Origin of the sequence: Embleya sp. NPDC020630 (assembly GCF_044334985.1) — a bacterium.
Lineage (GTDB): Bacteria > Actinomycetota > Actinomycetes > Streptomycetales > Streptomycetaceae > Embleya.
Window position 1 is genome coordinate 55,468 of record NZ_JBIRUB010000007.1, and the last position, 54,614, is coordinate 110,081.

The 54,614-nt window shown below is 73.1% G+C and carries 56 protein-coding genes and 2 pseudogenes (2 of these 58 only partly in view); 31 read left to right on the forward strand and 27 right to left on the reverse strand.

From position 1 onward, the window contains the following. From ACH4XV_RS24100 to ACH4XV_RS24110, 3 genes are all read right to left on the reverse strand, one after another. A protein-coding gene (locus tag ACH4XV_RS24100; RefSeq protein WP_395793057.1) for a DinB family protein crosses the window boundary here: on the reverse strand, positions 1-114 show its 5' end (the start). Its footprint begins 396 nt before the window's first position; the window shows 114 of its 510 coding nt (coding positions 1-114); its start codon is at positions 112-114; its stop codon lies off the left edge, out of view. A 162-nt stretch (positions 115-276) separates the two neighbouring features. Further along, positions 277-1,167 (reverse strand): TIGR03620 family F420-dependent LLM class oxidoreductase, encoded by an 891-nt coding sequence (locus tag ACH4XV_RS24105; RefSeq protein WP_395793059.1) that lies wholly within the window; start codon positions 1,165-1,167, stop codon positions 277-279. A 133-nt stretch (positions 1,168-1,300) separates the two neighbouring features. Beyond that, positions 1,301-2,320 carry a GlxA family transcriptional regulator gene (locus ACH4XV_RS24110; protein WP_395793061.1) on the reverse strand — a complete coding sequence of 340 codons (1,020 nt, stop codon included), beginning with the start codon at positions 2,318-2,320 and terminating at the stop codon, positions 1,301-1,303. Positions 2,321-2,478: 158 nt separating this feature from the next. Between ACH4XV_RS24110 and ACH4XV_RS24115 the strand changes: the two genes are divergently transcribed. Together ACH4XV_RS24115 and ACH4XV_RS24120 are read left to right on the forward strand one after the other, a co-directional pair. Next, positions 2,479-3,336 carry a S1 family peptidase gene (locus ACH4XV_RS24115; RefSeq protein WP_395793063.1) on the forward strand — a complete coding sequence of 286 codons (858 nt, stop codon included), beginning with the start codon at positions 2,479-2,481 and terminating at the stop codon, positions 3,334-3,336. A 133-nt stretch (positions 3,337-3,469) separates the two neighbouring features. After that, complete coding sequence (locus ACH4XV_RS24120) at positions 3,470-4,450, forward strand: GlxA family transcriptional regulator (protein WP_395793065.1); 981 nt, start codon at positions 3,470-3,472, stop codon at positions 4,448-4,450. A gap of 24 nt (positions 4,451-4,474) precedes the next feature. Here the strand turns inward: ACH4XV_RS24120 and ACH4XV_RS24125 are convergent, their stop codons facing one another. Next, the gene (locus ACH4XV_RS24125; RefSeq protein ID WP_395793753.1) at positions 4,475-6,172 is read right to left on the reverse strand and encodes a bifunctional 3'-5' exonuclease/DNA polymerase; all 1,698 of its coding nucleotides are present in this window, start codon (positions 6,170-6,172) and stop codon (positions 4,475-4,477) included. Between the two features lie 195 nt (positions 6,173-6,367). After that, complete coding sequence (locus tag ACH4XV_RS24130; protein ID WP_395793067.1) at positions 6,368-7,339, reverse strand: helix-turn-helix transcriptional regulator; 972 nt, start codon at positions 7,337-7,339, stop codon at positions 6,368-6,370. Between the two features lie 133 nt (positions 7,340-7,472). On the opposite strand from ACH4XV_RS24130, the gene ACH4XV_RS24135 reads away from it, so the two are divergent. Together ACH4XV_RS24135 and ACH4XV_RS24140 are read left to right on the forward strand one after the other, a co-directional pair. After that, entirely contained in the window at positions 7,473-7,868 is a 396-nt protein-coding gene (locus ACH4XV_RS24135; protein ID WP_395793069.1) for a RidA family protein, read from the forward strand. Between the two features lie 139 nt (positions 7,869-8,007). Next, positions 8,008-8,310: a hypothetical protein gene (locus ACH4XV_RS24140; protein WP_395793071.1), complete on the forward strand. Its 303-nt coding sequence runs from the start codon at positions 8,008-8,010 to the stop codon at positions 8,308-8,310. A gap of 64 nt (positions 8,311-8,374) precedes the next feature. Here ACH4XV_RS24140 and ACH4XV_RS24145 read toward each other — a convergent pair. From ACH4XV_RS24145 to ACH4XV_RS24155, 3 genes and pseudogenes are all read right to left on the reverse strand, one after another. Then, a pseudogene (locus ACH4XV_RS24145) lies at positions 8,375-9,477 on the reverse strand (serine hydrolase domain-containing protein). A gap of 161 nt (positions 9,478-9,638) precedes the next feature. Continuing rightward, on the reverse strand, positions 9,639-10,358 hold the full coding sequence (locus ACH4XV_RS24150) for a sigma-70 family RNA polymerase sigma factor (protein ID WP_395793755.1): 720 nt from the start codon (positions 10,356-10,358) through the stop codon (positions 9,639-9,641). A 505-nt stretch (positions 10,359-10,863) separates the two neighbouring features. Continuing rightward, a complete protein-coding gene (locus tag ACH4XV_RS24155) occupies positions 10,864-11,691 on the reverse strand; it encodes a hypothetical protein (protein WP_395793073.1) in 828 nt (275 codons plus the stop codon). 211 nt (positions 11,692-11,902) lie between these two features. On the opposite strand from ACH4XV_RS24155, the gene ACH4XV_RS24160 reads away from it, so the two are divergent. The 6 genes from ACH4XV_RS24160 to ACH4XV_RS24185 all read left to right on the forward strand — a co-directional run bounded on the left by ACH4XV_RS24160 (position 11,903) and on the right by ACH4XV_RS24185 (position 18,854). After that, positions 11,903-12,295 (forward strand): hypothetical protein, encoded by a 393-nt coding sequence (locus ACH4XV_RS24160; RefSeq protein WP_395793075.1) that lies wholly within the window; start codon positions 11,903-11,905, stop codon positions 12,293-12,295. Continuing rightward, positions 12,292-14,574 (forward strand): heavy metal translocating P-type ATPase, encoded by a 2,283-nt coding sequence (locus tag ACH4XV_RS24165; protein WP_395793077.1) that lies wholly within the window; start codon positions 12,292-12,294, stop codon positions 14,572-14,574. Before ACH4XV_RS24160 ends, ACH4XV_RS24165 begins: the two co-directional genes overlap by 4 nt. Beyond that, complete coding sequence (locus tag ACH4XV_RS24170; protein WP_395793079.1) at positions 14,571-15,116, forward strand: copper chaperone PCu(A)C; 546 nt, start codon at positions 14,571-14,573, stop codon at positions 15,114-15,116. Before ACH4XV_RS24165 ends, ACH4XV_RS24170 begins: the two co-directional genes overlap by 4 nt. Before the next feature lie 51 nt (positions 15,117-15,167). Continuing rightward, on the forward strand, positions 15,168-15,623 hold the full coding sequence (locus ACH4XV_RS24175; protein ID WP_395793081.1) for a DUF4440 domain-containing protein: 456 nt from the start codon (positions 15,168-15,170) through the stop codon (positions 15,621-15,623). 78 nt (positions 15,624-15,701) lie between these two features. Next, entirely contained in the window at positions 15,702-17,873 is a 2,172-nt protein-coding gene (locus tag ACH4XV_RS24180) for a UvrD-helicase domain-containing protein (protein ID WP_395793083.1), read from the forward strand. Between the two features lie 111 nt (positions 17,874-17,984). Continuing rightward, positions 17,985-18,854 carry a pentapeptide repeat-containing protein gene (locus ACH4XV_RS24185; protein WP_395793085.1) on the forward strand — a complete coding sequence of 290 codons (870 nt, stop codon included), beginning with the start codon at positions 17,985-17,987 and terminating at the stop codon, positions 18,852-18,854. 25 nt (positions 18,855-18,879) lie between these two features. On the opposite strand, the gene ACH4XV_RS24190 is transcribed toward ACH4XV_RS24185, so the two are convergent. Both ACH4XV_RS24190 and ACH4XV_RS24195 read right to left on the reverse strand, forming a co-directional pair. Then, positions 18,880-19,671 carry a hypothetical protein gene (locus ACH4XV_RS24190; RefSeq protein WP_395793087.1) on the reverse strand — a complete coding sequence of 264 codons (792 nt, stop codon included), beginning with the start codon at positions 19,669-19,671 and terminating at the stop codon, positions 18,880-18,882. A gap of 289 nt (positions 19,672-19,960) precedes the next feature. After that, the gene (locus ACH4XV_RS24195; protein ID WP_395793089.1) at positions 19,961-21,451 is read right to left on the reverse strand and encodes a PLP-dependent aminotransferase family protein; all 1,491 of its coding nucleotides are present in this window, start codon (positions 21,449-21,451) and stop codon (positions 19,961-19,963) included. Between the two features lie 103 nt (positions 21,452-21,554). On the opposite strand from ACH4XV_RS24195, the gene ACH4XV_RS24200 reads away from it, so the two are divergent. The 3 genes from ACH4XV_RS24200 (at position 21,555) to ACH4XV_RS24210 (ending at position 23,903) form a co-directional block, all read left to right on the forward strand. Further along, positions 21,555-22,307 (forward strand): metallophosphoesterase, encoded by a 753-nt coding sequence (locus tag ACH4XV_RS24200; protein ID WP_395793091.1) that lies wholly within the window; start codon positions 21,555-21,557, stop codon positions 22,305-22,307. A 50-nt stretch (positions 22,308-22,357) separates the two neighbouring features. Next, a complete protein-coding gene (locus ACH4XV_RS24205) occupies positions 22,358-23,185 on the forward strand; it encodes a PP2C family protein-serine/threonine phosphatase (protein WP_395793093.1) in 828 nt (275 codons plus the stop codon). A 97-nt stretch (positions 23,186-23,282) separates the two neighbouring features. After that, the gene (locus ACH4XV_RS24210) at positions 23,283-23,903 is read left to right on the forward strand and encodes a cyclodeaminase/cyclohydrolase family protein (protein ID WP_395793095.1); all 621 of its coding nucleotides are present in this window, start codon (positions 23,283-23,285) and stop codon (positions 23,901-23,903) included. Between the two features lie 45 nt (positions 23,904-23,948). On the opposite strand, the gene ACH4XV_RS24215 is transcribed toward ACH4XV_RS24210, so the two are convergent. Further along, positions 23,949-24,323 (reverse strand): hypothetical protein, encoded by a 375-nt coding sequence (locus ACH4XV_RS24215; protein WP_395793097.1) that lies wholly within the window; start codon positions 24,321-24,323, stop codon positions 23,949-23,951. Positions 24,324-24,508: 185 nt separating this feature from the next. Here ACH4XV_RS24215 and ACH4XV_RS24220 point away from each other — a divergent pair, with 185 nt between their 5' ends. The 4 genes from ACH4XV_RS24220 to ACH4XV_RS24235 all read left to right on the forward strand — a co-directional run bounded on the left by ACH4XV_RS24220 (position 24,509) and on the right by ACH4XV_RS24235 (position 26,450). After that, the gene (locus ACH4XV_RS24220) at positions 24,509-24,769 is read left to right on the forward strand and encodes a DUF3099 domain-containing protein (protein WP_395793099.1); all 261 of its coding nucleotides are present in this window, start codon (positions 24,509-24,511) and stop codon (positions 24,767-24,769) included. 127 nt (positions 24,770-24,896) lie between these two features. Further along, positions 24,897-25,184 carry a hypothetical protein gene (locus ACH4XV_RS24225; protein WP_395793101.1) on the forward strand — a complete coding sequence of 96 codons (288 nt, stop codon included), beginning with the start codon at positions 24,897-24,899 and terminating at the stop codon, positions 25,182-25,184. A gap of 113 nt (positions 25,185-25,297) precedes the next feature. Continuing rightward, entirely contained in the window at positions 25,298-26,167 is an 870-nt protein-coding gene (locus ACH4XV_RS24230) for an NAD(P)H-binding protein (protein WP_395793103.1), read from the forward strand. Between the two features lie 85 nt (positions 26,168-26,252). Then, complete coding sequence (locus tag ACH4XV_RS24235; RefSeq protein WP_395793105.1) at positions 26,253-26,450, forward strand: hypothetical protein; 198 nt, start codon at positions 26,253-26,255, stop codon at positions 26,448-26,450. Between the two features lie 81 nt (positions 26,451-26,531). Here the strand turns inward: ACH4XV_RS24235 and ACH4XV_RS24240 are convergent, their stop codons facing one another. Further along, the gene (locus ACH4XV_RS24240; protein WP_395793107.1) at positions 26,532-26,723 is read right to left on the reverse strand and encodes a hypothetical protein; all 192 of its coding nucleotides are present in this window, start codon (positions 26,721-26,723) and stop codon (positions 26,532-26,534) included. 129 nt (positions 26,724-26,852) lie between these two features. On the opposite strand from ACH4XV_RS24240, the gene ACH4XV_RS24245 reads away from it, so the two are divergent. After that, positions 26,853-27,713, forward strand: a complete 861-nt coding sequence (locus tag ACH4XV_RS24245) for a hypothetical protein (protein ID WP_395793109.1) — start codon at positions 26,853-26,855, stop codon at positions 27,711-27,713. A gap of 31 nt (positions 27,714-27,744) precedes the next feature. Here the strand turns inward: ACH4XV_RS24245 and ACH4XV_RS24250 are convergent, their stop codons facing one another. The 3 genes from ACH4XV_RS24250 to ACH4XV_RS24260 all read right to left on the reverse strand — a co-directional run bounded on the left by ACH4XV_RS24250 (position 27,745) and on the right by ACH4XV_RS24260 (position 31,668). Then, positions 27,745-29,538 carry a SpoIIE family protein phosphatase gene (locus ACH4XV_RS24250; RefSeq protein WP_395793111.1) on the reverse strand — a complete coding sequence of 598 codons (1,794 nt, stop codon included), beginning with the start codon at positions 29,536-29,538 and terminating at the stop codon, positions 27,745-27,747. Positions 29,539-29,651: 113 nt separating this feature from the next. Further along, positions 29,652-31,034: a pyridoxal phosphate-dependent decarboxylase family protein gene (locus ACH4XV_RS24255; RefSeq protein ID WP_395793113.1), complete on the reverse strand. Its 1,383-nt coding sequence runs from the start codon at positions 31,032-31,034 to the stop codon at positions 29,652-29,654. Between the two features lie 166 nt (positions 31,035-31,200). Then, a complete protein-coding gene (locus tag ACH4XV_RS24260) occupies positions 31,201-31,668 on the reverse strand; it encodes an Lrp/AsnC family transcriptional regulator (RefSeq protein ID WP_395793115.1) in 468 nt (155 codons plus the stop codon). 331 nt (positions 31,669-31,999) lie between these two features. Here ACH4XV_RS24260 and ACH4XV_RS24265 point away from each other — a divergent pair, with 331 nt between their 5' ends. Next, the gene (locus tag ACH4XV_RS24265) at positions 32,000-32,602 is read left to right on the forward strand and encodes a hypothetical protein (protein ID WP_395793117.1); all 603 of its coding nucleotides are present in this window, start codon (positions 32,000-32,002) and stop codon (positions 32,600-32,602) included. Positions 32,603-32,789: 187 nt separating this feature from the next. Here ACH4XV_RS24265 and ACH4XV_RS24270 read toward each other — a convergent pair whose 3' ends face one another. Both ACH4XV_RS24270 and ACH4XV_RS24275 read right to left on the reverse strand, forming a co-directional pair. Further along, positions 32,790-33,704 carry a hypothetical protein gene (locus ACH4XV_RS24270; protein ID WP_395793119.1) on the reverse strand — a complete coding sequence of 305 codons (915 nt, stop codon included), beginning with the start codon at positions 33,702-33,704 and terminating at the stop codon, positions 32,790-32,792. An 82-nt stretch (positions 33,705-33,786) separates the two neighbouring features. After that, on the reverse strand, positions 33,787-35,253 hold the full coding sequence (locus ACH4XV_RS24275; RefSeq protein ID WP_395793121.1) for a cytochrome P450: 1,467 nt from the start codon (positions 35,251-35,253) through the stop codon (positions 33,787-33,789). 243 nt (positions 35,254-35,496) lie between these two features. Between ACH4XV_RS24275 and ACH4XV_RS24280 the strand changes: the two genes are divergently transcribed. Further along, positions 35,497-36,849 carry a cytochrome P450 gene (locus ACH4XV_RS24280; RefSeq protein WP_395793123.1) on the forward strand — a complete coding sequence of 451 codons (1,353 nt, stop codon included), beginning with the start codon at positions 35,497-35,499 and terminating at the stop codon, positions 36,847-36,849. A gap of 137 nt (positions 36,850-36,986) precedes the next feature. On the opposite strand, the gene ACH4XV_RS24285 is transcribed toward ACH4XV_RS24280, so the two are convergent. Next, a complete protein-coding gene (locus tag ACH4XV_RS24285) occupies positions 36,987-37,703 on the reverse strand; it encodes an NAD(P)-dependent oxidoreductase (RefSeq protein ID WP_395793125.1) in 717 nt (238 codons plus the stop codon). 102 nt (positions 37,704-37,805) lie between these two features. On the opposite strand from ACH4XV_RS24285, the gene ACH4XV_RS24290 reads away from it, so the two are divergent. After that, positions 37,806-38,507 carry a TetR/AcrR family transcriptional regulator gene (locus tag ACH4XV_RS24290; protein WP_395793127.1) on the forward strand — a complete coding sequence of 234 codons (702 nt, stop codon included), beginning with the start codon at positions 37,806-37,808 and terminating at the stop codon, positions 38,505-38,507. Here ACH4XV_RS24290 and ACH4XV_RS24295 read toward each other — a convergent pair. After that, the gene (locus ACH4XV_RS24295; protein ID WP_395793129.1) at positions 38,460-39,065 is read right to left on the reverse strand and encodes a TetR/AcrR family transcriptional regulator; all 606 of its coding nucleotides are present in this window, start codon (positions 39,063-39,065) and stop codon (positions 38,460-38,462) included. The two genes, ACH4XV_RS24290 and ACH4XV_RS24295, sit on opposite strands and share 48 nt — an antisense overlap. 101 nt (positions 39,066-39,166) lie before the next feature. On the opposite strand from ACH4XV_RS24295, the gene ACH4XV_RS24300 reads away from it, so the two are divergent. After that, positions 39,167-40,678, forward strand: a complete 1,512-nt coding sequence (locus ACH4XV_RS24300) for an MDR family MFS transporter (protein WP_395793131.1) — start codon at positions 39,167-39,169, stop codon at positions 40,676-40,678. Positions 40,679-41,034: 356 nt separating this feature from the next. On the opposite strand, the gene ACH4XV_RS24305 is transcribed toward ACH4XV_RS24300, so the two are convergent. After that, the gene (locus ACH4XV_RS24305; RefSeq protein WP_395793133.1) at positions 41,035-41,679 is read right to left on the reverse strand and encodes a class I SAM-dependent methyltransferase; all 645 of its coding nucleotides are present in this window, start codon (positions 41,677-41,679) and stop codon (positions 41,035-41,037) included. A 156-nt stretch (positions 41,680-41,835) separates the two neighbouring features. Between ACH4XV_RS24305 and ACH4XV_RS24310 the strand changes: the two genes are divergently transcribed. The 3 genes from ACH4XV_RS24310 (at position 41,836) to ACH4XV_RS24320 (ending at position 44,987) form a co-directional block, all read left to right on the forward strand. Next, positions 41,836-42,723 (forward strand): phosphotransferase family protein, encoded by an 888-nt coding sequence (locus tag ACH4XV_RS24310; protein WP_395793135.1) that lies wholly within the window; start codon positions 41,836-41,838, stop codon positions 42,721-42,723. Positions 42,724-43,072: 349 nt separating this feature from the next. Further along, complete coding sequence (locus tag ACH4XV_RS24315; RefSeq protein ID WP_395793137.1) at positions 43,073-44,095, forward strand: polyprenyl synthetase family protein; 1,023 nt, start codon at positions 43,073-43,075, stop codon at positions 44,093-44,095. A 205-nt stretch (positions 44,096-44,300) separates the two neighbouring features. Continuing rightward, positions 44,301-44,987, forward strand: coding sequence for a LuxR C-terminal-related transcriptional regulator (locus tag ACH4XV_RS24320; protein ID WP_395793139.1), 687 nt, complete (start codon positions 44,301-44,303; stop codon positions 44,985-44,987). Positions 44,988-45,051: 64 nt separating this feature from the next. Here the strand turns inward: ACH4XV_RS24320 and ACH4XV_RS24325 are convergent, their stop codons facing one another. Beyond that, the gene (locus ACH4XV_RS24325) at positions 45,052-45,564 is read right to left on the reverse strand and encodes a methylglyoxal synthase (protein ID WP_395793141.1); all 513 of its coding nucleotides are present in this window, start codon (positions 45,562-45,564) and stop codon (positions 45,052-45,054) included. Between the two features lie 441 nt (positions 45,565-46,005). On the opposite strand from ACH4XV_RS24325, the pseudogene ACH4XV_RS24330 reads away from it, so the two are divergent. Beyond that, positions 46,006-46,467, forward strand: a pseudogene (locus ACH4XV_RS24330) (hypothetical protein); the annotation flags it as partial. Here the strand turns inward: ACH4XV_RS24330 and ACH4XV_RS24335 are convergent. After that, positions 46,431-46,838 carry a hypothetical protein gene (locus ACH4XV_RS24335; protein ID WP_395793143.1) on the reverse strand — a complete coding sequence of 136 codons (408 nt, stop codon included), beginning with the start codon at positions 46,836-46,838 and terminating at the stop codon, positions 46,431-46,433. The pseudogene ACH4XV_RS24330 and the gene ACH4XV_RS24335 sit on opposite strands and share 37 nt — an antisense overlap. Positions 46,839-47,023: 185 nt before the next feature. On the opposite strand from ACH4XV_RS24335, the gene ACH4XV_RS24340 reads away from it, so the two are divergent. Beyond that, complete coding sequence (locus ACH4XV_RS24340; RefSeq protein ID WP_395793145.1) at positions 47,024-47,374, forward strand: hypothetical protein; 351 nt, start codon at positions 47,024-47,026, stop codon at positions 47,372-47,374. A 29-nt stretch (positions 47,375-47,403) separates the two neighbouring features. Here the strand turns inward: ACH4XV_RS24340 and ACH4XV_RS24345 are convergent, their stop codons facing one another. Continuing rightward, positions 47,404-48,753: an MFS transporter gene (locus tag ACH4XV_RS24345; RefSeq protein ID WP_395793147.1), complete on the reverse strand. Its 1,350-nt coding sequence runs from the start codon at positions 48,751-48,753 to the stop codon at positions 47,404-47,406. A gap of 98 nt (positions 48,754-48,851) precedes the next feature. Here ACH4XV_RS24345 and ACH4XV_RS24350 point away from each other — a divergent pair, with 98 nt between their 5' ends. Beyond that, positions 48,852-49,829 (forward strand): DUF5937 family protein, encoded by a 978-nt coding sequence (locus tag ACH4XV_RS24350; RefSeq protein ID WP_395793149.1) that lies wholly within the window; start codon positions 48,852-48,854, stop codon positions 49,827-49,829. Positions 49,830-49,904: 75 nt separating this feature from the next. Here the strand turns inward: ACH4XV_RS24350 and ACH4XV_RS24355 are convergent, their stop codons facing one another. Beyond that, positions 49,905-50,711, reverse strand: coding sequence for an SDR family oxidoreductase (locus ACH4XV_RS24355; RefSeq protein WP_395793757.1), 807 nt, complete (start codon positions 50,709-50,711; stop codon positions 49,905-49,907). Between the two features lie 157 nt (positions 50,712-50,868). Here ACH4XV_RS24355 and ACH4XV_RS24360 point away from each other — a divergent pair, with 157 nt between their 5' ends. Continuing rightward, the gene (locus ACH4XV_RS24360) at positions 50,869-51,663 is read left to right on the forward strand and encodes a hypothetical protein (protein WP_395793151.1); all 795 of its coding nucleotides are present in this window, start codon (positions 50,869-50,871) and stop codon (positions 51,661-51,663) included. 86 nt (positions 51,664-51,749) lie between these two features. Here the strand turns inward: ACH4XV_RS24360 and ACH4XV_RS24365 are convergent, their stop codons facing one another. Then, positions 51,750-52,352: a TetR/AcrR family transcriptional regulator gene (locus ACH4XV_RS24365; RefSeq protein ID WP_395793152.1), complete on the reverse strand. Its 603-nt coding sequence runs from the start codon at positions 52,350-52,352 to the stop codon at positions 51,750-51,752. A 107-nt stretch (positions 52,353-52,459) separates the two neighbouring features. Here ACH4XV_RS24365 and ACH4XV_RS24370 point away from each other — a divergent pair, with 107 nt between their 5' ends. Beyond that, positions 52,460-53,287, forward strand: a complete 828-nt coding sequence (locus ACH4XV_RS24370) for an alpha/beta fold hydrolase (RefSeq protein ID WP_395793154.1) — start codon at positions 52,460-52,462, stop codon at positions 53,285-53,287. A 30-nt stretch (positions 53,288-53,317) separates the two neighbouring features. Here ACH4XV_RS24370 and ACH4XV_RS24375 read toward each other — a convergent pair whose 3' ends face one another. Next, a complete protein-coding gene (locus ACH4XV_RS24375; RefSeq protein WP_395793156.1) occupies positions 53,318-53,869 on the reverse strand; it encodes a carboxymuconolactone decarboxylase family protein in 552 nt (183 codons plus the stop codon). Between the two features lie 117 nt (positions 53,870-53,986). Between ACH4XV_RS24375 and ACH4XV_RS24380 the strand changes: the two genes are divergently transcribed. Continuing rightward, positions 53,987-54,361: a winged helix-turn-helix transcriptional regulator gene (locus tag ACH4XV_RS24380; RefSeq protein ID WP_395793158.1), complete on the forward strand. Its 375-nt coding sequence runs from the start codon at positions 53,987-53,989 to the stop codon at positions 54,359-54,361. A gap of 6 nt (positions 54,362-54,367) precedes the next feature. Here the strand turns inward: ACH4XV_RS24380 and ACH4XV_RS24385 are convergent, their stop codons facing one another. Beyond that, positions 54,368-54,614, reverse strand: the 3' end of a protein-coding gene (locus ACH4XV_RS24385) for a hypothetical protein (protein ID WP_395793160.1). 575 nt of this gene lie beyond the right edge of the window; only the last 247 of its 822 coding nucleotides appear in the window; its start codon lies off the right edge, out of view — the gene reads right to left on this strand; the stop codon is at positions 54,368-54,370.

Sequence of the window (54,614 nt, forward strand, 5' to 3'; positions counted from 1 at the left end):
CGCGTCGTCGTCCAGTCGCTCGGCCAGTTGGTCGGGCGTCAGATCGGCGACCGCCTGGTGCACGACCTCCTGCACTCGGCCGAACGCGTCGACCAGTAGCTCCGCGCTGTTCATCGAACCCTCGCTCCACTCGTTCCACCGATGAGGCGACTGTGTGTCGCCGGTGTGCTCTGCGTCATCCGTGTCGTCCGCGTCGTCCCGCTCGTCTGCTACTCCTGCCCCGTCCGCTCCCGGTCGTACACCTGCCGCGCGGCCTCGACGGCGGCCGGCGGCCCGCTACAGGTCGCGCAGGGCCGGCCCGAGCCGGGCCCACTCCGCGTGCGGCAGGCCGGTGTGACCCGGTTCGGTCGGCAGGACCTGGATGCTCACGTGGTCCGCGCCCGCGTCGAAGTGTTCGCGGACCCGGGCCGCGATGGCCTCCTCGTCGCCCCATACGACCAGGGTGTCGATCAGCCGGTCGCTGCCGCCGTCGGCCAGGTCGGCGTCGGTGAAGCCGAGCCGACGCAGGTTGCGGACGTAGTTGTCGAGCCCGAGGTACAGCGCCGCCTCCTTGCGGATCACCGCGCGGGCGACATCCGGGTCGCCCGACAGGACCACCTTCTGATGGGGGGCCAGGAGCACCCCCTCACCCAGTGCCGCGCGGGCCTCGCGGGTGTGCGCGGGCGTGGTGAAGTAGGGGTGCGCGCCGTGCGCACGATCGCGCGCCAGGCGCACCATGCGCGGGCCGAGCGCGGCCAGCACGCGCGGCACCCCCGAGTCGCCGGCGGCGTCCAGGGCGTCCAGGTAGGTGGTCATGGTGGCCGGCGGCGGGGTGTACTCGACGCCGAGCCGCTCGGCGAACTCGACGTGGCTCACGCCCAGTCCGAGGACGAAGCGGCCGGGATGGGCCCGCTCCAGGGCGGCCACGCGGGCGGCGGTCTCGGCGGCGGGGAAGACGCGGACGTTGAGGATCCCGGACGCGACGCCGAGCCGGTCGGAGCCGGCGAGCAGTTGCTCGGCGAGCCCGAACAGGCCGTCGGCGGGGGCACCGCCGAACCAGGCGGCGGTGAAGCCGAGTTCGGCCAGTTCGGCCGCGGCGGCTGCCGGGTCCGGGTCGGCCGCGTAGGTGCCGTAGCGCTCCCAGACGCCGATGCGCCCCAGTCGTGCGGTGACCTGCTGCGCGTGCATGTGGTCGGTCCTCTCGTCTCGTCGCCGTGCCTCGTGGGCGTCCCCGCGTCGTCGGGGCGGGGGTCCCTCAGGGGAAAGGCGCCGGTGGGGCCGTGTCTTCCCGGGTGGGGGGCGGCAATCGCGATTCGTCGGCTCACTCCGGGTTTCGGTTCGGGCGGTGCGACTGCTGCGAGGGGGTGAAGTCGGCGACGAGGGAGCGGAAGGCCGCGCGGTAGACGCTCGGCGTGGTGCCGGTCGCGCGCAGGAAGTGGGCGCGCAGATTCGCGGGGGTGCCCAGGCCGGTCTGCGCCGCGATGCGTTCGACCGGGTCCTCGGTGCGCTCCAGCAGCCACTGGGCGCGCTGGATCCGGATGCGGAGCAGGTATTGGAGCGGGGAGAGCCCGGTCTCGGCGCGAAATCGCCGGGTGAGGCTGCGCACGCCCAGCCCCGCGCGGCCGGCGATGTCGGCGAGCGCGATCGGGTGGTGCAGGTTGGCCGCCAGCCACGCGGTGGTCGGTTCGAGGCTGCTGCCGGGTGGGGTGTACGCGCTGTGCGCGGCGTCGTCCGGGCCGTCGGCGTCGATGTCCTCGGCGGGGGCGTGCAGTTGCAGGAACAGTTGCCGCTCGGTCTCGATGGCCACACCCGGGCCGTAGTCGAGCGTGATCAGGTCGAGGTACAGGTCGACGCCGCCGAGCACCCCGGCGGCGGAGTGGAAACCGCCGTCGGCGACCACCTCGCCCTCGGCGTCGACCTCGATCCGGGGGTGACGCCGGGCCAGTTCCCGGGTGTACCGCCGGGCGGTGGCGGCGCGCCGGCCGTCCAGGAGGCCGGTGGCCGCGAGGGTGAACGTCCCGGTGCCGACCGCGCCGATCCGGCCGCCGCGCGCGGCCACGCCCCGAAGCGCGGCTACGATCTCCGGCGCGGGTTCGTCGCGAAAGGCGGCGTGCCCCGGGATCAGGACCGTGTCGGCCTCTTCCAGAACGGCCGGGTCCCAGGGCGCCTCCACTCGAAAGGACCCGGGTTCACCGGTCGCCGTGAAGCCCGGGGCGGTACAGATCCGCAGGTCGTAGGCGACCGGTGGGTGATGCCGGGCGGCGGTGCCGAAGACCAGTCCGGGGGCGGTGAGCTGATGCCCGGGGATTGCGTCGAGCGCGAGCACCGCGATCACTGGCATGTCCGGAATCTAACCGAGGACGACATCGAGACGCCTGTTTCGAGCCGGTCGCCGCGCCGAGGATGAACAGCACGAGGTCGGATGCGGGAGACATCCGGCCCCGGGTACGGCCGCCGCACCCCTGTGCGGCCGATACTCCCTCCACGAAAGGTCACCACATGCGCGCAACCACCTCGCGTCCCACCGCCGACACCGGCGCTTCCCCGCGCCGCCGGCGCGGCCTGGTCGCCAAGGCGCTCACGGCCACGGGGGCGGCACTGGTGCTCGGCACCACGGCCTTCGCCGGCAGCGCCGGGGCGATCGTCAACGGGCAGGACTCGACCGAGAAGTACCGGTTCATGGCCTACGTGCCGATGAAGGCGGCGGGCGTGGACGCCGGATGCGGGGCCACCTTGATCGACAAGCGGTGGGTGCTCACCGCGGCGCACTGTGTCGACCGCGACCTGCCGATCGAACTGGCCGGGACGGTGCGGATCGGCAGCGAGAACCGCACGCAGGGCGGCACTGTGCGCAAGATCGACAAGATCGTGATGCACCCCGGCTACTCGCAGCCCGCCGAGGAGGGTGGCTACAACGTGAACGACCTCGCGTTGATCCGCCTGGACCGGCCGGTCAAGGAGAAGCCGATCAAGCTCGCCAAGCAGGCCGGGCCGGTGGGCACGCCGACTCGACTCCTCGGCTTCGGCACGATCGTCGACCCGGACAGCCTGGACAACGCCGTCTTCCCGAACCGGCTCCAGGAGTTGGACACCCGGCTGGGCACCAGCGCCGAGTGCAACGGCCGCACCGACGGCACGCGCCTGTGCACGGTCAGCCGCAAGCTCAACGCCATGGCCTGCTTCGGCGACTCCGGCGGCCCGCAGATCCAAAAGAACCGCGCCGGCCGGTGGGAGCTGATCGGCACCACGTCCGGCGACGGCGACGGCAAGCCGGGCTGCGCGACGGGCCCGGGCCTGTACACGAACGACACCGCGTACAAGAGCTGGATCCACACGACGATGCGCAACAACAAGTAACCCGATCCGCCACCACCCACACCCCCGGCCCGCCCGACGTGGGACACCCCGCGTCGGGCGGGCCGCGCGACGGGTGCGTGGCGTGTCGATGTGGTGTGCGGTTTCGGTGGACCGCGAGTGGTTGGATTCGGTCATGTCGGTCATTGCCGTGCTCGCCCTCGACGGGGTTCCCGGGCACCAGCTCACCGCCCCCGGGCTGGTGTTCGGGGTCGCCGGGCGCGAACATCGCGGCGTCGCATACGAGATCAGGATCTGTTCGGGGCCCGGGCCCCGGGTGACCGGCGGGCCGGCCGGGTTGCGGATCGGCGCGCCCTACGGACTCGATGCCCTCGCGGACGCGGACGTCGTACTGGTCCCGGGCCACGACGGCTTTCGGGACGCGCCGCCGGCCGGTGTCCTCGCGGCACTGCGCGCCGCGGCATCGCGCGGCGGCCGGATCGCCGCCGTCGACACCGGGACCTTCACCCTCGCCGCGACCGGACTCCTGAGCGGACGCCGAGCCACCACCAACCGACGCCACACCGACGAACTGGCCGAACTGCACCCCGACATCGACGTCGACCCGCTCGGCATCGCGATCGAGGACGGCCCCTTCCTCACCGCCGCGGGCGTCTTCGGCGGCATCGACGTCTGCCTGCGGATCCTGGCGCACGACCACGGCCGGCGGGTGGCCGAGGCGACGAGCCGGGAACTCATCACCCCGCTGCACGTGTACGCCGACGACGTCCAGGAGGCGATCGCCCGGGAGGTCGCCGAAAGCGTCGGCCTGGACCCGACACTGCGCTGGATGCGCAAGCACCTCCACGAGCCGCTCACCGTCGCCGGCCTCGCCGCCCACGCCCGGACCAGCGTCAGCAGCCTCACCCGCCGCTTCCACGCGCACACCGGTCTGAGCCCGCTCCAATACCTGCTCCGCATCCGCCTGGAAGAGGCGCAACGCCTGCTCCGGGAAACCGACTTCCCCGTCGAACTGATCGCGGACCGCACGGGCTTCGGCACACCGGCCGCCATGCGCCGACACTTCCGCGCCCTCACCGACACCACCCCGAGCGCCTACCGCCGGGCCCACCGGGTCGCCGAGGGCCGATCCCGCCCCCGGCCCGGATCCGGTTGAGGCCGACCGTGCGGGCGGCGTGCGCTACTTGGCCTCGGCGTAGGTCCGGGTCGCCGTCGGGACCAGCGGCAGCAGGACGGGCGTGTCGCCGAAGACCAGGGTCCGGGCCTCCTCCGCCGCCTCGGTGATCGCGGCGGATACCGCCTCGGTCAGGTCCGCGGGGCTGTGCACGATGAACTCGTCGTGTTGGAAGAAGACCAGATGCGGGCGGCCCGACGGGGACGCGTCGTAGCGGGCGAGCCGACGGCGCAGCGCGGCGAGCAGGGCCAGCGCCCAGTCGGCGGCACTGGCCTGGATGACGAAGTTGCGGGTGAAACGGCCCCGGGCGCGCGTGGATCGGGCGCCCGCGTCGTCGGTGCGGTCGGCGCCTGGTTCGCCGCTCGCGCCGCCCTCGGCGAGGTCGAGCCAGGCGGAGGAGGGCGGCGGGCAGGTACGCCCGAGCCGCGACCGTACGATGCCGCCCTCCTCGCCGGTGCGCGCGGCGGCCTCGACGTAGCCCATCGCGTCCGGATACCGCCGCCGCAGGGTGGTCAGGAGCGGACCGATGTCGCCGCTGGTCTGCCCGTACATCGCGCCGAGCAGGCCGAGTTTGGCCTTGGCCCGATCACCCTGGAAGGCGGCCTTGGCCAACGCCTCGTACAGGTCGCCGGCGGCGGCGGAACGGGCCAGCCCGGCGTCGCCCGACATCGCGGCCAGCACGCGCGGCTCCAGCTGCGCCGCGTCGGCGACCACCAGCCGCCACCCGGGGTCGGCCACGACCGCGCCGCGCAGGACGCGCGGGATCTGCAGCGCGCCGCCGCCGCGACCGGCCCAGCGGCCGGTGACGACACCGCCGACGACGTACTCGGGGCGGAATCGGCCGCCGCGCACCCAGGTGTCCTGCCACGCCCACCCGTGCGCGGCGTGCAGGCGGGCGAGTTCCTTGTACTTGATCAACAGGGCGGCGGCCGGGTGGGACACGTCGCGCAGGTACCAGGTGCGGGTCGAGGTGAGCCGTACGCCCTGATCGGCGAACGCCTTCAGCACCTGCGGATGCGAATCGGGGTTGAACGCCCGCCCGCCGAGCGCCGCGCGCAGTTGTTCGGCCAGGTCGGCGAGGTGTTGCGGCGGCGTGCCCGCGACCCGGGGCCGGGCGCCGAGCAGTTCGGTGAGCAGCGCGTCGTGTACGTCGACCCGCCAGGGCAGCCCGTCGGCGGCCATCTCGGCCGCGGCCAGCCCGCCGGCCGACTCGGCGGCGACCAGGAGCCGGAAGCGGGAGCGGCGGGCGGCGTCCTCGATCGCGTCGATGCGGCGCACCTGGTCGGCGTGCACCGCCACCACGGCCTCCAGCGCGTCGACGCCGGCGGGCAGCCGCAGCCGATCGGGGACGAACAGGCTGTCCTGCGCGTCGGCGACGCCGATCGGCAGGTCCTCGGGCACCGGCAGGCCCTTCAGCCGGGCCCAGGCCGCGCCCAGCGAGCGGGGTTCGCCGACCCGCTCCTCGTGCGCGAGCAGCAGCGACTCGACCAGCGCGAGGTCGTGGCAGCGGCTCACCCGGCAGGGCAACAACGGCGCGTACGCACTCTCCGCCGACGCCCACACCCATCGGGGCGGCACCGGCGCGGCCTCGAAGTCGGCCACCGCCGCGACCAGATCGGTCACGTGGACGGCCGCCCCGAGCGGCACCCCGTCGTCCCCGAGCGGCCGCAGCCATCCGCCGTGCCCATAGGCGTCGGGCGCCACGGCCACGCGAGGCGCCCTCACCCGCACCACACGCCCGGCCCGACCCGGTCGACCGAGGCACGGCGCACCCCGCACCGAGTCGAATCCACGGCCCACCTCCTCCCGCCGCACCGAATGCGTACGAACCACTCACAACCGACAACACCGCCGACCGACGAACACTACCCGCCACCCCCGACAAAGGCGGGCCGACGGTCAGGGGGAGGTCGTGTAGCGGGTCGCGGCAGCCATGGCGCGCTCGTGCAGGGACGTGCGCAACGACCGGGGCGCCAGTGCCTCGGCGTCCGGGTCGAGTTGCCACAGGGCCCATTCGGCGTGGCGAGCGTCCTGGAAGGTCACTTCCAGGCGCAGTCGGCCGTCCGCCTCGGGCTCTTCGGCGCGCACGGCCAGCGCGGTGGCCAACAGCTCCTCCCGCCGTGCCGGGTTCACCCGTACCAGTACGGCGAATTGTTCGTCGGCCAGGAACTGCGCGCAGCGTTCGCGCCAGACCCGGTCCAGGTCGACCCGATTCGGCCGCTGGGCCGGTTCGGGCAGTTCCTCGGCGGCCAGCACCCGCGACAGCCGGTAGGTGCGGTCCTCGCCGGATCGGGTGGCCAGCAGATAGCCCCGATCGCGCACGGTGACCAGGCCGATCGGGTCCACCGTGCGCCACTGCGGCTCCCGGCCGGTGGGCGCGTAGTGGATCCGGAGCCGGTGTCCGGCCAGCACCGCGCGCCGGACCTCGACCATCGCCGTACGGGGCACCTCCTCGGCCGGCGACCGGCGCGAGAGCAGGTCGGTCTCCGGCTCGACGAGAAACCGCTGCGCGGCGTCGTTCGCGGTGGCCCGATGGCTTTCGGGCAGCGCGTCGACCACCTTGCGCATCGCCGAGGCGAGCGCCGACCCGAGGCCGAAGACCTGCTCGCCGCGCCCCGATCCGGCAGCCAGGAGGGCGAGGGCCTCGTCGTGGTTCAGCCCGGTCAGCTCGGTCCGGAAACCGGGCGACAACACGAACCCGCCGTGCCGGCCGCGCTCGGCGTAGACCGGGACACCGGCAGCGGACAGCGCCTCGATGTCGCGCAGCACGGTGCGCGTGGACACCTCCAGCTCGTCGGCCAGCGTGGCGGCGGTCAGCCGACCGCGCTGCCGCAGCAACAACACCAGCGAAACCAACCGATCGGCGCGCACCTCGAGAATTTATCGGAATACCTGACCAAGGATGTCGTGATTCATTGCGAGGCTCTTCCCACGACGTCGGGGGCGGCCGTCGAGCCGCCGGACGTATGTACTTCCGACACCTGCGAATGGAGCCGACGTGGCGATGGAACGAACGGCAGTCAACCCGGTGACGTGGTCGACGGAGCTGGGGTTCAACCAGGGAGAGGTCGTCTCCGGGCACACCCGGACCCTGTACTGCTCCGGGCAGACCGCGATGAGCGCGGAGGGCAAGCCCGAGCACGACGGGGACATGGCGGCGCAGTTGGCACTGACCCTCGACAACCTGGAGGCCGTTCTCGGCGAGGCCGGCATGTCCCTCGCGAACCTGATCCGGCTCAACGTCTACACCACCGACGTCGATCTGCTCTTTCGGCACTACGGCGTGCTGGCGTCACGATTGGGCGCCGCAGGGGTGGCACCGACCACCACGATGCTCGGGGTGACCCGGCTGGCGATCCCGACCCTGATGGTCGAACTGGAGGGGACCGCGGTCGCCTGACGCGACCTCGGCGCCGGGCGGGGGGGCGGCGGCGAATCGCGGGGGGTTAGGTTCGTGGGCGGAGCGGTCGATCGGTCGCCGCCGGGTCCGGTGGCATCGATCGACCGCGGTTTCGTCGTCGCTTTGAGGAGTGCGTTCCATGGCTCGTGTGCCTTCCACCGCCGTTGCCGCCGCCGGGTTGATCGGCGGGTACGCGGTTGCCCGCTACACGAAGCGGCGACCGCTCGGCGGTGCGGTGTTGGCCGCGGCGGGTGCGGTGGCGGCCAAGGGGTGGCGGGAGCGGGCCGGTACGCCGACCGCCGCCGCGCTGACCGGCCTGTACACGGTCGCGTTCGGCGCCTCGCACCCACTCGCGAAGAAGATCGGCGCCTGGCCCTCGGTATTCGCGGTGGCCGGGGCGGTGGCCGCCGCGTCGTACACACTCGCGGACCGCAAGGCGTAGCGGCGGCGACCGCCCCAGCCGCGAGGCCGGGACCGGCTCCGATCCCGGCCACCCGCGGAAGGGCTCACTCGGTGGCGGCCCTCGCGACCAGTTCGCCGATCTCCTCGACCGCGGCCGAGGGGCCGGGGAAGAACCGGTTCTTGGTCAGCGCGAAGGAGATGCCGGTCTCGGTGTCGGCGTACGCCGCGCTGCCTCCCATGCCGGGCATGCCGAAAACGCCGGGCGTCTGCTCCGGCGCGGCGCCCGGCCGGCCGAGGTTGTAGCCCAGCGCGCGCGGCACGGGGAAGCCGACCATCCGGTCGACGTCGGCCGTGGCCTGGGCCGCGATCTCGCGCAGCCGCGCGGCCGAGACCAGCCGCACACCGTCCACTTCGCCGAGCAGCGCGGCGTACATCCTGGCCAGCGCGCGGGCGGACATCGTGCCGCCCGAGGGAATGTCCGACGTGAGCACGACGGGGTTGTTGCCGTATTCGGCGCTGGGGGTCACCGCGAGGGGCGTGGCCTTGAACATCGGCATGTCGGCGGGCAGCGCCGCCATCATCGCGGCGGAGCCGGGCGCGTCCTCGAGTCGGGCGAGCCGGCCCAGCTCGGACTCCGGGACGCCGAAGAACAATTCGTCGGCGATGCCCAGCGGAGCCGCCACCTCCTGCCGCAGCACCTGCGATATCGGCGCGCCGACGGCCCGGCGCACGATCTCGCCCATCACGAAACCCCAGGTCATCGCGTGGTATCCGGTCTCGGTCCCGGGCTCCCACCAGGGCTTTGAGCCGGCGATCAGGGCACACATCCCCTCCCAGTCGGCCAGGTCCGCACGGTGAGATCGGCCGGCACCGCCGGGACGCCGACGGAGTGGGTCAGCGCATGGCGGATGGTCGCCTTGTCCTTGCCGTGGGCACCGAACTCCGGCCAGAACTCGACGATCGGCGTGTCGTAGTCGAGGGCACCACGATCCGCGAGGACGTGCACCACCGTCGCGGTCACCCCCTTGCCCGTGGAGGCGCTGTAGAACGGCATGTCCGAGGTGACCGGACGATCGCCGTCCGGATCGGCGACGCCCGCCACCGCGTCCACCACCAGCTCGCCGTGCCGGTAGACCGCGACCTGGATGCCCAGCTCGGCGCCCGACTCCACCAACCGGTCGATGGCCTGTTGCACAACCTTCTGCATGCTGTTTCCGCCCTCTCGATCCTTGCCAACGGTGTTTGGGGCCACCGTTCGCCCCGAGGTCGGAACCGACGACGGAGTCTCGACATCCGCCCGGCGCGAATCCGCGCCGGGGGGTGAGGGCACGCCATGTGATCGTGGCGTGCCCTCGGGTGATGGCCGGGTCAGCCGGCTTTGCGATGGGGGGTGGGGTGGGGTTCCGGGGAGTCGTAGCCGGCTTCGTCGGCCTCGCGCAGGAGTGCGATCAGGTCGCTTCGGGCTCTGGCGACGCGTGAGCGTACGGTGCCGATCGGGCAGCCGGCGATGACGGCCGCCTCGGCGTAGCCGAAGTCGAGCACCTGGGTCAGGACGAATGCCTCGCGTCGGGCCGGATGCAGCGCGCCGAACAGGTCGTCGAGGGCCAGGCCCTCGTCGAAGCCGGGACGGGTGATGTCCTGGCGGCGTTCGGCGACTTCCACCCAGTCGTCGACGGCGGCGGTACGGGGCCGCGCGGCCGCCGCCCGATACCGGTCGACGACGGTGCGTCGGGCGATGGACAACAGCCAGGTCCGGACCGAGGACGCCCCCGTGAAACGGGGCAGTGCCGTCCAGGCTCGCAGGTACGTCTCCTGGGTGAGGTCGTCCGCGCTCTGGACGTCGGTCAGATAGGCGACGAAGCGCCACACGTCGCGATGCGTGCCCCGGACGAAGTCGTCCACGGCCTCCGGGTCACCGGCCGCGCCGGCGAGGGCGCGCGCGGTCAGGTCGAGGTCGGGCGTGGGATCCCCGGAGCGGCGGGAGTCGAGCGGGGTCACCGAGGCGGTGTGGTCGCCGCGCGCGGCTTCGCACGCGCGGGACGGGTCGGGCGTGGGGTGAGCGGTACGGCGCGCCGGGGCGCGCAGCATCAAGGTGGTCGCGAGGGCCGGCAGTTGGTGCTCGGGCCGGTGTTCGGGCCGGTGTTCCGGTCGGGCGACAGGGTGGAGAGCAGACATGGTCCACGTCCTCGTCGTGCGGGCGGCGATCGATCGGCGCCGGGCGGATCGATGCCGAGCGGGTGGAGGGGCGCGCACCGGGAGCCGAGTGCGGCGGTGCCTGCGACTCGGACTCGACGACGGTGCGGTGGAACACCCGAGGACACACATGGCCGAACACGGACATTTCGGCAACGGCGTGAAGAATCGCACCGTGGCCGCGAGAACCGGGGAACGTTCCCCGGTCACGACACCGGTGTCACTCGGGTGACCGGTACGCCTGAATCCACCGACCGCGATGCGACGACGGCCGCGGGCGCCGACGCGCCCGGGGCAGGCCCGGATCGGGCGAGGTCACCGCGCCGAAGGCACGACGGACCCGGCCGTCCCGCGCGGGCGTGCGTGGGCCGGAGCGCACATCGGTGGACATCGGTGGACGTCAGGCGTACAGCGCCGCCGGCGGCCCTCGACCCGGTAGGGGACGGCTGACCCACTTGGGGACGGCCCGCACCCGACGCCGGCTCGCCCTCGGCATCGCGGGGCGGCCGGTGGCGATCGGCGACGTCCAGGCGCCGACCAGCGCGAGCACCACGCTGCCCGCCATCGTGGCGAGCAGGCGCAGCAGTCGGAAAACCGCCTTCTCGCCGTGCCGCAACCACAGGCCGCACCCGAGCGCGGCCAGCACGTGTGCGGCGAACATCCCGGTACCGCCGTGTCCCAGAACGGACATCAGCACACCGTCGTGGTTCATCCCGCCCATCGCGGAACCGGACCCGGATCCCGAACCGGCGCCGGCCATGTGGTGCCCACCGGAGCCGGTCGAAGGCCCGCCGAAGCCGGCCGCCGCCGGGGACTGTCGGGCCAGGTCCGGGTCGAGCCGCATCCGGGTGAGCAGTTCGGCCACAGAGTGGGTCGGCGCGTCGCCGGGGCGGTCGTCGTTGCACAGCAGCACTTGAAGCCACTGGGATCGAAAGCGGGCCGCGCCGGTCGGCTCGGCGACCGGTTGCCGGGCCAGCGTGAACAATGTGTGCAACCCGGCCTGGGCGGCCAGTACGGCGGCCGTGATCGCGCCCAGTCCACGTTCGCGATCGGCCACGGCCCAGGCCAGTACGCCGATCCCGACCCCGGCCCCGACCGGGGCGACCCAGTGCACCGGGGCGTCGGACATCAGGGTGTGCCCGAACAGCGCGAGCAACACACAGACCACCGCGAACATCGCGGCGCGAACGGCTCGAAGCACGGACCGGGCAGGCATGGTGAGCCTCATGTTCCCATCCGCGGGCGCCGATCGGACCCGGGGGTGGCCGCCCACTTCCCGAACTTCTCCCGAACCCCGCCGAAACCCGGACCGAACTCGACTCCGGATCCCGAACGTCCACCGCGAGTGCGGGTGAATCGTGTCGTCCGGGAACCAGGCATGATCACCGGCCGACTACCGGGGTGCCCTCGCCCACCGACCGATCCCTGGAGCCCGATTCATGCCCGTGTTCGCCGGTGGACCCGACCCCCGGGATCGCCCCTGGCACCTGCGCCTGCGCCCGCCGTTCCGGCCGCGGACCGGCGGGGCCGCCAAAGATGCCGGAAATGCCGAAGACACCGCACTCACCTCGGATTTGCCTCCGCGCCCGACGGCGACGTCGCGTCGGGCCGGTTCGGCGCCCGGAACGGTGCTCGCCTTCCTCGGCCTGCTGCTGGTGCTGTTCGTCGTCGCGTTCACGATCGGCCGCCAAGCCGGCCCGGTGGCGCCCGACCTGCGCAAGCCGGGTCCGCCCGGGGCGCCGGTCAAGATGGGCGAGGAGGGCGGCGGGCACGGCCGGATGGGCCTGGGCGAACCCGACGGCCGCCTCCGCACCTCGGGCGCCGCCCTGTGACCACCTCGACCCGACCGATCACCACCGACGTGAGCGTCTCCGGCATGACCTGCGGCGCCTGCGTGAATCGGGTCGAGCGTCGGCTGGCCCGGCTCGACGGCGTCACCGCCACGGTCAACCTCGCCACCGGCCGGGCCCGCGTCGTACACCCCGCGTCCCTGCCGGTGATCGACCTCCTCGCGGCCATCACCGCCGCCGGCTACGAGGCGACCGTGGCCGGCCCGAATCCCGCCGGCGCCGCCGCGACCGGCCCGGCCGCCGAGGCGATCGACCCCGGTCGGCGCAACCTCCTGATCGTGGCCGCGCTGGCGCTGCCCGTACTGGTCCTGTCGATGGTGCCCGCCTGGCAGTTCACCAACTGGCAGTGGTTGTGCCTGACGCTGGCCGCGCCGGTGGCCACGTGGGGGGCCTGGCCGTTCCATCGTCGGGCCCTGCACGGACTGCGCTACGCGGGCGCGACCATGGACACCCTGGTCAGCCTCGGCGTACTCGCCGCGTTCGGCTGGTCCCTGTGGGCCCTGTTCGGCGGCGGCGCCGGCGAGCCCGGGATGCGGATGCCCTTCACCCTGCTGCCGCCCGCCACCGGCGACGAGGCGCACATGTACCTCGAAGTCGCCGTCGCCGTGCCGCTGTTCGTCCTGCTCGGCCGCCGGTTGGAGGACCGGGCCCGGACCCGGACCGGCTCCGCGCTGCGCGAGTTGGCCGCCCTCGTCCCGGACCGGGTGGCCGTCCTGCACCCGGGGCCCGGCGGGAAGACGGTCGAGGTGACCGTGCCGACCGCGTCCCTGACGGTCGGTCAGGTGTTCGTGGTCCGGCCCGGCGACCGGGTGCCCGCCGACGGCGTCGTGGTCGACGGCCGCTCCGCGCTCGACGTGTCCCACCTGACCGGGGAAAGCCGCCCGATGGAGGTCGGCCCCGACGACCAGGTGCCCGGCGGCAGCGTCAACGAGGGCGGCCGGATCACCGCGAGGGCCACCGCCGTCGGTGCGGACACCCGCCTCGCCCGGATCACCGCCGCGGTGGAGGAGGCCCAGGCCGGCAAGACCGGCGCACAGCGGCTCGCCGACCGCATCGCGGGCGTGTTCGTCCCGTCCGTACTGGCCACGGCCGTGACCGTGCTCGGCTTCTGGCTCGGCGCCGGCGGCGACCCGCAGGCCGCGGCCGGTGCGACCATGGCCGTCCTGGTGGTGGCCTGCCCGTGCGCCCTCGGCCTGGCCACACCCACCGCGATCCTGGCCGCCACCGGGCGCGGCGCGCGGCTCGGCGTACTGATCCGCGAACCCGCCGCCCTGGAGCGCCTGCGCCGTGTGGGCACCGTCGTGGTCGACAAGACCGGCACGCTGACCACCGGCGGCATGAGCCTGCTGCGCTGCGTGGCCGCGCCCGACGTCGACCCGGGCGAACTGCTGGCCCGGGTCGGCGCGGTCGAGTCCGCGTCCGGGCACCCGATCGGCCGGGCCCTCACCCGCGCCGCCACCGAGCGCGCGGGCACGCTGCCGCCGGTCGCCGATTTCGCCTCGGAGCCCGGAATCGGCGTCCGCGGCCTGGTGGACGGCTCACGGGTGGCCGTCCTGCGCCCGGGCGTCGAGGACGTCACGGCGCTGCCCGCCGGCCTGCGCGCGGCGCTGTCCGAGGCGGACGCCGCCGGGGACACCGCGGTCGTCGCGACGGTCAACGGCGTGCCGGCGGGGGTGCTGGTCCTGGGCGACTCGGTACGCCCGGAGGCCGCCGCCGCGATCCGGGCGCTCGATCGGCTCGGCGTCACGGTGATCCTGGCCACGGGCGATCGGCCGGGGCCGGCCCGGGCGGTGGCCGACGCGGTCGGGATCGACGAGGTGCTGAGCGAGTTGGACCCGCACGACAAGGCCGAACTCGTCCGCGGCCTGCGGCAGGACCAGCCCGGACGGGCCGTCGCGGTGGTCGGCGACGGCATCAACGACACGATCGCGCTCGGCGAGGCGGACCTGGGCATCGGCATGGGCGGCGGCACGGCGGCGGCGATCGGCGTCGCCGACGTGACGCTGGTGCGCGACGATCTGGGCGCGCTGGCCGACGCGATCCGGCTCTCCCGGCGCACGACCGGGACGATCCGGGCCAACCTCGGCTGGGCGTTCGGCTACAACGTGGTACTGATCCCGATCGCGGTGACCGGGCTGCTCAATCCCATGCTCGCCGCCGCCGCGATGTCGGTCAGCTCGCTCGCGGTGGTCACCAACAGCCTCCGGCTGACCCGTTTCCGGGCCGGCCGCCCCGACGACGCGAAGCGGGACCGGACATGAGGCCCCTGACCGCACCGAAGCCCCCGTCCACACCGAGGCCCCCGTCCGTACCGAAGGCCCTGGCCGCGTTGAAGTCCGTCGCCGGCCCCGTCCTGGCCGCCGCCCTCGCGCTGACCCTGCTCACCGTCTGGACCGCGACCGGCCGCGCCGGTACCGCACCCAGGCTCTCCATCAGCGACGGTCGGGTACACCTGGCCACCAACGCCGACGCCACCTCCGCCTACTTCACCATCCGCAACACCGGCGACGCCAACGACGAACTCGTCTCCGTCAGCACCCCCATCACCACCGACGTCGGCTTCAGCTTCCACACCTACACGGGCTACGCCGGCCGCATGTGGATGACCAAGGCCCTGCCGATCCCGGCCAACGGCCTGCTCGGCATGACCGCGAGCGGCGCGAACATCATGCTCGGCACACCCCCCAAACTCACCCCCGGCCAAACCATCCCCTTCACCCTCCGCTTCCGCCACAGCCCCCCGATCCACACCACCGCCGTAGTGATCCGCCCGGGCACCTGGACCCCCGCCCGCACGTCCTGAACCGAACAAAACCGGTCGGTCATCCCCGATGAGATGGTCCAAACTCGCCCAATGACCAACGAAGCAGAAACCGAAACCGAAGCCACAACCGCGACCCGAGCCCAAGCCCAAGCCGACCACGAATCCGCGATCCGAGCCGCCGTCACCGGCGAGCTGCGACTGCTCGATCCCGCCGTACGACGCTCCCGAAAAGCCGTGTCCGCACTACTCGACCCCGACTTCGTGGAGTTCGGACGCTCCGGACGCCGCTGGGACCGCGACAGTACCCTCGACGCCCTGGCCACCGAGGAGCCGATCCGAACGACCGTGTCCGCGATGTCCGGCACCCTCCTGGCCCCGAACCTGGTCCACCTGACCTTCCGAACCGAGTCCACCGACCGGCACACCCTCCGCAGTTCCCTGTGGCGCCACTCCCCGGAGGGCTGGCGAATGTACTTCCACCAGGCCACGCCCACCTCCGCCGACACCGGCCACCGGCGCGTGTCTTCAGGCATCGAGCCGGATTAGCATGGACATGCGACGTGATTCGCGAGCGGCCCGCCCGAAAGCCGGCGCCGCCCGGGAGCGCAGCGGGGGACGGGTGCGATGCGGGCTGTGGAGGCGGGTGGGTCGCTGGCCCGGCTCGCGCGCGATGCGCGGGCACGGGAGCGGGAGTTGCGGCGGGAGTGGGTGGCCGCCCGTCGGACGGCGCTGCGGTTCGAGGCCGCGTCGGCGGCCGAACAGCGGGTCGTGGCCCACCTGTTGCTGTTGCTCGGCTACGGATGGCGGCTGCTGGCCGACCGACGTTGGCCGGGCACCCGGGCGGCCAACGTCGACTTGGTGCTGGTCGGGCCCGGCGGGATCCACGTGGTCGACGTCAAGAACTGGCGCGACGCCCCACGGGTCGCGGACGGGCACCTGTTCGCGGGAGAGCGGCCCCGGGACGACGAGGCGGCGAAGCTGTCGGCGATCACCCGGATCGCCGAGGAGGCGGTGGGGCCGCTGGGCATCTCGCCCGTGGCGGTGCAGCCGCTGATGGTGTTCGCCGGCCATCGGGTCGACGCCGTCCTCGGCCGGATCCGGCTGCTCGGCGAGGCGCAGGTCGGGCCGGATCTGGCGGCCCTCCCGGCCCGCCTCGACCCGGCCGCCGTGGCGGTGATCGCGGACCGGCTGGCGCGGGTGTTCCCGGCGTACGAGGACACCGTCCGGGCACCCGTCGACCCGGTGCCGCCCGGGCCGCGCGACGGGGCGTTCGATCCGCGCGAGTTCGCCGCCGCCACGCTGCGCGCCGCCCGACTCGGGCCGATCGAGCGGTGGATGACCTACCTCGACCCCGGCCAGTGCGACCTGGTCCGCGCCGACTGGCCCGGCCCCGCGCGGATCACCGGCCCGGCCGGGACCGGCAAGACCGTGGTCGGCCTGCATCGGGCCGCCTATCTGGCCCAACACGGCGCGGGCCGGGTCCTGTACGTGACCTTCACCGCGAACCTGCCCCGCGTACAACGCACGTTCCTGGCCGACTTGGCGCCGGTCGCGGTGGATCGGGTGGACTTCCACACCATTCACTCCTGGGCCCTGCGCTTCCTCGACGAACACGGCGCCCGACCCCCCGGCCTCGACGCCGCCCGCGCAGCGGCCGCCTTCGACCGAGCCTGGTCCGAAACCAGCACCGAGACCCGACAGACCCGCACCCACGAACGCCTCACCCGCATCGCCGCCTCCCCCGCGTACTGGCGCCAGGAGATCGACCACCTGATCAAGGGCCGAGGCATCGAGACCTCCGCCGAGTACGCCCGCCTGCCCCGCCCCGGCCGCCGAACCCGACTGACCCGCGCCGGAGACCACGACGCGGTATGGCGGTTGTACCGGCGCTACGAGCAACTACTGCGCGCCGAAGGCATCTCCGACTTCAACGACGTCCTGACCGCCGCCCTGCGCCAGGCACGCCGACGGCCCCGGGTCGCATCGCCCTACACCTCCGTGATCGTCGACGAGGTACAGGACCTCACCCTGGTGGGCGTGCGCCTGCTGCACACGCTGGTCGGCGACGCGCCCAACGGCCTGTTGCTCATCGGCGACGGCCAACAGGCCGTCCACCCGGGCGGGTTCCGCCTCGCCGACGCGGGCCTGGTGATCCCCGACGAGCACACGCACGTCCTGCGCCGCAACTACCGCAACGCACCGGACATCGTCCGCGCCGCACTCGAGGTGGTCGCGTCGGACGGCTACGAGGACCCGGCACTCGGCCGCGTCACCGCCCCACGCCCCCTCGAATTCGCAGACCGGACGCGCGCTCCGGACACGCCGGCCGAACCCAACCCCGCCGTCATCCGGGCGAACCTCCCCTCACCCGCCGACCACGACGCCGCCCTGCTCACCACCCTGCTCGCCGACCCCCGCACCTGGCCCGACACCGCCGTCCTGTGCCGATCCGGCGCCGACGTCGTCCACTACGCGGATCTGCTCGCACGGGCCGGAATCCCGGTATGCCCCCTGGCCCGCTACGAGGGCCGCACCACCGCCGGCGTCAAGGTCGGCGGCTACATCCGAGCCAAGGGGTTGGAGTTCAAGCACGTCCTGCTGCCGAGATACGACCTGGCCCACTCCACCTGCGACCGAGGCGGACTCGCGGCCCGAGAGCGCGCCGAGGCGGCCCGACGCCGGCTGTTCATCGCCATGGTCCGCGCCCGCGACACGCTGTGGCTGGGCCACGTCACCCCCGCCTCGACCCCGAACCCGCCCACTCCACCGGGTCACCCCACCCGCCCCATCCGGTGATCACCGCCCCGACACGGTCACCGGGGCCGATCGGGGACAATGGACGGATCGCCCCGAGCCGACCGCGACCCCCTCGCCCGGCTCCCCCACCCGGTCAGGAGTCCCCGTACCGTGCCCGAGCAGCGCGAACCCGCAGCACCCGGCCTCGACCCGGTCCTCGTCGACGCGCGTGCCCAGGCCCTGCGCGCCGACTGCGCGAACTGCTTCGCGCTGTGCTGCGTCGCGCCCGCCTTCGCCGCCTCGGCCGACTTCGCCATCGACAAGCCCGCCGGCCGCCCCTGCCCGAACCTGCGCACCGACGACTTCGGCTGCGGCGTACACACCCGCCTGCGCACGATCGGCTTCACGGGCTGCACCGTCTACGACTGCTTCGGCGCGGGCCAGAAAGTCGCCCAGGTCACCTACGCCGGCCGGGACTGGCGCCGGGCGCCGCACACCGCGCAGCAGATGTTCCGGGTCTTCCCGGTCATGCGTGACCTTCACGAACTGCTGCGCTACCTGAACGAGGCACTGTCCCTGCCGGCCGCGCACCCGGTGCACGCCGACCTCGGCACCGCCTACGACGAGACCGAGCAGCTGACCCTGGGCAGCCCCGCCGACCTGCTGCGGGTCGACATCATGGCGCTGCGGCAGCGGTACAACCCGCTGCTCCTGCGCGCGAGCGAACTGACCCGCGCGGCCGTCCCGGGCCGCAGGAAGGACCGCCGGGGCGCGGACCTCATGGGGGCCCGCCTGGGGGGCGCCGACCTGCGCGGCGCGAACCTGCGCGGGGCGTACCTGATCGGCGCCGATCTGCGCGGAGCCGACCTGCGCCTGGCCGACGTGATCGGCGCGGACTTGCGCGACGCGGACCTGCGCGACGCCGACCTGCGCGACGCCCTCTACCTGACCCAGTCCCAACTCGACGCCGCCAAGGGCAACCCCCGAACCAAACTGCCCGCCGCCTACACCCACCCCGCCCACTGGACGCAGACCCGGTGAAACACCCTCACCCGCCGGCGCGCGCTCACGGGTAGGTCCTGCGGATCTGGTAGATATCCGGCGCCACCCGGTTGGAGTGGGAGCGGATCAGGGCGGCCAGGGTGTCCGGCCAGACGGTGGTGCGGGACCAGATGACGCCCGCCAGCACCGGAATGTCCAGGTGGTCGACCCGGGACAGGTCGGTGTCGGAGGCGTCGATGGGCTCGGCGCGGATCTCCTCCTCCAGGCACGAGGCGAGGCGGGCCGCGGAGCCCGCCGCCGCAAGGGCCGCCGCGGCAGGGATCGTTCGGCCCGGCTCGGCCGATGCGCGAAGGCGTTGCTGGGCGGCGTCCAGGGCTCGGCCGCTGTCGGCCAGTGCGGTGCCCAGGGCCTCGGCGAGTGCGCCCGGCCGCGAGGGGACGAGGATCGGGAGCGGAGTGAGGCGGCTGCCCAGGCAGCGGGCCTGACCGGCGGCCAACGACAGGGCGATCAACGCCTCCGTCCGGCGGTGCCGGCCGTCGCCCCGGCACGCCGACTCCAGCACCCGGAACGCCCGGCCCACCGCCGCCCGATGCCCGAGGACCCACCCGCGGATGTCCCGGGCCCGTGTGCGCAGCACGATCGCGGTCCGCGCCGGGCAGCGGTCCGGCGGTACGAGCAGCTCCGCGTGCGCGCTCGGCCCGTGCTCGTACCGGTCGCACAGGGCCCGGCCCAACTCGTCGCCCAGGTGCGCCCAGGCCAGGCGTACGGCGGCCGGGTCGGCATCCTGGTCCGGGGTCGACAACACGCGCAGATCGTGCTCGGTGAAGGCACGTCGTTCCTCGTCGGAAATGTTCATCGAGCCGCCTCCTGCTGTCGCAAGTCGAACCGCCACGCCGAACCGCACGTCGAGCCAGAGGGCCGAACAGGAAGGGGCAGGAGAAAACGAACCGAAGCACGAGCCGGCGGAATCTCGGGGACGAGAAAGGCGCTTTATGAATAAAGCCGTACCTTGTCCGCGTGCTTCAAGGTATCAGCCGACCCCCGGTTTGCTCCATGGATGTGACACCCTGGGTTACCTCATGGATCTTCCGCGTCACCGTTTCCCGCCGGGCGCACGCATGGCGCGCGTCGAGCGCGTGCCCGGGTCACGGCGCCCGCAGCACCTGCGCCAGCGCGTCCAGGGTGCCCGGCCAGGCGTGTCCGGGCGAGGCCGCGAACCCGACGAGGATGCCCTCCTCGGGGGCCGGCCCGTGCCACAACTCCCGTACGCCGCGCAGCGCCATCCCGCACGCCGCGGCACGCGCGAGCACCAGATCCTCGTCCGGGCCGCCCGGCGGCAGCGTCATCAGTACATGCAGCCCGGCCGGCACACCGCGGAACTCCCGCCCAAAAGCCGCCCATTCGGTGCCGAAGCGGCGCACGAGCAGTTCCCGTCGACGGCGATAGCTCAGCCGGGCCGCGCGCACGTGCCGCTCGTAGTCGTGCCGGTTCAGCAGATCCGCCAGCACCGACTGGCCCAGCCCCTGGGTGTGCCAGTCGGCCCGGTGCTTGGCCCGCACCACCGGTTCGACCAGGTGTCCGGGCAGGGCCAGCCAGGCCAGCCGCAGCCCCGGTCCCAACGTCTTGGACACCGACCCGCAATACGCCACATGCTCCGGCGCCATGCCCTGCAACGCGCCGACGGGCTGCCGGTCGTAGCGGAACTCGCCGTCGTAGTCGTCCTCGACGATCAACGCGCCACTCGCCCGCGCCCACGCGCACACCTGGTGTCGGCGTCCGGGGCGCAACGGCACACCCGTCGGATACTGGTGCGCCGGCGTCAACACCACCGCGCCCAGCGCCGGATCGGCCAGCCGCTCGAAGCGCGCGCCCTCGGCGTCCACGGGCAGCGGCACCACCGCCGGCCCGGCGCGGCGGATCACGTCCCGATACACGTTGTGCCCGGGGTCCTCCATCCCCACCGCACGCACCCCGGCCTCGGCCAGGACGCTCGCGAGCAGCCCGATCGACTGGTAGAAGCCCGTGGTGATCACGATGCGATCGGGCGTGGTCAGCACGCCTCGGGTACGGCCGAGGTGTTCGGCCAGCGCGGTGCGCAGTTCGAGCCGGCCCTGCGGATCGCCGACGCCGTGCACCGCGAGCGGCGCGGCGGTGGTGAGCACCCGGCGGGTGGCGCGCAGCCACGCGGCGGTCGGGAAGGCCGATACGTCCGGCAGGCCGGGGCGCAGGTCGAACCGGGGCGCGCCGGCCTCCGGCGCGCCGTGTGAGGTCTCCGGTCCGGCCGGCCCGGGCAGGTCTGCGACCCGGGTGGCGGCTCCCTGACGGGCGATCAGGAATCCTTCGGCGACCAGCTGATCGTAGGCCGCGGTGACCGTCCCGCGCGCGAAGCCCAGGTCGGCGGCGAGCCCGCGCGTGGACGGCAGCGCGGCACCGGGCGCCAGCCGCCCGCCGCGGATCGCCGCCCGCAGGGCCCGCTCCAGACCGACCCTGCGGCCCTCGGCGGTGTCCACGTCGACGTGCAGGTCGATCGCGGCGGCCACACCGCCCGCGCCGGGCCCACCGGCCGCCGCGCCCGCGCCGTCCGGCTCACCCACCGCGCCCACCGCGCCCACGAAACTGGACCAATCCTTCGGCATTTCACTGGATCTTAACCCTGGTCCGGTGGCCCGCGTAGCGTCTACGTCATCACGACCGGCTACACCGGAACAACGTTTCCCCTCGCCCTCAAGGACCCGCCCGATGATCGTGTTCGCGCATCTCAGTGACACCCACCTCGACGGCAGCCGGCGGGCCGCCAAGCGCACCCGCGCGACGATGGAGCACCTGAACACGCTCCCCTTCGACCTGGACGCGGTCCTGGTCACCGGCGACATCGTGGACCGCGGCCTGCCGGCCGAATACGACGAGGCCCGCGCGGTGTTGGCGTCCCGGCACCCGCTGCTGATCCTGCCCGGCAACCACGACGTACGCGGGCCCTTCCGGAAGGGGCTGCTCGACGAGCCCGCCGACGACGCCCCGATCAACCGGGTGCATCGCACGGAGCGCGCGGTGTACGCGCTGTGCGACTCGTCGATCCCGGGCCGCGACGACGGCCTGATCGCCGACGAGACGCTGACCTGGTTGACCGGGGTGCTGGACGAAACCCCGTCCTCCGTACCGGTGTTCGTGGCCTTCCACCACCCGCCGGTGGAGTTGGGCATTCCGACCATCGACGCGATCCGCCAGTTCGGCGCGGAGCGCCTCGCCGCCGTGGTCGCCGATCGGCCCAACGTGGCCGGACTGCTGTGCGGGCATGCGCACACGCCCGCGGCCACCACGTTCGCCGGCAAGCCGTTGATCGTCGCCCCGGGCGTGGTCTCCACCGTCAACCTGCCGTGGGAGCGCGCCGACGAGGACGCGCCGTTCGTCGACGTGGACATCCCGCCCGCGCTCGCGTTCCACATCCTGGACGACGCCGGCCGGCTCACCACACATTTCCGCACGGTGGTCTGATCGCCCGATAGCGTGCCACGGTACGCCAATCGGAGCGAAGGGGGCCGCTCATGTTCGAACGACGCCGGCAGGACCCGGGGGCCGCGGGCGGGGTCGGTTTCACGGCGGGCCCGGCGCGGGTGCTCGCGGCGGCGGGCAGCGTGGTCGGCACCCGGTATCGGGCCAACTTCGACGTGTTCGGCCTGGACCCGGACCTGCGCCTGGCCGCCGTGGTCGACGGCATGGGCGACGGGCCCGGGAGCACGGCGGCCGGACGGATCACCATGACCGGGTTCACCGAGACGGTCCGCCGCGCCGTGCACGGGGGCGGCGCGGCGGACCCGGCGGCGTTGCGGGCGGGCGTGGCCGCCGTCCAGGACCGGGTGCTGGCCGCGGCCCGCGACCTGGACGGGGTCACCGGCTGCACGCTCACCGCGCTGGTCGCCGACGCGGGCGCGGCGAGCGACCCCGAGGGCGCCGCGTGGCTGGTCCAGATCGGCGATTCGCGCGTGTATCGCCTGCGGGCCGGATACCTCGAGTTGCTGACGGTGGATCACACCGAGGCGTGGTTGGGCGCCGTCTACGGCTGGTACCCGGCCGACTCGCCGCAGGCCGCCGCCGCGCGTTATCGGCTCGGCCGCTATCTCGGGCACCCGGGTCGGCCCGAACCGGACGTGCTCAACGTGACGTTGCGGTCGGGCGACGTGTACCTGCTGTGCACCGACGGCGTCGCCGAACAGGTGGACTACCGCACGCTCGGCCGACTGCTCGCCGCGCCGGGGGCGCCCGCGGGGATCATCGAGCGTCTGCTCACCGCGACCCTGGACGCGGGCGGCCACGACAACGCGACCGCGATCGTGCTCCGCGTGGCGGAGTCGGCGGCGGGCTCGACACACTGACCGCGCGAGGGTTGCCGCCGGCACCGAGCTCGGCACACATTCGTGCGAGGATTCCCGGACATGCGGCAGTCGCCCCCCGAGCAAAGGACGAACTCCCATGCGGGACGAGAAGATCGGCGAATTCCTGGCCCGGCTCGCCGACCGGGTGCCGGCGCCCGGCGGCGGCGCGGCGGCCGCGCTGCACGTCGCGCAGGCCACCGCGCTGCTCGGGATGGTGGCCCGCTACACCACGGGCGAGCAGTACACCGAGCACGCCACGTCGATCGCCGAGGTGATCTCGCTGACCGACGAACTGCGGGCCATGGCACTGCGCTTGGCCGAGGCGGACGCGGCCGCGTTCACCGCGGTGACGGAGGCGTACAAGCTGCCCCGGGAGACCGCCAAGGAGGTCTCCGACCGGTCGGCGACCGTAGCCGTCGCGCTGGTCGGCGCGGCCAAGCCGCCGGCCGAGGTGATCGTCCTGGCCTCGGCGTGTGTCGAACTGGCCGAGAAACTGCTGCCGATCGCGAATCGGACGGTGATCACGGACGTGGCCGCGGCGGTCGAGGCGGCGCGGGCGGCGGCGACCACGTCCAGGGTGAACATCGAGGTCAACCTCAACAGCATCAGGGACGAACAGGTCCGCACCGAACTCGCCGCGCAGACCGCCCGCGTGGACGACATCACGACCCGCGCCGACGAGGTCACCAAGGCGGTGCGGGCGGTGGTAACCGGCTGAGGCGGCGATCGGGGCGGGGCCGGTTCCGGCGCCGCCCCGATCGCCTCACCACCTCGCGACGCGGCGTCCCTCGTGCTCGTGCCAGCGGCCCGGGAGGTCGATGATCTGGGCGCCGGCGCTGATGAACCGATCCGCGATGGCGCGGGCCCGCTCGGGGTCGAGCGAGAAGACCCACAGGCCGGGGATCAGGACGATGCGGACCGCGCCGGCCAGCACATGGGCCAGCAGTTGTTCGAGGGCGGGTCGTTCCTCGCGCGAGGAGACGCCGTTGTCCAGACACACCACCGGCCGACTCAGCCCGATGCCCTGCGCGTACGCCGTCAGCGCGTTGCGGTGGGCGGCCATCTCCCACGGGTCACGCGGGTAGCACCGCAGGTAGGCGACCGGCGCGCCGACGTGCGGAGGGGAGACGGTCGTCATGGCGACTGATTCCTTTCCGGCGATCGGCACGGACCCGCGGTCCCGCCTGAGCGCAAGTGAACACCTTCCCCACCCCAGAGGTCTATACCAATATTGTCATTCCTGGTAACTCCCGGGCATCGGCCCACCGTGGCGGCCGTCGCGGCGTCCCGTCGTCTTGCCGCGACAAGTCGTACCGTGAAGGCATGAGCACCAACGACCCGGGCGGCCCGGGTCCCGGGGGTGCCACCCCGAACGGGCCGGTCCCGTCCCAGCGCCGCCGCCGCAAGCGCTACTTCGTGATGATGGGCGTGTGCCTGGTGCTGTTCCTGCTCGCCGGCACGGTGGTCTACCGCTGGTCGTTCCCGGCCGCCGCCGGCATGACGATCGTCGCGATGGCGATCCCCCCGTTCGCCGCGATCGTGGCCAATCGCCGCGAGCGGGGCGACCGCTGGTGGGACGAGTGACGCGCCCCGTCGGTCACGGATCGGTTCCGACGCGGTGACAACCCGGAAGGCGACGAACCATCGCCCCCTCCCGGTCCGTCCCTTCCGACGACCCGCGAACGCGCGGGGTGTGGGGGGAAGGGCGGACATGGCGGGCAACGCGGGCATACAGGCGGCACGACGGGGCGCGACGACGCTGCGGGACGACCTGCTCGAGCGAACGATCCCCGCAGAGCACACGATCCCGGGCGAGCGCGTCGACCCGGGCGGGGTGCGCCGAGTCGGCCGGGCCGCCCGACAGGGGCTGCTCCTGCTGCTCCTCGTGGTGGTCGCGGCGGGCCTGGCCGCCGTCTACCCGGACCAGGCGCACCAGGCGTTCGACCGATCCCGCCCGGTCCTGGACCTGATGCTCGGCCCGCTCGGCGACGTGCGCTGAACCGGGCGCGCCGGATGGGCGTGGTTCGGCGGGAGAGCGGCAACCGCGCAGTAGGGTCGGTGGCCGAGCGGCCGGGCCGGGCCCGATCGCGCGAGTCGGGAAAGGACGCAGTCATGGCACCAGTCATCGCGGTCACCGGAGCGAGCGGGCAGATCGGCGGCCGGGTCGCCCGGCGGCTCGCCGAGGCCGGCGCGACGCAACGATTGGTGGGACGTGATCCGTCCCGACTGCCCGAACTGGGCGGCGCGACCCCGGCGCCGCCGGCGACCTACGCCGACGGCGAGGCGATGCGCCGGGCGCTGGACGGCGCGAGCGTACTGTTCCTGGTCTCCGCCCGGGAGAGCGCCGATCGGGTCCGCGAGCACATCTCGGTCGTGGACGCCGCGGTCGCCGCCGGGGTCCACCGCATCGTCTACGTGTCCTTCCTGAGCGCCGCCCCCGACGCCACCTTCACCTTCGCCCGCGACCACTGGCACACCGAGCAGCACATCCGCGACTCGGGACTGCGGCACACCTTCCTGCGCGACAGCCTGTACCTGGCCGGGCTGCCCGCGATGGTCGGACCCGACGGCATCATCCGCGGCCCGGCCGGCGACGGCCGGGTCTCGGCGGTGGCGCACGCGGACATCGCGGACGCCGCGGCGGCGGTCCTGCTCGGCGGCGACGCGCACGACGACCTCACCTACGACCTCACCGGCCCCGAGGCGATCACCCTGGCCGAGGCCGCGGCGGTGCTCACCCGCTTCGCCGACCGGCCGATCGGCTACGTACCCGAGACCCGCGACGAGGCGTACGCCTCACGCGCCCGCTACAACGCGCCGGCCTGGGAGATGGCCGGCTGGGTGAGCTCCTACGAGGCGATCGCGACCGGCGAGATGAGCAAGGTCTCCAACGCGGTACCGATGCTCACCGGCCGCCCGGCGCAGAACCTGGCCGGCTGGCTGACCACCCACCCGCAGTCCTGGAGCCACCTCAAGCCCTGAACCTCCTCCGACCGGCACGTCGGGTCGCTCCCCCGACCGGCCGTGCCCGGGTGCGGGGCACCGCAAGGACGGGTCTTCTGGGGCTATGCACCCCAGACACCCGATCATCGAGCTGACCGAGCTACTGATGCGCGAGACCGATCTGCCCCAGGATCGCGCGAACGCTCTCGTACGCCGCATCTGGGACGCGGGCGTGGCCGAGGGCACCCGGCGGATGATGGACGACCTCGCCGCCGCCAACCGCGAGAGCGAGGAACTGCGCCGCGCCCTGGACGACGAGTGAGCCCGCCGCGTCCGGAGGCGTGATGTCCCCGCTCGGGGCCGGACCGGGACACCACGCCCGCCCGTGACGCGGACGACGCGCCTACAGCGGCAGCGTGCCCGCGAGCTGGTTGACGTGGTTCAGGTTGTTGAGGCCGTCGGGATAGACCGAACGGGGCACCCCGGCGACCTGGCCGGTGTTCGGAGTGGGCTCCTGCGCGGAGGCGGCGGACGCGCCGAAGGTCACGGCGAGGGCGGTGCCGGCCAGAGCGGCGGCGGTGATGCGCTTGATCATGTCCCGCCCAACGAGGGCCCGCCCACTTGGTCACCGCGCCGCGCGCCGGCGGCCCCCGGTTCACCTGATCGGCGTCGGTAGCCCGGTCCGCAGGGGGAACCGGAGCACGGACACCGAGGAGGAGGGCCGATGCCGGCGGCGCACACCACCCACCCGCAACTGGCCGGATGGTGGCAGGACACCATGATCCGCGAGGGCCGGCTGCCGATGACCCTGGCGTTCGCGTCGCTGCTGCTCACCTTCCTGATCACGCGCACCATCACCCGGCTGATCCGGGCCGGGCGCGGCCCGTTCCGCAACCTCGACAGCGGCGGCGTGCACATCCACCACGTGGTCCCGGGCATCGTGCTCGCCCTGATCGGCGGCTTCGTCGGCGTCGGGTCCGGCGAATACCTGGTCGGCCGCGCGGTCGCGGGGGTGCTGCTCGGGATCGGCGCGGGGCTGGTCCTGGACGAGTTCGGGATGATCGTGCACCTGGCCGACGTGTACTGGTCCGAGCAGGGCCGGATCTCGATCGAGGCCACCGTGCTGACGATCGCCGCGGTCGGCCTGGCGGCGAGCGGATTCGTGCCCTTCGACGCGAAGCCCGAGGGGGACAGCGTCGACGATCGGGTGGTGTGGGTGATCGTGCTGCTCCTGGACCTCGCCATGGCCGCGGTCACCTTCGCCAAGGGCAAGGTCGCTACCGGCGTGATCGGCGTGTTCATCCCGATCGTCAACATCGTCGCGGCGATCCGACTGGCCCGCCCCGGCTCGCCGTGGGCCCGCCGACGCTACCGTGACCGCCCGCGAAAGTTGCGCCGCGCCCAGGCCCGGGCCGCGCGCCACGACGCCCGCTGGGGCCCGGTCCGCCGCCGCTTCGAGGACACCATCGCGGGCAGCCTGATTCCGACCCCGCCCGCCCCGACGCCGCCCGGGGAAGCCCGCCGGCGGGTCACGGTGACCGGCACCCGGCACACCTGGACCCGCCGGGCCGCCGACCCGAACTGACGCCCGGCGCGCACCGGTTACGCCCGGCCGGTCAGCGACCCGCGGCCGATCCGCCGGGGGCCGCCGGGCGTCTTCGGGCGGCCAGGACCGCGATGTCGTCCTCCGGCTTGTCGGTGATCATCCGGGCGATCACCGTGTCCACCAGGCGCACCAGCGGAGTCTCCGCGGTCAGTCCCACCCGGGTCAGTCGTTGCAACGACTCGCCGATGTCCTCGCCCCGACGCTCGACCAGACCGTCGGTATACATCACCAGGACCCGGCCCGGATCGCTGCGGCGCCGTACCGAGGCGTAGCCGCCGAAGCCGGTGCCCAGCGGCGGTCCGACCGGCACGTCGACCAGTTCGGCCGCGTCGCCCGGGCCGACCAGGAGCGGCGGCAGGTGGCCGGCGCTGGCGAAGGTGACCGTGTCCGTCGCCGGGTCGACCAGGACCAGCAGGCAGCTGGCCACCCGTTCGATACCCGCCTTGGTGCTGGTGCGGTCCACCGCGGCCAGGATCTCGTGCGGCTCCAGGTCGGAGCGGGCCTGTACCCGCAGCAGCGCCCGGAACTGGCTCATCTCCACGGCCGCCTGCACGCCGTGTCCCATCACGTCGCCGACCGCGAGCAGGGTGCGGCCCCCGCTCAGCGCGACCGCGTCGTACCAGTCGCCGCCCACCTCGACGCTGCTGCCCGCGGGCCGATACCGCGAGGCCAGCTCGATGTCCGGGTGCGGCGCGTCGGGCGCGGCGAGCAGCGCGTGCTGCAGGGCCAGCGCGATGTCGTGCTCGTGCGCGTAGCGGCGCGCGTTGTCCACGCTGATCGCCCCGCGCCGGGCCAGGTCGCGGGCCAGGATCACGTCCTCGGGAGAGAACTCGTCGGCCGCGCCGTGCCGGGACATGGTGACCATGCCGATCGCACTGCCCCGGGCGACCAGCGGCAGCGCCACCACCGAGTGCAGGCCCACCGAGCGGAACACCGCGAGCCGGTCCGGGCTGGACACCTGCCGGGCCATCTCCTCGTCGGCCGCCCGGTTGACCACCACGGGGCTGCGTTCGCTGAGCGCGCGCGGCACCATCGAGCCCTGCTGGTAGTCCACGTTCTCGCCGGGTTGGCGCAGGATCGCCGCCTGTTCGGCCATGCCGGGCCGGTGCGAGAGCGCGGCGCGCCACATCCGGACCAGGTCGAGCGGTTGGTGCGGGGTGCCGTTGGCGCCCTCGACGGCGAACACGTCCACCGTGGCCACGTCGCTCAGCTCGGCGACGAACAGCTCGGCCAACTCCTCGCAGGTCTCGACCAGATCGAGGGTGGTGCCGACCCGGGTGGCGGCGGCGTCCAGGACCGCGAGCCGGCGCCGGGCCGCGTCCAGCTCCAGCTGGGTGCGCCGGGACTCGGACACCTCCAGGAGCACGGCCGCCAGACCGACCACCTCGCCCTCGTGCTCCAGGCGGTGGTAGGCGCCGTGCCACCAGCGGCGGCCGGGCGGGCCCGCGTGCGTGGTCCCGGAGGAGGTGGCCTCGCGGGGCACGCCGTCGCGCAGCACCGCCCGGAGCACGTCCTCCTTCGCGTCCAGGTCGGGCAGCACCTCGCCGATGGTGCGGCCCAGGTGCACCTCGGCCGGCAGGCCGTTCATCCGGGCCAGCGCCGGATTGACATAGAGGTAGCGCATGGTCGGGCTCATCACCCCCACCGCCGCCGGCGTGCCGTCGAGCAGGCCCTGCAACACCGCGTAGGCGCCGACATCGCGCACATCCCCCGCGCGTGTACCCACCAGTCGTGCCACCGCGCCGGTCACGGCGTCGAACTCCGGCACCATCATCGGCGGGTCCGCGTACTCGTCCAGCGCCACGCCTGTCCTCTCCGGCCCCGAGGCCGATCGGGCGCCCGGCCCCCGAAGCCGTCCCATCGGCTTCCAGTCTGGGCCACGGCGACCCGAACGCGCGAGCGGCAGGCCGCACTGCGTTACCTCATCGTGGCCAGGATGTCCTCGACCATCGCCATCGTGGTACCCGGGTGCAGGAACGCGAAGCGGGCCACGGTCTCCCCCTCCCAACCGGTCGGGGTGACGAAACCGACCTGGCCGGCCAGCAGGCGGCGGGACCAGTCGAGGTAGTCGTCCGGGCCCCAACCGGTGCGCCGGAACAGCACCGCGGACAGCTCCGGGTCGCGGATCAGCTCCAGTCCGGGGGTGGCCCGGATCAGTTCGGCGGTGTCCCGGGCCAGGGTCAGCGCGGTCTCGATGGCCTCGGTGTACGCGTCGGTGCCATGCACGGCGAGGGAGAACCACAGCGGCAGGCCGCGGGCGCGCCGGGTGAGGTGGTACGCGTAGTCGGTCGGGTTCCACTCCTCGGGCGCGTCGGTGTGCAGGACGTCGAGGTAGGACGCGTCCTGGGTGTGCACGCCGCGGGCCGGGCCCGGGTTGCGGTAGATCAGCGCCGCGCAGTCGAACGGCGCGAACAGCCACTTGTGCGGGTCGACGACGAACGAGTCGGCGAGTTCGATCCCGTCGTAGCGGGCCCGCACGCTCGGCGCGAGCAATCCGGCGCCGCCGTACGCGCCGTCCACGTGGAACCACAGGTCGCGCTCGCGGGCCACCGCGCCGATCCCGGCCAGGTCGTCGATGATGCCCGCGTTGGTGGTGCCGGCGGTGGCCACCACGCCGACCACGTCGTGCGCCTCGGGGTCGGCGTCCAGCGCGGCGCGCAACGCCTCGGCGGTGAGGCGGTGGTCGGTGGTCCGCACCACGAGCGCGTCCATGCCGATGATCCGCAGCGTGTTGCCGATCGAGGAGTGCGCCTGGTCGCTGACCGCGATCCGCAGCCGGTCCCGCGCGCCGGTCCCGGTCCGCCGCCGGCCCATGTCCCGGGCCACCACGAGCGCGGACAGGTTGCCCGCCGAGCCGCCGCTGACGAAGCAGCCGCCGGCGCTCGCGGGCAGTCCGGCCAGGTCGGCGATCAGCCGCAGCACCTGGTTCTCCGCGGCCACCGCGCCGGCCGCCTCCAGCCACGAGATGCCCTGGAGGGACGCGCACGAGACGACCATGTCGAACAGCAGCGCGGCCTTGGTCGGCGCGGCCGGGATGAAGGAGAGGAAGCGCGGGCTGTCGCAGGAGATGACCGCCGGGGCGAGCTGGTCGGCGTAGATCGCCAGCACCTCGCCCGGGTCGTTGCCCCGCGCGCCGATCAGGCCGTCGAGCGCGCGGTCGAGCTTGTCCTTGCGGCCGGGGTGGTCGAGCGGGACCGGGTCCAGGGCGAGCCGTTCGCGCATGTAGTCGAAGACGAGGTCGGCGAGCGCGGGGTCGTACCGGTGCATGGACAGGGGCGTGGGGGTGCTCGGCGTCGGCATGGCGGTGCTCGGCATTCTCTCGGCGCGATCGCGCGGCGTCCCCGCGCGGGGGCGGCGGGGTCGCGACGACGGAATTCGGGGCGCCGGGGGTCCGCACCGGCAGCTCAAACCCTACGTACGGGTGTGCGATCCGGCCAAGAGCGTGATCATGCGCGTTCGTGGCGATCTATTGCGTCTCCACTCCCTGCCACGTCGTTCCATTGCGCCTGACCAGCCGGGAAAGCACGACACAGCTCTTCGAGCGCACCACGAAGGGCTCCGCGGCGATCCGCTCCAGGACCTGCTCGAAGTGTTGTACGTCGGCCGCGAGCAGGTGGACCACCGCATCCGCGTCGCCCGTGACGGTGCTGGCCGAGACCACCTCGGGGAACTTGGCCAGCGCGCGCCCGATCTCGCTGGGCGAGGTACGCCCGACGCAGTACAGCTCGACGAACGCCTCGGTGGTCCAGCCGAGCGCGGCGGGTTCGACCGACGCGGAGAAGCCGGTGATCACGCCGGTGGCGAGGAGGCGGTCCACCCGGCGCTTGACCGCGGACGCGGACAGGCCGACCCGGGTGCCGATCTCGGCGTAGGTCGAACGCGCGTCCTCGATGAGCGCGGTGATGATCCGGCTGTCCAGCGGGTCCAACGCCATCGGTGGCTCTCCTCGGTGCGGTCGGCGGGGCGGGGTCGGGGGTCCGGTGGACCGGGCACAGTGACGGTAGCCCACGCGGGTGCCCGGATCCGATCCGTTCGTGATAGCCGCTCACCGCGGTCGAGGCGGCGGCGCCGGCGGTCGGCGGACGAGCGGGCCCGGGGGGTGGCGCGGGGAGTCCGCTTCGTGGCGTGAACGGCCATCAGCACGAGGGTGTAGCCGCGCCTAGCGTGAAGTGGCCGGCACACCGTACGCGTGCCGGTTGATCATGAACTGGCCGGCAGATCGGAAAGGCACCGGCTTTTCCGGACATCCGCTACGGGGAGACGACATGAGCATCAAGGTCACCGTGATCTATCACGACACCGACACGTGCGTACGCGCGCTGGCCGACGCGGTCGCCGCGGTCGCCTGGAACACCGGTGCCGAGATCCGGCTGCGCAGACTGCCCGAGGCCGAACCGGCCGCGCCACGGGACGGGACCAAGGCCGACCCCCTCGCCACGGTGGGCGACCTGACCTGGCCCGACGTGGTGATCCTGGGCGCACCGGCACGCGACGGCGACGTCGTCGCCCTGCTGCACCGCCTCACCCGCTCGGCAACCGCGTCGGCGACCGACGCGGCCGCCCGGGACATGCGCGATTCCTGGCAGCGGCGATCCTGCGAGCAGGTCTTCGGCGTGTTCGTCACCACCCCGGCCCCCGACACCCGCCACGGCGGCCTGATGCGCAGCTTCGCGATCATCCGCCCCCAGTCCCCGACGGACGACGACGCCCACCCGCGCCGATCGATCGCCACCCGCACCGAACTCACCGCCCGCGCATCCGCCACGGACGACCCGACCCTGCTGTCCCTCGACCTGGCCCGCATCCAAACCCGCCGCTGCGTCGAGATAGCCGCCCTGCTCCGAGCCGACCGCGTGCTGGTGGCCTGAGGAGCGAACGGGTGGCCCCCGGCGGTCGGTTCGGCTCGCGGGCGACCGCCGGACGGCCCGGTCTTCGGTAGGGACCGGGCCGCCTGCCCGCCTCCCTGCGGCGGGCTCGACCGGTCGCAGACTACGGCCGCCTCACATGATTGCCGATCGCTCCGACATCGTCACCGGCAACCCTGGCAAACGCGGTTCAGGCGCCGAAGAGCGAGGGCAGGCTCCCGGGTGGTTGTGGGGACGTGACGTGGTAGCGGCCGCAGTTCATGGACCAGTCGCGGTTGCCGCGGATCCACGCGCCCATCCCGCGCACATATCGGGCCAGGCGGGCGTCGCCCGATTCCAGGAGGGGGCGGGCCAGTCGGTCGAAGCGGCGCATCTGGTCCTCGTACATGTACACCGCCCTGCGCAGCGCCTCGTCGAGGGGGCAGTGGAAGTGCTCGGCGAGCACGGTGATCAGGTTGGTGTGGCCGGGCCAGTACAACTCGCGCATCCCGGAGAGGATGTCGTGGGTGTACGCGATGGCCCGGGCGGCGGCCTGTTCGCAGCGGCGCACCTCGCGGGCGGCCCAGATCGGGCCCGGCAGGTAGCAGTCGTCGGCCAGTTCGATGACGACGAAGCACATGCCGCGCATCAAGATCGTGGACTCGCGCAGCCGCACGTACTGCCCCAGGCTCGGGGTGATGCCGCGGGCCCGAAAGATCGCCTCCGCCGCGACCGCCCCCAGGTAGCGGTTGAAGCCGTCGGCGAAGCGCTCCACCTGTTCCGCGTCCACGGCCATGCGGGCGACCCTGGTGCGCAGATCGATCAGGGCTTCCAGGTACGGCTCGGGCACCACTCTCGTCCGGCCGTGCAGGACGCGCTGGGACCACAGGATGTGCTCGGCCAGGTCCTCGATCCGGCCCTGCGCGGGGGCCAGTTCGCAGAAGCGGTCGTCCTGGAGGAACAGCCACACCATCAACTGCGCGGCCAGTACCGCGCCTTCCGGGTCGCCGTGCGGATAGGTCAGCGCCCCCAGCTCGCCGAACCGGGCGGCACGTGCGGCGACTTCCTCGGTGTGTGTGGTGATGTAGCCGAACCGGCGCATCCACGCGAGCGTACGCTCGGTCACCTCGCGCTCGGCGGGGTGGCGGGCGGGCTCGACCGGGCACCACAGGTGCGGCGCGGTGAGCCGGGCCGCCGGGTGCGCCGGGTCAGTCGGCGTCGGGGGATGTGGCGTCGGCGCCGTCGGCGGGGTGGACGGGGCAGTGGAGCGTCGCGGGTTCGTCGGTCGGTGCATCGGCCGCCTCCTCGGGTGCCTGGGTCCGCGTACCGCGTGGCTCCACCGTCAACTCCAGGGGGACCGGGGAGAGCGTCATGCGCAGCAGGGGCCTCGGCGCCGGGGCGCCGGGTATCCGGGCCAGCGAGACCCGGGACATGATGCCCGCGGCGGCCAGGGTGGCCTCGGTGATGCCGTAGGAGTCGCCGATGCACTTGCGGGTGCCGGATCCGAACGGGATGAACGCCTCGCGCTGGGCCTGGGTCCCCGCGCCCGGCAACCAGCGGTCCGGGTCGAAGCGTTCGGGGTCGGGGAACACGCTCGCGTCCCGGTGCAGGCAGTAGGGACTGAACATCACCTCGTCGCCCGGGCACAGGTGTATGCCGTCGAGGGTGATGTAGTCGGTGACCCGGCGGCTGAGCACCGACACCGACGGGTACAGGCGCAGTGTTTCGGTCAGGACCCGGCTCAGCAGGGGCAGGCGCGGGATGTCGTCGTAGCCGGGCACCCGGCCGCCCAGTGCGGCGTCCACCTCGTCGTGCAGGCTCTGCTCCAGCGGGGCGTTGTGCGCCAGCACGCCGAAGGTCCACGCCAACAGGTCTGCGGTGGCCGGGATTCCGCCGATCATCAACGTGGCGATCTGGTCGCACACCTCGTCGTCGGTGAACGCACGACCGCGCTCGTCCTCGGCGGCCATGATCGTGGACAGGCCGTCGGCCGGGTCGGCGCCGCGCACGCGGTACGCCTCGACCATGCGCTTGATCAGCGAACGGGCCTGGATCCGGGCCTTTTCGAAGCGGCGGTTGGCCGGGAGCGGCGCCTTGTGGACGAGGGCGACGGGGATCACCATCTGCCACCACATGCCGGGCATCAGCACGGTGTACGCCGCTTCGATCCGGGTGGTCAGATGTGCCTGGGCCGGATCGGAGAACAGCGTGCGGGTCAGCGCCCGGCACGCGAGCAGGCGCATCTCCCGGCATACGTCGACGACTTGGCCCGGTTGCCACGCGTCGAGCACGTCCTGCACACATTCGGTCATGGCATGGGTGTAGGAGACGATACTCGGTTGGCGGAACGCCTGGTTCATCAGGGGCCGCTGGTAGCGGTGGTCGGCGGCGGAGCAGGTGCCGAGGCCGTCGCCGATCAGGGTGCGGGCGGCGTCGACGAACGGGCCGCCCTTGTCGAACCGGTGCTGCTCGGTGACCAGCGCCTTGCGGACCAGGTCGGGCCGGGTGATGAGGTAGGCGACCTTCGGGCCGAGCCGCAGCTGTACGACCGGGGCGACGGCGTGCTGCTCCAGCAGGAACGCCATCGGGTCGCGCCACATGGGCAGGGTGTGCCCGAGGATCGGGAGCACCCTGCCGGCCACGGGTGGGACGCCGGGTGGGGTGAGGGTGGTCATGAAGCCCTCCTTGGTGTTGCCGGTGGCGGAGCAGGCGAGGGCGGGAGTGCGCAGGGTTTCGGGAGCGGTCCGCGTGCTCGCCGTTTCATGCTTAGCGGTCGCCCGGCACGGCCCGTAAGGGCGTGCGAGGTAGCGAATGCACGGCGCGGGAAGGCCGGTCGGGTGCACCCTGCCGAACCGGCGATCACCTCGGCACAGTGGTGGGGGTCACCGGCAGCCTGGCCCGACGTGAAGGGATGGCGTGTGCATTCCATCGAGGACGTACCCACCGCACCGGGCGCTCTGCCCGGCGTAGGACACCTCCACCGCCTGGCCCGTCAGCGGCTGCGCTTTCTCGAATCCCTGCCCGGGGTGGGGCCGTTGGTGCGGATCAGACTGGGCACCGCGCCGCTATACGTGGTGACCGATCCCGTTCTGGTCCATCAGGTGCAGTCGTCCAAGGGCCGCAGTTTCGGCCGGGGCAAACAGTTCGAACGTATGATCCCGCTCCTGGGGCACGGCGTGATCACCTCCGACGGGGAGCTGTACCACCGCCAACGGCGGGTCATCCAAAAGGCGTTCACCCCGGCGCACATCGAGCGGCACCTGACCTCGATCCATCGGCGCACGCGGGAGTTGTGCGCCGCCTGGAAGCCGGGTCGGCCGGTGGACGTCCTGGAGGAGATGAAGGTCCTCTCGGTGGCCGTGACGGCCGAGACCCTGTTCTCCAACCGTATGCCCGACGGCGTCCTGGACCGGTTGCACGAGGTGTTGCCGGTGATCGAGCGGGCGGCGGTGGAGCGGCCGATGTTGCCGAAGGTGGTGGATCGGCTGCCGCTGCCGTATGTCCGGCGCGGCGACGAGGCCATGGCCCGGATGCGCGCGTCGGTGGGCGAGGCCGTCGCCGCGTGCCGCGAGCAGTCCCCGCAGGGCGGCGGCGACGTGGTGGCGTGCCTGCTCGCCGCCCACGACCCGGACACGGGGCGGCCGTTGGCCGAGGACCTGATCCGCGACGAGGTCATCGCCATGCTGATCGGCGGGGTGGCGAACGTCCCGACCACACTGTCCTGGGCGTGGTACCACCTGGCCCGGCGCCCGGGGGCGGAGCGGCGGATGCTCGCCGAGATCGCCGGGGTCGCCGAGTCGGCCGCGTCGGGCGGCGCCGTGCCGGAGGCGGCCGATCCGCGGGCGCTGCCGTACACGCGGGCGGTGATGTACGAGACCATGCGCCTGCACTCGGTGCAGCTGGTGACGCAACGCACCACGGCCGCGGTGGAGTTGGGGGAGGTCATGATGCCGAGCGGCACCGATACCGCGTACAGCCAGCACTCCCTGCACACCGACCCGCGCTTCTGCCGCCGCCCGGAGGCCTTCTCCCCGGAGCGCTGGCTCCCGGACAGCGGTTGGAAGCCGCCGCGGCACTCCTTCGTGCCGTTCGGCGGCGGCCGGTTCAAGTGCGTCGGCGACAACTTCGCCATCGCCGAGATGCTGGCCACGCTGGTGGCGGTGGGCAGTTCGTGGCGCATGACCCTGCAACCCGACACCCGGGTGGGCACGTCCGTGCGCGAACCCATCCCCAGCCCCAGGGGACTGATGTTGGTTCCGGAGCCCGTCTGACCCGCCCGCCGGCCCGGCCGGCATCGGACGACCCCGGTGGGCCACCGGGTCGTACCATTCCCGAGCGGGTCGGCTTCGGGCGTGGCGGCGGGGGTTGCGGGTGCGGGTGTCGGCAGGTCGGTACGAACTGACCGCGCTCACCCGCCCGACGCCGGGCCTCGCGCATGGGCGAGGGCGCTGGGGGTGCGGCAGCCGACGATCGCCGGGGCCTCTTGGACGAGTTCGTCGTCGGTGAGCGCCGCCACCATGAACAGGGCGAAGTCCACCCGGCGGGTGCGGTCACTGGCCAGCACCGGGTCGCCCACGTGCCGGCTCCACACGGGCAGGCCCTCGCTCTCCCCCTCCTTCAGGGTGCTGCCACGCACCACCGTCCATCGGGTGTCGCTGTCGAACACCCGCCGACACGCCTCGACTTGGTCGTCGATCTGCACGGCCCGCACGAGCCTGCCCAGCACGGCGGCGATCCGCACGCCCAGGATGAACAGCCGCGAATACCGGTCCTTGCCGTCGCGCGTGATGTGCCAACCGCAGGAGAAGACCAGCCGCGCGCCCGGTCGGGCGTGGTCGAGCACCGCCTGCGCCGTACCGGACGCGTACTGCCGCACACCCCACGGCACCAGCACGGTCAGCACCCCGTCGCACCCGTCGACCGCCCGCCGAATCACGTCCGGGTCGTTCGTGGGCCCGGGAACGACGGTCATCCGGCCCTCGAACGCGGCCAGTTTCGGCACACTCTGCTCCCGGCACACGCCGACCACCTCGTAGCCGCGCTCCAGGCACTGCCGAACCATGTACTGCCCGAGCTTGCCCGAGGCCCCGACGACGCAGATCTTCCTCATGCCTTCCGTACCCATGGCGCAGCCCTTCTCCGGAATTCCTACCTTATCTTGTAAGGCAAGTTAGCCTTATGTCGTAAGGTGGTCAACGGCAACGAACAAGGAAACAGGGAGGGGTGCATGAGCGAGGCAGCCAAGCGCCGCCGCGACCGGTCGACCCGCACGCCGCTCAGTCGCGAGCGGGTGATCGCCACGGCGATGGCGGTGGCGGACGAAAAGGGCACGGCCGCCCTCACCATGCGGGCCATCGCCGAACCCCTGGGCGTGGAGGCGATGTCCCTCTACCACCACGTCACCGGCCGGGAGGATGTCCTGGACGGCATGGTGGACGCGGTCTTCGCCGAGATCGAGCTACCGTCGCCCGGCACCGACTGGAAAACCGCGATGCACCAGCGGGCCGCCTCGGCCCGCACGGCACTGCGCCGCCACCCCTGGGCGGTGGCCCTCCTCGACTCGCGCGCCCACCCGGGCCCCGCGACGCTGCGCCACCACGACGCCGTCGTCGGCGCGCTGCGCACGGCGGGCTTCTCCATTCCGATGACCGCGCACGCCGTGTCCCTGATCGACAGCTACGTCTACGGCTACGTCATCCAGGAACTGAGCCTGCCGCTTAACGGCGCGGCGGACCTGACCGAGATCACCGACGAATTCCTGCACGACCTCCCCGCCGACACCTACCCACACCTGACCGAACTGGCCACGGAACTGGCCCGAACCCCCGACTACGACCCGACCCAGGAATTCACCTTCGGCCTGACCCTGATCCTCGACGCCCTACACCCGACCGGCACGTGCCCGGTCGTCGGCGTCGCCGGTCAGTAGGGGGAGGAAGACCTCGTCGACGATCTCCTCCAGGGCGCGGTCGGGGGCGGCGGCGAAGGTGGTCAGGAATTCGTGGCGCAGCAGGTCGAACGGTAGGGACTTGATCCGCTCGGTGAGGCGGCCCGGGTCGATCTCGCCGCGTTCCACGGCCCGGTCGAAGAGCACGTCGACGGCCTCCTTGCGACCGGTCACGAGCGGGTCGGTGATGTCGCCGGGGCGGATTCCGGTCGCCTGGTAGTGGGCTGCCAGGTGTGCGATCACGATCGTGGCCAACTCGGCCCGGGTCTCGTTGATCTCACGCATCAGGGTCAGCACGTCCTCGCGCAGGCTGCCCGTGTCGGGGATCGCCAGGCGAGCCTCCTTCATGGTGTGCGCGATGGCGGCCCGGACCAGTTCGTCGCGGTCCGACCAGCGGCGATACAGCACCGGCGGACTGGTACCGGCGCGCTTGACGACGGCGTCCATGGTGAATTTGGCGTAGCCGTGGAGGGTGAGTTCCGCCCAGGCCGCGTCCAGGAGCGCCTTCTCCAGTGCCGCCCCGCGGCGCCGCTCGGTCATCCGCGATCTCCTGCTCTTCCTCGTTGGATAGGTTGCCTATCTTATCGCGGCGCCCTACTCTGGCGATCGTAAGATAGAGAGCCTTTCTTAAGGAGTCGTCCATGACCGCCTCGGGCGCTCAGTCGCCACCCGCCGCCGCAGATCCCACCAACCCCACCGGATCCACCGGACCCGCGAACCCCGACCGCATCGACCCCGCGCTGCGGCGCCTGACCTTCACCCTGATCATCGGCGCGCTCGCGGTCATGTTCGACGCCACGATCATGAGCGTCGCCATCGACGACCTCGCCGGGCGCATGCACGCCTCGGTGTCCACCGTCCAGTGGGTGAGCACCGCCTACCTGCTGGCCCTGGCCACCGTGATGCCGGCCGTCGGCTGGCTCCAGGCGACCCTGGGCGGCAAACGCCTGTGGATCGCGGCACTCGGCGTGTTCCTCGTCGGCTCGCTGCTGTGCGCCGCAGCCTGGAACGCGCCGAGCCTGATCGCCTTCCGGGTGGTCCAGGGCTTCGGCGGCGGCATCATGATGGTGCTGATGACCACGCTGATCATGCAGGCCGCCAAGGGCCGCAACATCGGCCGGGTCATGGCCTTGATCACCGTGCCCACCGCGCTCGGGCCGATACTCGGCCCGGTGCTCGGCGGCGTGATCCTGCATCTGGGCGACTGGCGCTGGATCTTCCTGTTCAACGTGCCCTTCTGCGTCGTCGGCGCCTACCTCGCCGCCCGCAACCTGCCGCGGGACCGGCCCGTTTCCCGTCCTCGGCTCGACGTCGTCGGCATGCTGCTGCTCTCGCCCGGCGTCGCCGCCGTCATCTACGGCCTGTCCCGGATCGGCGGCTCGCAGGGGCCGGCCGACCCCACGGTATGGCTGCCCCTCGCCGCCGGGCTCGCCCTCCTGCTCGGCTACCTCGGCTGGGCGCTGCGGCGCGGATCGCACGCCCTGGTCGACGTCGGCCTGTTCCGCCACCGCGCCCTGGCCTCGTCGTCGGTGCTGGTGTTCCTGTCCGGCGCGTCCCTGTACGGCACGATGTTGCTGCTGCCGCTGTACTGGCAGCAGGTACGCGGCGCGGACGCGCTCGACGCCGCGCTGCTCCTGATCCCGCAGGGCGTGGGCACCCTCGTCTCGCGCACGCTCGCCGGGCGGTACATGGACCGCTTCGGCGCCCGCCCCGTCGCCGTCGTCGCGTGCGCCCTCGCCTGCGCGGCTACCGTGCCGTTCGCCTTCGTCACCGCCTCCACCAGCAATATCGTGCTGATGGCCGTGCTGTTCGTGCGCGGTGTCGGGCTCGGTGGCGCGATGACCACGATCCTGGGCGCCGCCTACATCGGCCTCGCGCCGGAGGAGATCCCCCAGGGCTCGGGCATCAGCCGCCTCGCCCAGCAGATCGGCGGCTCGGCGGGCACCGCGCTGCTCGCGATGATCCTGCAGCGCGCCTCCGCCGACGCCCACACGCCGGCCGCGCTGGCCTCGGGATTCGGCGAAGCCTTCTGGTGGGCCACCGCGTTCACCGCCGCGGCCATCCCCCTGTGCCTGCTCCTGCCCGGCCGCCCCACCGATCCGCCCTCGCGGGAGCGGGACGCCGCGCCCGCCGGGGAGACCGTCGCGGTCTGAGCGGTCCGCCCCCGCCGACGAGCCCGTCCGGAGCCCGGGTTCGGGCTCGGAGCGGGCTCGGGGCAGCCTCGAAAAGGTCCGTCGGTGGGTGCCGGCCCAGTAGAGCCTGGCCTTGGCGAATCGCTTTGTGGCGGCGGCCGGTTCGTCCGCCTCGTGCGCGGCCCAGATGACGATGCCGTCGGGACGTACCAGCAGGCTCGGTCGGTCCGGGTCCACGCTCGGGTCGGCGACGTGCACGATCCGGTCGTCGAGCAGTCGGACCGCGTCCGCGAAGCGGCCGTCGGGCGTGCGGTCGAACACGCGATCGCGCCCGGCTGAACCGGCCGACGTCGGGTACTACGGTGGCGGCGCGACCGCTACGCGGTCCGCCGCGCCAGCAGATATCCGCGCCGGGTCTCGGCCTCCTGCGGATAGTGCGAGCGCTCCAGCCGTGCCTCCAGGGTGAAGCCCGTCGCGGTCAACTGCTCGACCACCGCCTCGATTTCGAGGTAGTGGAAGTCCACGTCGACCTCCCGCCCCCACCACTGCGCCAGGTGCCGCACCTCGACGCCCAGGTGGAACGCCAAGAGCAACTGCGCGCCGGGACGCAACACGCGGTGCAACTCGACGAAGGCGGGGCGCAGTTCACCGGCGTCGAGGTGAATGATCGAATAGAACGCGATCGCCGCGCCGAACTCGCCGTCGGGCGCGGGCAGATGCAGGAAGTCGCCCTCGCGGAACCGCGCCTTCGGGTGCTCGCGCTCGGCGATGGCCACCATGGCCGGCGAGAGGTCGATCCCGACCGCCCGCACCCCGCGCTCGGCGAGCCATCCGGTGATGTGCCCGGGACCGCAACCCACGTCCGCCATCGGCGCGTCGGGGTCGCTCTGCTCGATCAGCGCGCTCAACAGCGCGCGATCCAGCGGCTTGTGGGCGAGTTCGTCGCCGATCCGCTCTCGATACTCCTCCGCCACGACATCGTAGCTCCGCCGTACCCGACCGTGATCACTCGTAGGGGACATGCCCGTCAGGATTCCACGCCGACCGGAGCCCACGAACCGGTTTACCGGCCCACCGCGCGCTCGTCACCGCTGGTGGGACGTGGTACCCCGGTGGCCGGGCCGGCCTCGCCGACGCGATGATTCGGGTGGCCGGGACACACGTACGAAGGGGAAATCGTGACCGAGGACGAGCACGGCGGCCGGCCCGCGGCCGACCGCATCGCGACCCGACACGCGGCGCTGTTGGCCCGCCTGTTGCCCACCGACCCCCCGGCCGCGTTGACGGTGCGTCAGGGCCAGTTCCACGACGTGGTGATGGGCGCGTCGCGAGTGGTCTGCTTCGCCCGCACCGACGCGGCCGAACGGCGGTTGCCCCGGCGCGCCGCGCTGATCCGGCTGCTGAGCGGGTTGTCGCTCGGCGTACGCACTCCGCGGCTGCTCGGCACGGGCGATAATCCGGGATACCTGCTGCTGGACCGGCTCCCGGGCGTTCCGCTCGCCCCGGACGCGGCCGTACCTTCCGGTGCCGCCGCGCAGTACGCGACCCTGCTCACCGCCCTGACCCGAGCCGCCGCGCACCCCGAAGTACGTGCGGCGTTTCCCACCGACACGACCGAAGTGGTCGCGCCCACCGCGTGGAGCGTCTTCGCCGGCGACGTCCGCGCCGAGCTGTACCCCCTCATGTCGCCGACCGGCCGCGTCCGCGCCGACGCCGAACTCGCCGCCGTACAGGCCCTGTCCCCCGTGGTCTCCGCCCTGGTGCACGGCGACCTCGGCGGCGACAACCTGCTGTGGACGAGCGTCGACGGCACGCCGCGGCTGAGCGGGGTCCTGGACTGGGACGAGGTCTCGCTCGGCGATCCCGCCGAGGACCTCGCCGCGATCGCCGCCACCCACGGCGACGCGCTCGTCGTGGACATCCTCGACCGGATGGGCCGGCGCGACGCCGACACCCTGGCCCGAGTCGCCGCGATCCGGGGCACGTTCGCGTTGCAGCAGGCGCTGTCCGCACTCCGCGACGGCGATCGTGCCGAGTTGGCCGACGGGTTGAGCGCGTATCGCTGACGCCCCCCGGGTCGCAACCGCCGCGAAACCACGCGATGGTGGGGACTGGAAGCACGGGATCCCCGTTCGGGGTGGACGCACGCCGCAGTGGTGCTTCCGCACTCGACTGTCGGTGACCGGTCGAGGTCTGTTGGGTTGATCCGGGCGCCGTCGAGCGTCCGCATCATGCGTCGCCCCCACCGCGCCTCGGCGTCGCGAGGCGGCGTCCGGGGGCGACACAGGGGGTTCGCAAGCCGTGACCGAGACGACACCGCAGGTTTCCTCGACAACACAGGCAACGCAGAAAGGGCACACGGCACCGGCACCGCACAAACGTCGCCCGAGCCAACGGGCCCGCACGGCAGGCGCGTTGGCACCCGCACTCGCCCCGTACGAGGTGTGCGATCGCCCGGTGGTGGACGTACCGACCGTGCTGGCCGCCGAGTTCGCCCGCCGCTGGCCGAGCAACGCGGACGGGATGGCCGCGGTGCACCGCTACGCGCTGCTGCCCACCGGGAAGTTGCTGCGGCCCGCGCTGGTGATGTACGCGGCGCTGGCGGTGGGCGGCGAGGTAGAGCACGCGTTGCCGGCCGCGGTCGGCATGGAGTGCGTGCACACCGGGAGCCTGGTCCACGACGACATCATCGACGCCGACGAGGAGCGGCGCGGCCGGCCCGCGGTACACCGGGCGTACGGCCCCGAGCGGGCCATCATCGCGGGCAGCAGCCTGTACTTCACCTGGTTCCGCACCCTCGCCGAGTGTGCCCGCAACGGGGTGTCGCCCGAGCGGATCGCACGGGCGATGGCGGCCCAGGCCGAGGGCGGATACGCGATGTGCCAGGGCGTGTTCGACGAGTTGGGCTTCGCCGGGGACCTGGACTGCCCGGTCGAGGACTACCTCACGATGGCCGGCGGCAAGACCGGGGCGCTCCTGGCCGCGTCGTGCCGGGTGGGGGCGATCCTGGGCGGCGGGGACGACGCGGCGGTGGAGGCGTTGAACGCGTTCGGGCGCCATGTCGGCCTTGCCTTCCAGATCCGCGACGACCTGCTCCCCTACGCCGACGCCTCGGCCGCGACGATGGGCAAGCCCGCCGACAGCGACGTGTGCAACCACCGGCCGACCCTTCCGGTACTGCTCGCCCACGAGCGCGGCACCCTCGACCAGCGCGCCGCGATCCGTCACGCGCTGCTGCACGAGCGCAACCCGGAGATCGCGCTGACCCGCATGCGCGCGCTGGTCGAGGCGACCGGCGCGGCGGCCGACGCGCGGGCACTCGCCGAAAGCTACGAACAGAGCGCCCGGGACGCGATCTCCTGGCTTCCGGTCAACCCGTACACGGAGGTATTGCGCCGCTGGTCCCGGCGCGACCCGGCGCCGCCCACCGACGGCTGACCCCGCCTTCGCGCACCGTGCGCGACTCCTCCGCATCGCCGCGTCACCGAAGTCCGCTCCGGCATGGCGAAAGCGCAGTCGCGAACGTCCCTTCCCGGGTAGGTTGTACGGCGCCGGCCGGGGTACGGACCGGCCCGAACAGGGCAATCGGGTGCACACTGCCCGACCTACCGTGATCGGCGCGGGAGTCGAAAGGTTGACCTACGTGACGAACCGGCCCGAGCCGACAGCGCACCCGATCGCCGGCACGCCGAGGCGACCAACGGTCGCGGATCCGGGCGGCGGTCCGAACTCGAGCCGGCTGCCGTCGCGGACCCGGGTCCTGATCCGGGTCGCCGACGACCGGGCGGCCGTGCGCGAGCGCCTGGCCGCGCTGATCGGAGCGTGCGGCGACATGGAGGTGACGGTCGACGGCGACGGGCGTGCACCGCACGTGGTGTTGACGGACGGGCGCGCTCTCGGCCCGGACGGCGGCCCCGAGGACCCCGCCGACGTGCTCGCCCGGCATCCGGGCGCCGCGCTGCTCGTGGTGTCCGCCGCGTCCGATCCGGCCGCGCCCACCGGCGGGTTCGGCCGCCTCGCCGAGGACGCGAGCGGCGAGCAGATCGCGACGGCGATCCGGGACGCGGCGCGCGGGCGGGCGAGGATCGACCCGGCGACCGTGGGACGCCCACGCCGGCGCACCGGCCACCCGGATCGGCTCACCGACCGGGAGGTGGAGGTGTTGTGCCTGATCGCGTCCGGCCTGAACAACGCGGAGATCGCCGCGACCCTGCGGATCGGCGCGGCGACGGTCAAGACGCACATCAACAACACGTTCGCCAAGATCAACGCCCGCAACCGCGGCGACGCGGTGCACTACGTCGACCGCCAGGGCCTGTCGCGCGGCTGAGCCGGGCCGAAGGGCCCAAGGGCCGGCGAGCCGACGGCGCGCGGAGCCTGCCGGCGTACGGCGCCTATGCGGCCAGTGGCGCGAACACCGGCGACTCCGGCCGATCCGGGTCGTCGGCCACCGCGAGCAGGGGCGAGGTGATCACGAAGTCGGCGGTCGCCCGGTTGCAGGCCACCGGGATGTCCGCGAGCACGGCCAGGCGCAGCAGCGCCCGTACGTCGGGCTCGTGCGGCTGGGGGCTGAGCGGGTCCCAGAAGAACACCAGGAGGTCCACGTCGCCCTCGGCGATCCGCGAGCCGATCTGCTGGTCGCCGCCCAGGGGGCCGCTGCGGAACCGGATGATCTCCAGGTCGAGTTCGTCGGCGAGGATGCCGCCGGTGGTTCCGGTCGCGTACAGGCGGTGTCGGGTCAGCGTCTCGCGGTGGGTCCGGGCCCAGGCGAGCATCTCCGGCTTGCAGCGGTCGTGCGCCACCAGGGCGATGCCGCGCTCGCGGGGCTCGTGGGGCTCGTGGTGCTTCGGGTCGAGCAGGTCGTTCGGTCGGGTCACAGGCATCTCCGAGTTGTCGGTGTTTCGCATGCCCTCAGTCTGACCGGCCCGTGTTGCGGCGGTATGGCCGCGACATGACGACCACGAGAAGTCGCATGGATCATGTGTCGAGGGCGTCGACGTGTTGCCGACACCCGACGCCGATCCGGGCCCGCACTCCTTCGACACCACCTGAGACGGGGGCTCGGCGACCGGCTCGACGAAACGACTTCGGAAATCGCCTGCGGGCCCGCCGTTTCGCCGGCCAGGATGGATGGGCGGCGCCGGGGCGGGTGGGGCGCGTACCGGCCGCCGGGGGAAGGCGGCCGCGTGCGTCGCGGCGGCGGGGCGGGGCCCGCGGTCGGTGGGAGCGCGGGACCGCGAGGTGCGCGACGGAGGGGCCCGACGGCCCGTCCCCTGCGCGCACGGGACGGCTTCGGCCGGGGGTTGGGGGCGACGATGAACGACGCGGTGATCGTGCTGCCGGGGATGATGGGCAGCGAACTGGTGGAGGTGTCCACCGGGCGAACCCTGTGGGGGCCCGCCGACGCGAATTGGTACGCCGGGACCTGGACCACGGGCGGCGCATTGGACGCACTGGCCGTCACCGATGCGGAACGCTCCGGGCGCGTGGGGCGGATCCGGGCCACCCGGCTGCTGCACACCCCCGCGTGGGCTCCGCTGCTCGGCGGCTTCGAGCCGTACACCGAACTGGTCCGGGCGCTGCGCCGGGCCGCCGCCGATCCGGCCGCGGTGCACGAATTCCCGTACGACTGGCGGCTGCCCGTCGACTACAACGCCGGTCTGCTGGCGATCGCCGCCTACGAACACCTGCGCCGCTGGCGCCGCCACCCGCTGGGCGGGCGGGACGCGCGCCTGGTGCTCGTGGCCCACTCGACGGGCGGCCTCGTCGCCCGCTACTTCACCGAAGTACTGGGCGACGCCGCCGAGTTGCGCGCCCTGGTCACCCTCGGCGCCCCGTTCCTGGGCGCGGCGAAGGCGCTGCAGGTGCTCGGTGCCGCGCCCGCCGACCCCGGGAGCCGGTCCGCATCGCGGCGGTCCGCGGCGCGGTTGCCCGAGGCCCGGCTGCGCCGATTCGCGGCGACCGCGCCCGGCCTGTACGACCTGCTGCCGTCGTACCGCTGCCTGGACGAGGGGTCCTCGGTCCGGCGGCCGACCGCCGCCGACGTCGCGGCGGTCGGCGGCGACGAGCGCTTGGCCGAGGACGCCTTCGCCCGGCGCGAACGCCTGCTCGGCACCGGGTCCTGGGACACGCTGTGGCCGGTGGTCGGCGTCGAGCAGCCGACCGTACAGTCCCTTGTCATCCGCGACGGGGTGGTCCGGCCGCGCTTCGTGACCTGCGCGAGCGACGGGGACGGCGGGATCGTGCGGGCCGACCGACGCGGCGACGACACGGTGTGCCTCCGAGTGGCGACGCCGGCCGCGCTCAAACCGTTCGCGGTGGTCCAGTCGCACGGCGCGCTCGCCCGCTCCCGTGAGGCGATCGGGTATGTGCGCGGTCCTGCGTCAGGAGGACCCGGCGCCCGAACGCGCCGGGGACGTCGTCCCGTTGGCCCTGGACGTCGCGGACTCGGTGGCGGCCGGCGGCACCCTCGACATCGTCTTGAACGGGGTCGCCGACCCGACGGCGATCGGCGTTCGCGTGGTCGACGTGGCCACGGGTCTCGCGCTGCCCAGGGCCCTGCCGGTGGCCCGCGACGGCCGGGTGACGATCCGCCAGATCCTGCCCGTGGAGGGCCTGTTCCGGGTCCTGGCCGGGACGGGCGAGCAGTCCCCGGTCAGCCGACTCGTCCTCGCCACCGACCCCAGCGCCGCCTTCGACCCGACCGACCCAAAGTAGGCACGAGGGCACCTCGACCGGGCGGCCCCTCAGTCCTGCGAGGTCTGCGGAACGTGCGGGGTCCGCGCGGCCGGCCCGGCCGGCAACGGAGCCTCGGCCGGGTCACGCGGAAGCGGCGACTCCCCGGCGGCGACCACCACCGCCGGCCCCTCCGGGAGCGTGCGCAGCGCGCGGATCGGCGAGCAGAACACCGGCAGGAAGGCCGGCGCCATGCACACAGCGCCGACCCACATCGCCGCGTGCACCCCCGCGAACTCGCCGATCAGCGCCGCCGCCACCGCCCCGATCGCCGCCGCGCCGGTGAGCAGGCAGCGGAAGGTGGCGTTCATCCGGCCGAGCAACGCGTCGGGCGTCAGCCGCTGCCGCAGACTCACCCCGAGCACGTTGTCCACGCCCATCCGGGCCGTGCACAGGAACCACCCCACGCCCGCGACCACCAGCCACGGCCCACGATCGAGCAGGGGGATCACCAGCGCGGCCGGCGCCAGGCACAGGCCGGCCATACCCATCGTGCGGCCGTAGCCGAACCGGCGCGAGATCGGCCGGGCGGACCGTGCGCCGACCAGGACGCCCACCCCGCCGATCGCCAGGAACAGCCCCAACGCACCCGAGGGGAGGTCGAGTTCGCGGACGAAGACCACCGGGAGCAGCACGGTGACCAGTTGGGAGCCGAAGTTGGTCAACGCCGCCGTGCACATCAGCGCGCGCAGTTCCCGACCGCGCCACACGTGCCGCAACCCCTCGCCGATCTCGGCGCGCAACCGGCGGGCGGGGCCGCCGGCGGCGGCCGGGGCGCCGTCGCTGCGGATCCGGGCCAGTCCCAGGCCGGACGCGAGGTAGCCGACGACGGTGGACACCACCGCGAACGGCGCCGCGACCGCCTGGACCAAAATGCCGCCCGCGCCGCGCCCGGCGATATTGGCGGTGGCCATCAGGCTGACGATGGCGGCGTTGGCCGGCACCAGCGCCTCGCGGCCGACCAAGTGCGGGACGAAGCTCTGCGAGCCGACATCGAAGAAGACCGTCGCACAACCGTTGAGCAGGACCACCGCGTACAGCTGGGGCAGGGTCAGTACGTCCAGCCACCAGGCGAGCGGGATCGAGCCGATCAGCGCGGCGCGGACCAGGTCGGCGACCATCATCACGCGGCGCCGCCGCATGCGGTCCACCCAGGCGCCGGCGGGCAGGCCGATCAGCAGGAACGCCACCGTGCCGAGCGCGGCCAGCGCGCCGACCTGGCCGGGGCTCGCGTCCAGGGCCTCGACGGCGATCAGCGGGATGGCGACGTAGCCGATGTTGGTGCCCAGTTCGCTGAGCGCCGCCGCGGTGAACAGCGTGCGGAAGTCGGCGATCCGCCAGGGGGAGTGCGCATGGCTCATGCCGGGAGCCTGCCTGGCTCCCCCGCCGGCACCGCAATGATTTAGCAGGAGCTGAATCCTGGGCCGAATCCCTGGCGGACGCGGGTAGCCTGACCCGGGTGATCGAGATCGAGTTCACCCCGGAGGACGTGGCCCGCACCCGTTTCGCGATCTCCCCGCTGTGGGAGGTCGTGGCGAGCGTACGCGTCCTCAAAGGCGCCGACGAGCAGGGCATCCACCGGGTCTGGACCGAGCAGGTGCGCAACCGGTTGGCCGCCGCGAAGGTGGACCTGACCCCGCTCACCGACCTGATCCCGGTACCGACCCTGGCGCTCGCGTGTTTCCTGGCCCCGCCGCCGACCACCCCGCTGACCTCGCTGGAGGTCGAACTGGCGGCGCTGCGCGCGACGCCCCCGGAACTGTTGCGCACGTCCTCGGCGATCACGCCGGAACGTGTGGCCGAGATCCGCGCCGACCCGGATCGTGAGCTGGCCCGGCTCGCGGAGACCATCCAGGCGTACTGGGATGTGGCGCTCGCGCCGTACTGGCCGCGTATCCTCGCCTTCCTGGAGGGCGACATCCTCTTCCGCGCCGGCCGACTCGTCGAGGGCGGCGCGCGCGGCCTGTTCAACGACCTGGACCCGCAGGTCGCCTGGGACGCGGGCACGCTCCAGGTGCAGACCCGGTTCTGTCGCGATCGACGCACGCTCGGCGGCCGGGGGCTGCTGCTCGTGCCGTCGGCGTTCGTCTGGCCGCGCGTGTTCTCCGTGTTGGACGGGCACTGGCAGCCCACGCTGCGCTATCCGCCGCGCGGCATCGGCACCCTGTGGTCGGCCGCGCCGGCACCCATGGCCGTGCCCGACGCGCTCGCCGGCGTCCTGGGCCGCTCCCGCGCCACGCTGGTGGCCGAACTCACCACACCGGCCTCGACCACGGACCTGGCCCGGCGTACCGGCCTGACCCCGGGCGGCGTCTCACAACACCTGTCCGCACTGCGCGCGGCGGGGCTGGTCGGCGCCCACCGAGCCGGCCGCGTGGTGCTGTACGCCCGCACCCGGGCAGCGGAAACCCTGCTGGCTGCGGCCGGTTCGGCGTAGGACCTGTCCCGACCGGGAATCGGTGCGCGGAATCCATCGTGGCCGTCCCCTCGCCGCACGCCGGTCCCGCGCGGCCTAAGGGGTACCCGACGCGGTCGTCGCGATGCCGCCGTCCACCGGGATGATGGCGCCCGTGAGGTAGGACCCGGCCCGGCCGGCGAGAAACACGGCGATACCCGCCATGTCGTCGTCGCGACCGATCCGGCGCAGAGGGGTCGCCGCCGCGATCGTGTCGCCGATGGCATCGAGCGTGGACGCCATCATCCGCGACGGAAAAACTCCCGGCGCCACCGCGTTCACCGTGATGTGTTGTGGGCCCAGTTCCCTGGCGAGCACTCTGGTGAGTTGATGGAGTGCCGCTTTGCTGCCGGCGTACGAGTAATTGGGCGCCTGGGCGACGTGGATGGCGGCGATGCTGCCGATGTTGATGATCCGCGCGGGATCGTCGGCGGTGCCCGCCGTACGAAGTGCGGGGAGCAGCGCCTGCACCAGCCGGAACGGCGCCTTGAGGTTGAGGTCGATCACCGCGTCCCAGCCCTCGTCCCGGAATGTCGCCAGCGGCTCGCGCCACATCGCTCCCGCGTTGTTGACGAGAATGTCCAGGCATTCCGCGTCGGCCTTGACCAGATCGGCGAGGCGCTCACACTCGTCGCGCCTGGACAGGTCGGCGGGAATTGCTCGAACGTCACCGAATTCGGACAGCAGTTGCTGCGCCTCCGCGCACGCGTCCGCCTTGCGTGAGCTGATTACGACCCGGGCGCCCGCCTGGAGAAGGCCGCGCGCCATCATCATCCCGATGCCCTTGGTACCGCCCGTGACAAGGGCGTACTTCCCACTCAGATCGAAGAGTTCTTGATGAGTGGTGAATTGATTGTCCGCCATCGGTCTCCGTCTTTTCTGTTTCGGCGCTTTCGACTCGACCAGGTTGACAGGGGTTCGGGACGTCTGGGAGATCCTGATGACACAGGTACCGTGAGAGCCCCCCTCGCCGGTGGTTCGCGAAGTCACGGGTCGAGGCCGAGTCGGAGGAAGCGCTGGGATGCACGAGCCGGGGGATGCCGCCGTGGTGGTGGAAGGCGGGAGTTCGGGCGAGGGGTCGCACGAGCCCTCGAAAGAGGCGCCGCGCGAGTTCGTCGAGGACATCGTCGTCGTCCACGAGGGCGGCGGCGTGGTGCACTTCCTGTTGATCACGTACGTCCCCGGCGATTCGGGCAACGCCGCGGGGTACGTCTTCCGGCGCCCCGTCGGCAGCGACGAGCCGGCCGAGAACATCCTGGCGACCAACGACACGCTCCGCGAGCTGTGGTGCTCGCCGCAGGGGCATGTGTGGGCGACGAGCAGCACCGGTCTGGTCTGGACGAGCGCACCGGTTCCCTGGACGGACACCATGGCGCCGGACCTGGAGTTCGACACGCCCGAAGGCGGGGTGACCTGGCGCCACACCGCGCTGCCCGCCCAGGCGCACAACGACGGTCGGCCGAACCCCTCATCCGTGTGGGGGACTTCGGACGACGACGGCGACGTGTACGTCACCGGCAGATCGCGCGGCGGCCGCATACTTCGCGGATCCGCGCGACGCGGCTTCACGGTGGCCGTACGCGACCGCGTCGCCGCGCTCGGCGTGGCGCTCGTCGAGGGACGGTTGTTCTGTGCCGCCGGGAAGGGCGGCGTCGTGGAACCGACCGCCCATGGCCCGAAGACGCTGCGCGACGACATCGCCGCCTGGTCCGTCGCCGAGGGCGAGGGCCGCGTCTACGTGACGCAGACACCGGGAGAGGCCGCGTACTGCGAACTCGACCTCGCCACCGGGCAATGGCACCGCCGCTACTACTGACCACCGTCCCGTGCGGCACGGCCGCACCCGCGGCGGAGCTCCCATGGGCGCGGCGAGCGCCGGGTAGGGAACCGGCCAGGGAGCGGCTAGGGTCCGTCGGGCCAACTTCGCATCGCCAGTTCCGCGACGCGTTCCAGTCTCTCGCGGCCGACGCCGTCGACGGCCTGGGTGGACATGCCCTGGACGACGGCCGCGTAGTAGGTGGCGAGGTCGTCCGGGTCGGTGTCGGCGGGCAGTCGGCCGGCCGCCACGTCGGCGGCGATCCTGCGGCGGAACGCCGCCTTGGACGCCTCGCGCAGCGCGCGCAGTTCGGCCTTGACCTCCTCGGCCGCCGCGGTACAGTTCACCGCCGCCGTGATCACCATGCAGCCGGGCGGGTGGCCGGGCTCGGTGTACGCCTCGGCCAGCGCGTACAACATGCGCTCCATCCCCCGGCGGGCGTCCGGCTCGGCGTCCAGTGCCCGGCCGGCGACCGCGCCGTAGGTGACCCCGTAGCGCTGGATCGCCTCGCTGAACAGGGCGCGTTTGTCGCCGAAGGCCGCGTACAGGCTGGGCGGCTTGATGCCCATCGCTGCGGTCAGCCCCGATACCGAGGTCGCCTCATAGCCGTGCTGCCAGAACTCGATGACCGCGCGATCCAGCGCGGCTTCGCGGTCGAAGCCGCGCGGGCGGCCTTGGGTACCGGACATGCGAACCATTCTATAGCGCTCGCTATGGAAGACGGGAACCTCTGCTACGGTGAGATCTGTAGCGACCGCTACGAAACTCGTTTGCGCATCTTCTACAGGGAGCTCTCATGTCCACCGCCACCGCCGCCACGGCCCACGCCGCCCTGCCCGTGCCGACCTTCGCGCGCACCGTGCGCGGCTCGGGCCCCGGGCTGCTGCTCGCGCACGGCGCCGGCGGCGGTGTGGCCGCCAACTACGGGCCGATCCTGGACGGCCTCGCGGCCGAACACCGCGTGGTCGGCGTCGACTTCCCCGGCTCCGGCGAGACCCCGCGCTCGACCGGGCCGCTCGACCTGGACGAACTCGCCGACCAGCTGGTCGCGGCCGGTGTCGCGGAGGGCCTGGAGACCTTCGCGGTGTCCGGCTACTCGCTCGGCGGCGCCGCCGCCGTCCGGGCCGCGACCCGGCACCCCGAGCGGGTCACGTCGCTGATCCTGACCTCGGCCTTCGCACACGCCGACGCCCGCCTCCGGTTGGCCGCGCGGGTCTGGCGCGGGCTGTACGAGTCCGGCGACCGGGCCACCTTCGCCGCCTTCCTGACCCCGTTCGCACTCGGCCCGGCCGCCCTCGACGCGCTCTCCCGCGAGGACCTGGCGGGCGTACTGCGGATGACCGCGGAGACCCCACCGCTCGGGACGCCCGAGCACACCGAACTGGTCGAGCGTGTCGACGTGCGCGCCGACCTGGCCACGATCGCGGTCCCGACGCTGGTGGTGTCCACCACCGGCGACCGCCTCGTCGAGCCGTACCACCACCGCGCCGTCGCGGCTGCCCTGCGCAACGTCCGCGTGGTCGAACTCGACTCGGGCCACCTGCCGTTCGCGGAGCGTCCGGCGCAGTGGCTGGCGGAGATCGTCGGTTTCCTGGGCGAGGTCGAGGGCGACGCGGCTCGGTAGCGGGTGGCGGCTTCGGGCCTTCGGGTGCTTTCACGCCTCCGGGAACCGCGCGGCCCACTCCTCGTCCGGCAGTCGCAGCGCATTGGCCACGTACGCGATCGTGCGGTACCAGCCGGCCAGGACCAGCACCTCCACGATCTGCCGATCCTCGAACCCGGCCCGGAGTTCGGCCCACGTGCCGTCGGTGAGGTCGGCGCCGTCGTGCAACTCGTCGACCACGCGCACCAGGATCGCCTGGCGCGGTGTCCAGGCGGCCTCGTCGTCGACGACGGTGGCCCGGAGTTGACGCAAAGTCAGGCCGGCCCGCTCCCCGAACACCTGGGCGTGCACGCCCCATTCGTAGGAGCATCCCGCCCGCGCGCACACCCGCTGCACCACGGTCTCCCGCTCGACGGCGGGCAACGTACCGTGCCCCAGCAGACCCGAGCCGAGCACCCGCATTCGCGAGGCCAGGTCGGGGTGACGCTCCAGGACCCGAAACAGGGCGAGGGGTTCACGGTCTCCGGCGGCGCCCATCCAGCGGGCCAGGGACGCCTCGGTCTCGGGGGCGTAGGGCGGGGACAACGGCGTGATCCGCGACATGGCGTGCTCCTCCATCGGCCGGGACGGCCGCTCGGGCGCTTCGGCGGCCGGCTCCTCGAGTGCTTCGCTTTCAAAAGCACTATGCTGCTTTCGAAAGCGAAGCGCAAGGAGGCGGCCGTGAACCGGCACGACAAGGCGGGCATCCCACGTCCCGGAAGCCCGGTACGCGGGTCGACCACGGGGCGGGCTCCGATGGCCGCGCTCGACCTGCTCGGCCGGCGCTGGATCCTGCGCCTGATCTGGGAGCTGAGCCGGGAACCGGCCGGCTTCCGCGCCCTGCAACGCCGGTGCGACGACATGTCCTCCAGCGTGCTCAACAACCGCCTGCGGGATTTGGTGGAGGCCCGGATCGCCGCCCAGGACCCGACCGGCCGCTACACCCTCACCCCCACCGGCACCCGACTCGTCGCCGCCCTGGACCCGCTGCGGGAGTGGTCGGTGGAGTGGGCGAGCGAGCTGGACAAGGACAAAGACAGGGGGGACAAGGACTGACGCGCGTCACCACCCGCCCTCGAAGAAGGCCGCGAGCGCCGGCTTCGGGTCGGCCGTGGTGCCCACGTTCGCCATCACCACCACGAGCACGACCAGCGTCGACGCCACCGCGAGCACCCCGAACCACGCCGACAGGCGCCGGGCGCGCCGATCGGCGGCGTCGGTCGCGGCGAACCGCCGCCACGCCACCACGGCGAGCCCGATCAGCACGACGGCCACGAGCCCGGCCACCACGGCCAACGCCGCGTGGTAG

Coding starts and splice junctions, on each gene's coding strand:
- ACH4XV_RS24190 (WP_395793087.1), bottom strand. CDS start 19,671: ATGAACATTTCCGACGAGGAACGACGTGCCTTCACCGAGCACGATCTG.
- ACH4XV_RS24215 (WP_395793097.1), bottom strand. CDS start 24,323: ATGACGACCGTCTCCCCTCCGCACGTCGGCGCGCCGGTCGCCTACCTG.
- ACH4XV_RS24205 (WP_395793093.1), top strand. CDS start 22,358: ATGTTCGAACGACGCCGGCAGGACCCGGGGGCCGCGGGCGGGGTCGGT.
- ACH4XV_RS24135 (WP_395793069.1), top strand. CDS start 7,473: ATGGAACGAACGGCAGTCAACCCGGTGACGTGGTCGACGGAGCTGGGG.
- ACH4XV_RS24235 (WP_395793105.1), top strand. CDS start 26,253: ATGCACCCCAGACACCCGATCATCGAGCTGACCGAGCTACTGATGCGC.
- ACH4XV_RS24210 (WP_395793095.1), top strand. CDS start 23,283: ATGCGGGACGAGAAGATCGGCGAATTCCTGGCCCGGCTCGCCGACCGG.
- ACH4XV_RS24110 (WP_395793061.1), bottom strand. CDS start 2,320: ATGCCAGTGATCGCGGTGCTCGCGCTCGACGCAATCCCCGGGCATCAG.
- ACH4XV_RS24195 (WP_395793089.1), bottom strand. CDS start 21,451: ATGCCGAAGGATTGGTCCAGTTTCGTGGGCGCGGTGGGCGCGGTGGGT.
- ACH4XV_RS24285 (WP_395793125.1), bottom strand. CDS start 37,703: ATGGGTACGGAAGGCATGAGGAAGATCTGCGTCGTCGGGGCCTCGGGC.
- ACH4XV_RS24370 (WP_395793154.1), top strand. CDS start 52,460: ATGTCCACCGCCACCGCCGCCACGGCCCACGCCGCCCTGCCCGTGCCG.
- ACH4XV_RS24265 (WP_395793117.1), top strand. CDS start 32,000: ATGAGCATCAAGGTCACCGTGATCTATCACGACACCGACACGTGCGTA.
- ACH4XV_RS24120 (WP_395793065.1), top strand. CDS start 3,470: ATGTCGGTCATTGCCGTGCTCGCCCTCGACGGGGTTCCCGGGCACCAG.
- ACH4XV_RS24325 (WP_395793141.1), bottom strand. CDS start 45,564: ATGCGAAACACCGACAACTCGGAGATGCCTGTGACCCGACCGAACGAC.
- ACH4XV_RS24240 (WP_395793107.1), bottom strand. CDS start 26,723: ATGATCAAGCGCATCACCGCCGCCGCTCTGGCCGGCACCGCCCTCGCC.
- ACH4XV_RS24305 (WP_395793133.1), bottom strand. CDS start 41,679: ATGTCCCCTACGAGTGATCACGGTCGGGTACGGCGGAGCTACGATGTC.
- ACH4XV_RS24150 (WP_395793755.1), bottom strand. CDS start 10,358: ATGCTGCGCGCCCCGGCGCGCCGTACCGCTCACCCCACGCCCGACCCG.
- ACH4XV_RS24160 (WP_395793075.1), top strand. CDS start 11,903: ATGCCCGTGTTCGCCGGTGGACCCGACCCCCGGGATCGCCCCTGGCAC.
- ACH4XV_RS24260 (WP_395793115.1), bottom strand. CDS start 31,668: ATGGCGTTGGACCCGCTGGACAGCCGGATCATCACCGCGCTCATCGAG.
- ACH4XV_RS24355 (WP_395793757.1), bottom strand. CDS start 50,711: ATGGCGGACAATCAATTCACCACTCATCAAGAACTCTTCGATCTGAGT.
- ACH4XV_RS24375 (WP_395793156.1), bottom strand. CDS start 53,869: ATGTCGCGGATCACGCCGTTGTCCCCGCCCTACGCCCCCGAGACCGAG.
- ACH4XV_RS24105 (WP_395793059.1), bottom strand. CDS start 1,167: ATGCACGCGCAGCAGGTCACCGCACGACTGGGGCGCATCGGCGTCTGG.
- ACH4XV_RS24365 (WP_395793152.1), bottom strand. CDS start 52,352: ATGTCCGGTACCCAAGGCCGCCCGCGCGGCTTCGACCGCGAAGCCGCG.
- ACH4XV_RS24230 (WP_395793103.1), top strand. CDS start 25,298: ATGGCACCAGTCATCGCGGTCACCGGAGCGAGCGGGCAGATCGGCGGC.
- ACH4XV_RS24200 (WP_395793091.1), top strand. CDS start 21,555: ATGATCGTGTTCGCGCATCTCAGTGACACCCACCTCGACGGCAGCCGG.
- ACH4XV_RS24220 (WP_395793099.1), top strand. CDS start 24,509: ATGAGCACCAACGACCCGGGCGGCCCGGGTCCCGGGGGTGCCACCCCG.
- ACH4XV_RS24290 (WP_395793127.1), top strand. CDS start 37,806: ATGAGCGAGGCAGCCAAGCGCCGCCGCGACCGGTCGACCCGCACGCCG.
- ACH4XV_RS24255 (WP_395793113.1), bottom strand. CDS start 31,034: ATGCCGACGCCGAGCACCCCCACGCCCCTGTCCATGCACCGGTACGAC.
- ACH4XV_RS24360 (WP_395793151.1), top strand. CDS start 50,869: ATGCACGAGCCGGGGGATGCCGCCGTGGTGGTGGAAGGCGGGAGTTCG.
- ACH4XV_RS24295 (WP_395793129.1), bottom strand. CDS start 39,065: ATGACCGAGCGGCGCCGCGGGGCGGCACTGGAGAAGGCGCTCCTGGAC.
- ACH4XV_RS24175 (WP_395793081.1), top strand. CDS start 15,168: ATGACCAACGAAGCAGAAACCGAAACCGAAGCCACAACCGCGACCCGA.
- ACH4XV_RS24275 (WP_395793121.1), bottom strand. CDS start 35,253: ATGACCACCCTCACCCCACCCGGCGTCCCACCCGTGGCCGGCAGGGTG.
- ACH4XV_RS24340 (WP_395793145.1), top strand. CDS start 47,024: ATGTGCGCGGTCCTGCGTCAGGAGGACCCGGCGCCCGAACGCGCCGGG.
- ACH4XV_RS24335 (WP_395793143.1), bottom strand. CDS start 46,838: ATGACAAGGGACTGTACGGTCGGCTGCTCGACGCCGACCACCGGCCAC.
- ACH4XV_RS24345 (WP_395793147.1), bottom strand. CDS start 48,753: ATGAGCCATGCGCACTCCCCCTGGCGGATCGCCGACTTCCGCACGCTG.
- ACH4XV_RS24245 (WP_395793109.1), top strand. CDS start 26,853: ATGCCGGCGGCGCACACCACCCACCCGCAACTGGCCGGATGGTGGCAG.
- ACH4XV_RS24115 (WP_395793063.1), top strand. CDS start 2,479: ATGCGCGCAACCACCTCGCGTCCCACCGCCGACACCGGCGCTTCCCCG.
- ACH4XV_RS24155 (WP_395793073.1), bottom strand. CDS start 11,691: ATGAGGCTCACCATGCCTGCCCGGTCCGTGCTTCGAGCCGTTCGCGCC.
- ACH4XV_RS24140 (WP_395793071.1), top strand. CDS start 8,008: ATGGCTCGTGTGCCTTCCACCGCCGTTGCCGCCGCCGGGTTGATCGGC.
- ACH4XV_RS24300 (WP_395793131.1), top strand. CDS start 39,167: ATGACCGCCTCGGGCGCTCAGTCGCCACCCGCCGCCGCAGATCCCACC.
- ACH4XV_RS24225 (WP_395793101.1), top strand. CDS start 24,897: ATGGCGGGCAACGCGGGCATACAGGCGGCACGACGGGGCGCGACGACG.
- ACH4XV_RS24170 (WP_395793079.1), top strand. CDS start 14,571: ATGAGGCCCCTGACCGCACCGAAGCCCCCGTCCACACCGAGGCCCCCG.
- ACH4XV_RS24180 (WP_395793083.1), top strand. CDS start 15,702: ATGCGGGCTGTGGAGGCGGGTGGGTCGCTGGCCCGGCTCGCGCGCGAT.